Below are 57,671 nucleotides of genomic sequence, written 5' to 3' on the forward strand. Positions count from 1 at the left end.
AAAACAATCCAAAAGTCGCACCGATCAATAACTTTTTAGTATCGTTCATTTTCTCTCCCCTTACTCTAGCGTAAATATTTCCTCCACCTTCACTCCAAAATATTTGGCGATTTTTAAGGATAACTCTAGACTCGGGTTGTAATGATGGTTTTCAATCGCTACGATTGTCTGCCGCGTCACCTGCATCGCCTTTGCCATTTCAACTTGCGTTATATGATGTTGCTTTCTTAATTCTTTAATTTTATTTTTTACACCCATAGGCTCCACCTTCAAAAGTAAAGATATCTTTACTTAAATTATAAATATTTTCCAGTTATAAGTAAAGATATCTTTACATAAAAAGGTTGATTTTTCATTACATAGAAATATACATTTAAGCAACTTATATCGGAGGAAATCATTATGTTTAAAAGCGCTACTATACAACAGCTGCTACAAGTATTCCGTATACAAGAATCATTTCACTATGAAGTAATACGCTTTTCTAAAGATAAAGACATACTCATCTCATGTTCCACACCTAACCTCAAACTATTAATTCGATTTTACAAAGACCCTTTCACAACACTAGACGGTCTTCAAACACAAGGAGAGCTTTGCCAAGCTTTTATTGAAAATGACATTCCTGTACCCCGCCGGCTCCAAACGAATGATGGACGATACTACTTACCTGCCCACTCATTTGAAATTCCGTTTCCTATCACAATAGAAGAATGGATGCCGGGAAGAGAATTGAGAGACGAAGAAATAAATAAATCGTTACTGCATACCTTGGGACTTTTACTTGGGAAAACACACGTTATTTCTGAAAAACATCATATTCATTTTGAGCACGGCACTTACTGGGGAATGTTTGGAGGGAATACTTCCGATAAACCTGGTATATATGATGATATAGAATTAGAAGCCAATCTTTTAAAAGAGAGTTTAAAGACTACTGAAATTAACCAAGTATTGGTGGATAAAGTGTTTACACTTTTTTATAAGAAACGTGAGGAATTACGAAAGGTATGGAATGACCTACCTAAAGGGGCTGTACAAGGTGACCTCTCCCCAAATAATATTTTATTGAACGATAATAGTACATTTGAATCACTGATTGATTTCAACATTGCTGGAGATGAAGTTTTTATTAATCACCTCGTCGGAGAAGGGATTTTTTTAGCTTACGAACTTATGGGCGATGATAAGGAAGATTGTTTTCAAGAATTTTTATCTGCTTATATGAAAATACGCCCTCTCTCTACTCTAGAAAGAAAAACCTTGCCCCTCATCATCCAAATTGTACGTCCATTTCGCTTTAGACGAACTCAAAAAATAATCCAGCTTATAAATGAAGGACAATTTACTGATGTGGAAAAAGAATTATCTATTATGCTGGATTTACTACAATACAAAAAAGAAGGAGATATCTAAAAGGATACCTCCTTCTTTACTACTACATAAACCCTAACACATATACAAGAACATATCCAAGCACCGATAAGCAAACCGAGCCAATTAGCCCTGCCACGAATGCTTTGCTTCCTAACTTACGGAACGTTTTAAACTCTACATTTAAACCAAGCCCCGCCATCGCCATTGCGATAAGCATATAAGCAAGAACAACAATATATCCCGCAACAACTTCTGGAATAATCCCGAGCGAATGCACCGCACTCATCGCTAAAAATCCGAAAATGAACCACGGAATTGGAAGGTCGCGCCATGATCTTTTTTCCTTGCTTCCCTCACTCTTACCAAACCATAACCCAATTAAAATTGCTACTGGTACAAGCATTGCAACGCGCGTTAGTTTCACGATAACTGCGATGTCTACAGCCGTGCTTCCTCCTGGCGCCGCAGCTGCGATGACATGAGCGATTTCGTGAAGCGTCGCACCTGAGAATACACCGTAACCGTACGGAGATAAACCAAGCACTGGATATAATAACGTATAAATAAGCGTAAATATCGTACCTAAAATTGCGATAATAGCTGCTCCAACTGCTGTTTCGTCATCTTTCGCTTTCACTTGCGGCGCAATTGCCACGACCGCTGCCGCGCCGCAAATTGCTGTTCCACATGCTGTTAAAATCCCAAGTTTCTTTTCTACCTTAAATACTTTCGTTAGTCCATATACAACGAAAATCGTAAATGTAATAACAACCGCCGCGATGACCAATACTTTCGGTCCCGCCTTCGCAATATCAACAAGATTTAATCGCATTCCAAGTAAGATGATCCCGAAGCGAAGTAATTTCTTACTCGCGAAATTCGTCCCTGCAATCGCATCATGAGGAACTCCAATTGCCGCACGCCAAAACATCCCAATTAGAATAGCAATTACTAATTGTCCCATAATATTTAAAAATGGAAGCTCTGCTAAATATTTCGCGGCAATTGCGATTAATAATGTAATCCCAATTCCTTGCGAAAATCCAAAGCCCTTCTTCTTTTGTATAACAAGTGTTTGTTCCACCTTGTACCACCCCAATAATCGTATTGGAACATGCATGTTCTTTCTACTTACATTATAAGAGAGTTTCTATAATAAGTTTAATACCAATACCAAATCTCTATCATCAGAAATACTTATGATAAGATGATAGAAAAAGAAAGGAGCCCACTATATGAACGTAGACATTTTAAAAATTTTTGTTACTGTCGTTGAACAGAAACATTTCTCCCGTGCAGCAGAATTATTAAACCTTTCACAGCCTGGAGTAAGTATGCATATACGCAATTTAGAAAACGAATTTGGCACTACACTTATTCAACGCTCTCCGAAACATGTCCAAGTTACGGAAGCTGGAAATATTCTATACATACATGCAAAGCAAATGCTCTCTCTTTACGAAGATGCTAAGCAAGAAATTAACGAACTACATAACGTTGTAACAGGAACACTTCGCATCGGTGCTAGTTTTACAATTGGCGAATACTTACTTCCAAAAATACTGGCTAACTATGCGAATGAAAATCCACGCGTTGAAGTTCATACCTTTATCTCGAATACAGAAGACGTTTTGCAAAGCCTTCGCTCTAATCAAATTGATATCGGCTTAGTAGAAGGTCAAGTTATATACGCCGACGTTGACGTTGAAACGTTTATGCAAGATGAAATGAAGCTCGTCGTTCCGCCAAATCATCCACTGCTCCGCACAAATGAAATAAATGAAAGGACACTCCAAGACCAAGTATGGGTATTAAGAGAAAGTGGTTCTGGAACACGTGCTTATAGCGATCGCTTTATTCATCAACACCATTTAAAAATGAAACGATTCTTTACATTTAGTAGTATTCAAAGCGTGAAGGAAGCCGTCGCAGCCGGGCTTGGCATTGCTATGCTTTCTGATTGGACTGTACGGAAAGAGCTACTAGCAAAAGAACTATTCCACGTCGAAGTTCCAAATGAACAACTTATTCGTCCATTCTCCATTGTGCGTGGCAAATATTTCATCCCATCTAAAGCTATTCAAGTGTTTTTAAATCATGTAGATTCTTTTGCGAAAAAACAGAGTTGACCTTCACATTAGTGTGAAGGTTTACAATACATGTAAAAGGAGTGAAACGCATTGCGAATTGGAGAGTTATCAAAAGAAACTGGCGTTAGCGAAAGATCACTAAGACATTACGAAGAAAAGGGATTACTCCCTTCGAAACGCCTCGCAAATGGCTACCGTGATTTTGATGAAAGTGCCATCGAAAAAGTGGAGCTTATCCAAATGTACTTACAAATTGGATTAAATTTAGAAGAGACGGCAAGGATGCTGCGCTGCCTTGAAATTGAACCGCACTTGTACGACAATCCGTGCAGCAGCATCCTTACGCTTTATGAAGATAAACTTAATGAAGTAACAAAGCAAATCTCATTGCTATCCAATATTCAAACGAATTTGCAAAAACACGTTTCACTCCTAAAACAAACAAAAGAAAAGGAATGATGACATGTTTGTTATACACGGCAGTTCAAGACAAAATGGAAATACGGAATTTTTAACACATATGATGATTGATGGAATTGAAACAGAACAAATTTATTTACGTGATCACACAGTCTATCCTATTACAGATCAGCGTCATGATGCAGAAGGATTCCAATCTGTAGATGATGACTACGAGCAGTTAACGAAACGCATGTTAGAGCACGACACAATTATCTTTGCTACACCATTATATTGGTACGGGATGAGCGGTCATATGAAAAACTTCATCGATCGCTGGTCACAAAGTTTGCGTGATACATCCCTTCATTTCAAAGAAAAAATGAAAGGCAAAAAAATGTACGTTGTTATCGTTGGTGGAGATAATCCGAAACTAAAAGCATTACCGCTTATCTCCCAGTTCCAATACATCTTTGATTTTGTTGGGTCATCATTTGAAGGGTATGTTATTGGGGATGCGAATGGATTGGATGAAATTCAAAATGATGCTGAGGCGCTGGCGAAGGCTCAAATTTATAATAATGAATTCAAAAATCAAAAGCTGAAATAAGTTTGACAAACCCTTTTGTATGCGCATACAATAAAAATAATATTATGAAAGGAAGGTACTTTGACCAATGAAGTTCTAATTCTCTTATTTATTTCATCCATCACAAATAGTGAACAAAAATGATGAAAACTAGCAGAGGATTAGTCTGTCCATTTGTCGATACTTTCTTTCGAAACGATCATGTAAAAAATCGTTTATTTATGTACGATTTTTACATGCAAGGGCGACGTTTATCCTCTCTAGTGAAACTAGGGAGGTTTTTTTATGACTATTTTATTCGCACGTAATATTGAAAAAAGCTTTGGTGATCGCACCCTATTTACGTTACCATCACTGGAAATTCAATCACAGGATCGCATAGGAATTGTCGGAGTCAACGGTGCTGGTAAATCTACGTTATTACAAATATTAAGTAAAGAAATAGAAGCTGACGAAGGTACAGTAACTCATCATAGTTCTATCAGCATCATTCCTCAGCTTAGCGAAGAACTACCAGAAACCGCTTCTTCTCTCGCAAAAGGAAAATGGAGCATTTCAAACGTTACAGATTCAATGAGCGGCGGTGAACGAATGCGTCTAAAGATTGCCCACGCTCTTGAACAGAATGCAGGCATTTTATTCGCTGATGAACCAACAAGCCACTTAGATATGGCCGGTACAGAACAATTAGAAAAGGCACTCTCATCTTATAAAGGGGCACTTGTTTTAATATCACATGATCGTGACTTTTTAGATGCGATATGTACAAAAATCATTGAAATCGAAGACGGTACTATTCAAGAGTATAAAGGTAATTATTCAAACTATCGCAAGCAAAAAGAACGTGAGCGAATACAAAAACAAGCAGAATATGAGCAATATGTACAAGAAAAAAATCGTTTAGAGCAGTCCATTTTACAAAAAAAGCAACGTGCTTCTAGCATGACAAAAATCCCAACACGGTTTAGTTCATCTGAATCTAAACTGTATAAATTAAGTGGGGCTCATGGCCAAGAACAGGTTAGTAAAGCAGCGAAAGCATTAGAAACACGTCTCGAAAAACTAGAAAAGAAGGAAAAGCCAAAGGATCTTTCTCAAGCTCAGTTTGACGTGCAATACCATACACCCATTCATAGTAAAGTGGCAGTACAGTTCAATAAAGCCAAAAAGAAAATAGGTGATCGTACACTATTTAAAAATATGAATGGAACTATTGCTCCTGGTGCAAAGCTTGCTATTTTAGGGGCAAACGGAAGTGGCAAAACAACTTTGTTCAACATGCTTCTTGCAAATGAAAGTGGCATGCAGCTCTCGAAGAGTTGTAAAATTGGATACTTCGAACAAACACTATCTATTTTAAAAACAGATAAAACCATTTTAGAAAATGTTCTAGAAGAAACAAACTATACAGATTCGTTCGTTCGCACTATACTTGCAAGGCTTCTATTCCACCGTGAAGATGTTCATAAACCTGTGCACGTTCTAAGCGGGGGTGAGCGAATGAAGGTTGCACTCGCAAAAGTATTTTTAGGAAACTATAATATGCTTCTGCTCGATGAACCAACAAACTATTTAGACTTAGCAACACAAGAAGAATTAGAAAGCATGTTACAAGAATATCCTGGCACAATACTTTTCATTAGCCATGACCGCGCCTTTATTCGCTCTGTTGCAGACCATATTCTACAAGTAGATGAGAGTGAACCAAGAATCTTCCACGGTAATTACGAGCAATACACAAAAAGAACAGCCGAGGATTCTGTAAACGTTACTGAACAAGAATTGTTACGATTACAAACAAAATTAACAGAAATCATTGGCCGAATTTCCATACCAAATCATCATGATGACATTAAATCTCTCGAACAAGAATACGAAACATTATTAGCTCAAATCCAGAAATGTAAAGAAGCACTCTAATATCTTCCCTATATATCGACGGGACCTTCCGCATTTCCCAAGAAATATTGAAACTTCGACATAGAATATAAAAAGCCGTGCACCAGCACGGCTTTTTACTTTATCCCGAATTAACGGGCAGTAAGACTCCCACCTCAAAATTCGGTTAAGGCAAAGAAGGTAGATGGGAGACCAACTGCCCGTAAATGCCCGATTGGTTCAACTAATAATCAGCGGGGAACAAACACCCCACTGATTAAAGTTTCACTTTATATACGAACAGCAGTCCCGCTCACCGCAACCATTAACATCCCTTCGCGAACTACTTCGTAATCCACGTCGATACCAACAATTGCATTCGCATTTTTTTGCCTTGCGAAAGTTTTCATTTCTTCCATTGCGATGTCGCGCGCTTCTTTTAATTTACTTTCATAAGCGCCAGCACGACCGCCGACAACGTCACGAACAGAGGCAAAAAGATCACGAACGATATTCGCGCCCATAATCGCTTCCCCATTGACGATATCGATATACTCAATAATCTCTTTTCCTTGAATTGTAGACGTTGTTGTTACAATCATACTTTATAGCCTCCCATATGAGATTTCCATCTACTTATATGGTGTGCTAATTGGGCAAAAATTATATTTACGAACTAAATTGCGCTTCGTATAATCTGCTATATCCTCCGCCTTGTTCAATTAATTCATCATGTGAACCTTGTTCTGCAATCCCATCTTTATTTACAACGATGATTCGATCTGCATTTTTAATCGTTGCAAGCCTATGAGCGATAACTAATGTTGTACGGCCAACAGATAGTTCAGCAAGTGATTTTTGAATTGCAAGTTCTGTCTCTGTGTCTAGTGCAGAAGTCGCTTCATCAAGTATTAAAATTGGTGGGTTTTTCAAGAACATACGAGCAATCGCTAGACGTTGCTTCTGTCCGCCTGAAAGTTTCACGCCGCGCTCACCGATAACGGTATCTAAACCGTCTGGTTGTGAGTAAATTAAATCTTCTAATTGCGCACGTTTTACTGCCTGCCAAATTTCAGCCTCTGATGCCTTTAAATTTCCGTAAGCAATGTTTTCACGAATCGTTCCTGAGAATAAGAACACATCTTGCTGCACGATTCCAATTTGCTTACGAAGTGAAGATAACGTCATATCTTTCGTATCAATACCGTCAATTTGGATCGACCCAGACGATTGTTCATAAAAACGTGGGAGTAAACTACATAACGTCGTTTTTCCAGCTCCAGATGGCCCAACGAACGCAACTGTTTCACCTGCATGTATTTTCAAACTAATATCATTTAAAATCGGTTCTTTATTTTCATATCCGAATGTAATGTTGTTATATTGAATATCACCATGTACATGCTTCACTTCCATCGCATCTTTAGAGTCCACAATATCTGGCTCTGTTTCAAGAAGCTCTACATATCTTTTAAAACCAGCAATCCCTTTCGGATAGCTTTCGATTACCGCATTAATTTTTTCAATTGGGCGGAAGAAAATATTCGTTAATAGAACGAATCCGATAAATCCGCCGTACGTTAATTCACCTTGCAGAACAAACCATGTACCGCATATTAAGACGAAGAGCGTTACGAGACGCATGAGCATATAACTAATCGATGAATTTAACGCCATAATTTTATACGCCATTAATTTCGTTGTACGGAAACGAGCGTTGTTCACAGCAAATTGCTCTTTCTCAAACTTTTCATTTCCGAATGCTTGTACAACGCGGATACCACCAACGTTGTTCTCAATACATGCATTAAAATCAGCAACGTCTGAGAATAAACGTCTGAACGTACCTGTCATTTTTTTGTTGAAGTAAAGCGCCAACCATAATAGGAATGGAATAACGAAGAACGTTAATAGCGCTAACTTCCAGTTGATCATCATCATAAATGAAAATGCCCCGACTAAAGTCATAACAGCGATAAATAAATCTTCTGGCCCGTGGTGAGCAATTTCCCCAATTTCCATTAAATCGTTTGTAAGACGTGAAATTAAATGACCTGTTTTATTATTGTCAAAAAATCTGAATGATAGCTTTTGAATATGATCAAATAATTTCTGCCTCATATCTGTTTCAATGTTAACACCAAGCATATGTCCCCAGTATGTAACAACATATTGTAAGCCTGCATTTAACATATACACTGCAAGTAAACCGAAACAAGCCCATAAAATAAGTGTCCAGTTTTGCCCTGGCAATAACTTATCAATAAATTGATTTACGATAAGCGGGAAGCCAAGTTCTAGTAATCCTGCGACGACTGCACAAGAAAAGTCGAGTATAAATAAACCTTTATACGGTTTATAGTAAGAAAAAAATTTACGTAGCATATCTTCCCTCCATTTTCCAAAATTAAAAAGACCCCCTAAATGATAACCATTATCAAATAATTATTCAAGTGATTCGATTATGAAACTAAACTAAGGTTTGCGATAGTTATCGTTTTTTGCCGGAAAGTCGATATATTTGAATAATCGCTGATATATCTCAAGTTGCGCTGATATATTCCGATAATCGCCGATATAAATTTCGTGTACTATAACTACCGCCCAGCTTACAAAAAAAGGCATCACCACAAGGTGATACCTTTTCTTCTATTACATCGCTTCCGAATCCCATTCATGCTCCTGCTGAACAAACACAATACCTAATTCGTGATGTCCACCAGCGTATAATGCCGTTTGAGCAAGACGTAACTCTCCATTTGTATCTAATACTTCTAATTTACAAAATGCTCCTGTCGTCTTCGTTTGAAGCGCATCATAAAATTCCTCAGCACTTCTTGGAATGACTCCATTTACTTTCGTAATCATTTCTCCAGGTAGTAAATTTAGCTCTGCTCCAATTGTATTTGGAATTGTATCTAATACAACGAGTCCATCATTACGTGCAGCGAAGTACGCTGGTCTTGTTTCATCCGCAATTTTCTCTTGCATGGAAATTGTAAAACGTCCAAGCATTGCAACGCCCATTGCAATAATGGCAAGTACGTGCCACCAATAACTTGCGATTCCTAAAACAAGCACAAGTCCTGCTAATCCGTACACACGTCTTCCTGTAAATAATAAAGCTTCTGTCGGCTCATAACTTCTAATCCTTCTCATAAATCCAATTAAAAATGGAACGAGGAATAGAGAATATGTATGTGAACCGATTGAAACGACAGGCCACCATGAAATAAGCTGCGTTACTGCGTCACCTGGTACAAGAATAAAAATAGGAACGATCCATAAACGCTTTGATTCGTGTAAACCAATCTTTAGTCCGCGCTTACCCTTCCTAATCTTCGGCGTCGAATATCCTACTGCATTTTTAGAAATCAACAAGCCCTCTACAACGAGCATGATGCCTAGCAAAATAGCAAGGGATACAATTGTATTCTCTTCACCTTCTCTAAGCTGTAAGAAAGAAACTGGTAGCTTAGAAGATAATAGAACACATACAATCGCGATACTAAACGTATAAGCTGCTGATAAATATCGATACATAGCAGTTAATCCAAATAGTAACGTCCAAAGTAAAATGGCCCATAAGCTCGCCTTAGAAACGACAAGTCCGAGCCCAATCGTAATGATAGATACGATTAATCCGTATTTAACTCCCGCCAATAAAGATGTTCGCAGTTCGAACCAAATATCATAAACTTTAAAAGAAAAATCTTTTCGTTCTCGTAACATACGTAAGTATCCAACGAAGATACTACTTATTAAAAATACATAGACAGCAGGGTGTAAGAAAAAACGTCCAACTGCCCGCATTATTTCAAAAATCCATGCCTCCACGAACCCATTCACCACCATTTATATCATTCTTTCTTTTTATATTATCATAACTGGACAAACGTTTGTTTAACACAAAAAAATACAGGCAGCAAACTGCCTGTATTTCTTATTATCAGCGGGGGATGAAGCCCCCCACTGATTAAAGTTTCACTTTATTTCGCCATTAATTTTAATGCTGACTGTAATTGTAGATCATTTTCTCCAGAACGGATTTTTTCAATAATTTTCGTTTGAATCGCCTCAGCTGTCTTTTTATCGAGCTGTCCTGTCGCTTCCATCTTATTCGCATTTTGGAATGCTTTCAGTGCTGATTCTGTCTCTTTACTAAAGTATCCATCTTCACGTCCTGGTACATATCCTAAACTCTTAAGCATTTCTTGTGCGTTTTTTACTTGTACATCATTTGAATTGTATGAAAGTGTCTTCTCAATTTGAATTGGTGTCGCATGATAATAATCTGGTTGTTTCACTTCTACAGTTGGCTTGATTCCTTTTTTATGAATCCAGTTTCCATCCGGTGTTAACCATTTGAACATCGTTAATTTGATGTTGCTGCCATCTTTAAATGGAACAGCTTGCTGAACAGTCCCTTTACCAAACGTTTTTTCACCAATTAAATCGTATCCTTCTCCCTCTTTTAACGCACCCGCTAAAATCTCTGAAGCAGAAGCACTTCCGTTATCAATTAATACTGAAATTGGATATGGCTTTCTCTCTTTCAGTTCCGTAGAGAATTTCTTCTTCTCACCATTTCGTTGCTCTACTTGCAGCATCGGCTTTTTATCCGTCATAATTTCCCCTAGTATCTCTTCCACACTATTTAAGTAGCCACCAGGATTACCACGCACGTCAATAACTAGGCCTTTTATGTTTTTCTTCTCTAACTCTTTTAACTGATCCTTAAATTCTTTCGCTGTATTTTCAGCAAAAGAAGTGATTTGCATATAACCGATATCTTTTCCGCTCTCTTGTTTCACAGAGCTAAACACTGTGAAGATTGGAATTTTTTCACGCTTAATTTTAAATACAATCGGATCAGCCACTCCTGCACGCTTAATTTCAATCGCAACAGTCGTTCCTTTTTTACCACGAATCTTTAATACCGCTTCTTCACGTGATAAATCTTTCACACTATTTCCATCTACAGATAAAATTTGGTCATTCGGTTTAATTCCAATCTTTTCTGCTGGTGAGCCTTTAATTGGAGATACGATAATAAGCTTACCGTCCGTTTTGTTCACCTCAGCCCCAATCCCTTCTAACTCGGGATCAAGCGATTCACTAAACTGTTTAGCCGTTTCTTTATCCATATACGTGGAATAAGGGTCCTTCAGCGTAGACAACATGCCTTGTATTGCACCTTCGACTAATTTTTCATCTTTCACGTCTTCCACATAACGTGAATCAATTAGTGCATACGCCTCATTAATTTTTGCCAAATTCCCTTGCGCAGTGCTAGCGTTTCCACTCGAAATTGTTTGCGTTACTTCTGCTGGGTTAACCCCAAATAAAGACATACCCGCAAACATTCCGCCAGCACCAATTAAAAATGCAACAACCATTCCAATAATTGCAACTCTACGTTTCAATGCGGAATTCCCCTTTCCAAAACACACAGGTGGTGTAGCAAAAGGCATCACACAGTGTGTGATGCCTTTACCTATTTCTACTATATGATAAGCTTGTACGAATTATGTTTGCAACTTTTTATACTTTTAAGAAGCGACGAATTGACATTACACTTCCCCACATACCGATTAAAGCCCCGATTAACACTAGTAAACCAGCTAATTGGAATACGAATGGGCTGTATGGTAGAAGTTCGAAAATTGTTCCGCCAAGTTTTTCGTTAAACACACCTTGTAACGAATTATACGTAACTAGAATTAAGCCAATTGGAATAATTGATCCTAATACTCCTAGGAATAATCCCTCTAATAAGAACGGCCAACGAATAAACCAGTTTGTTGCACCTACAAGTTTCATAATTTCAATTTCTGTACTACGAGCATAAATTGTAATTTTAATTGTATTAGAGATTAAGAACATCGCTGTGAATAAAAGACCAGCAATTAACACAATACCGATATTACGACCAGTTTTTACAGTATCAAATAATCGTTCAACTTGCCCTTTTCCGTACTGAACATTACTTACAAACTGCATTTTTTCAATCTTTTTCGCAATTGTCGCTGTATCTGTTGGTTCTTTTGCTTTTACAACGAATACGTTTTTAAGTGGGTTATCTTGTTCAAATAACTCAAATGTCTTTCCGCTATCGCCTAAGCTTTTAATTAAACGTTTTAACTCTTCTTCTTTAGAAGAATATTTAATAGAGTCTACTTTTGCAATCTTACTCATATCATCTTCTAATTTCTTTTGATCAGCTTCTTTTGCTGCTGGATCAATGTGTACACGAATCTCTACATCTTGCTCTACTTTCGTCGCAAAATGGTTCATATTCATAATCGCTGTTAAAAAGACACCTACAAGTAATAATGTAACTGTTACTGCACTAACAGAAGCAAACGTCATCCATCCGTTACGTGATAGATTCTTTACACCTTCTCGCAAATGTCGACTAAGGGTCTTAGCCTTCATATCCGTATCCTCCCTCAATCTCATCTCGAACAATTTTTCCGCCTTCAATCGCGATTACACGATGACGGATTGTATTTACGATATCTGCGTTATGTGTCGCCATAACAATCGTTGTACCACGCTCATTAATGCGCGTGAAAATCTTCATAATATCAAGAGCTGTTTCAATATCTAAGTTACCTGTTGGCTCATCGGCAATTACAACCTTTGGTCTATTAACAATTGCTCTCGCAATCGCAACACGTTGCTGCTCCCCGCCTGAAAGTTCGCTTGGAAGTGCGTCTGCACGATCTTCAAGACCTACAAGACCTAACACTTCTGTTACACGCTCACGAATTGCATCTGGCTCTTCTTCAATTACTTCTAAGGCAAACGCAACATTCTCATATACCGTTAATTTAGGTAGTAATTTAAAGTCTTGGAAAATCACGCCTAATTGACGACGGAAATATGGAACGTCTCTTTCTGCTAAAGACTCGATAGTAAGTCCATTTACATTAATAGATCCTGTAGATGGTTTCTCTTCACGATACATCATTTTAATAAATGTAGATTTCCCGGCTCCACTCGGTCCAACTACGTATACAAACTCGCCTTGTTTAATGTTAACTGTGAGACCAGCAATGGCTTTCATACCATTCGGATACTCCTTATAAACATTGGTCATTTTTATCATTATTTATCACCCAATACTTAATGATTTTTTTTCGAAATACTTTTCTGTACATTTGGAAATAAAAGCTAAACCTTTATTCTCTTTTAAACCACTCTTGTTGAAGGTAGTCTACTTATACTCTTTTTCTAAGCAATACTACTCTATGTAATATATTTCAGCAAAATTCTACAAACCTCATTGTAACATCAAACGGTTTCCAATTCGGATACATTTTTGTTACAGTTATGTTACATTCCAAAAAAAAGGGAAACGAGTTGATTATATGAATCAACTCGTCCATTTTACCCCTTTTTATTTATGTTCAGCTAACCATTCAGCTACTTTTTTCGCATCTTCACCTTGAATAAGTCCTGGTGACATTGAACCGCGACCTTTTTTAATAATTTCTTCAATATCTGCAGCGTCGTACTTCCCACCTACTTTTCTTAAATCAGGTCCAGTTGCTCCTGATAAATCTGTTGCGTGACACCCGGCACAACTTCTTTGGAAAATTTGTTCTGCACTGTCTGTACTTGCAGACTGGTTCGAAGACTTACTCTCTTCTTTATTTCCACACGCTCCTAAAGCAAAAACGACTGATGTTCCTAGCGCAATAGCCAACAATTTCTTTTTCACTTCTATCGCTCCCCATTGTTGATATTCTTTTCATTCCTAACACACTCATTTTCATTATAAGCATTATCTTTATATAGAAAAACTAAGGTATACTTCATATTCTTCAAAAATACAGTGGGAACCCTAGTGATATAAAGCTTTTATAAGTTGTTTCAATTCTGTGAACAACTTATAAACTTCTATAAAGGATCCTTTTTGAACGGTAATTCAGAAAAATTCTGTAGAAAGCCTTACTCTATTGCCAATCTGTTTTACTATTTTCTACTTTTTACAAAACAATATACAACATTGTATGCTACATATAATCCCATCAAAAAGAGAAGTTGTCGTTTCCAACTTCTCTTCCTCTGTACTTCATCCATATAAATAAAATGGCACTCTTCATGTCCTCTATATCCTCAACGTGCGCCAACAATTTTGTTGGCTTTTTTTTCACTTAGCTTATTAGATGCGAGAACGTAAGTAAGCATCAATAAACGGATCAATTTCTCCATCCATAACTGCTTGCACGTTACCGACTTCTGTATTTGTACGGTGGTCTTTCACAAGAGAATATGGGTGGAATACGTAAGAACGGATTTGGCTACCCCATCCGATTTCTTTTTGTTCTCCGCGAATTTCATCTAACTCCGCTTGTTGCTCTTCTAATTTCTTTTGATATAATTTCGCTTTTAACATTTTCATCGCATGCTCACGGTTTTTAATTTGAGAACGCTCTGACTGACACGTTACAACCGTATTTGTCGGTGTATGCGTAATACGAACTGCTGAATCTGTCGTATTGACGTGCTGTCCACCCGCTCCACTTGCACGATACGTATCAATTTTCAAGTCTTCTGTACGTATTTCAATTTCAACTTCATCATTGAATTCAGGTACAACTTCACAAGATACGAACGATGTATGACGACGACCTGAAGAATCGAATGGTGAAATACGTACAAGACGATGTACACCTTTCTCAGCTTTTAAGTAACCGTAAGCGTTATGACCTTTAATTAATAAAGTAACGCTCTTAATACCAGCTTCATCGCCTGGTAAGTAGTCAACAGTTTCTACTTTAAATCCACGTTTTTCAGCCCAACGTGTGTACATACGTAATAACATAGAACCCCAGTCTTGTGACTCTGTTCCACCTGCACCTGGGTGTAATTCTAAAATGGCGTTATTTTTATCATAAGGATCACTTAATAGTAACTGAAGCTCATACTCATTCATTTCTTGAATTAAGCCTTTTACTTCTGATTCAAGCTCCTCATGTAAATCTTCATCATACTCTTCTTTTAAAAGTTCATGCGTTATTTCTAAATTTTCGAATGTCTCATCTAACTGACGGAAACTCCCAACCATATCTTTTAACGCATTTGCTTCGTTAATGACAGCTTGTGCGCCTTGTTGGTCATCCCAAAATCCTGCGCCCATCATTTTCTCTTCTAATTCTGCAATTTGTTTCTCCTTAGTAGGGAGGTCAAAGAGACCCCCTAAAAGCCGCTAATCTCTTAGCCATTTTCTCTAATTCCTGTCTAATTTCTACTAATTCCATTTCCTTCACCTCTATGTAATTGCTGTTACTTTCGTATGAAAACAAGGGAAACTCTCTCCACTTATGACGGAGAGAGTTTAATCCTTCTTAATTATACATTTTTGATGTAAAAGTTTGCAAAGCAACCTGGGCTACCGTCCTATATTACTTCCCAATACCACAGCAGTTTTTATATTTTTTACCACTACCACATTTACATAAATCGTTGCGGCCCACTTGGTCACCTTTTACAACTGGTTTTTTCTTCGCCTCTTCGCCATCGCTAGATGGGTGAACAGCTTCACCTTGAACAACTTCTTGACGCTCTAAGTTTTGTTCAATCTCAGCTTTCATAATGTAACGAGAAATTTCCTCTTCAATAGAAGCAATCATTGATTCGAACATTGCGAATCCTTCCATTTGATATTCACGAAGTGGATCAATTTGACCGTAAGCACGTAAATGAATACCTTCACGAAGGTGATCCATCGCATCGATATGCTCTGTCCATTTCGTATCTACAACACGGAATACAACAACTTTTTCGAACTCACGCATTTGCTCTTCTGGCATAAGCTTTTCTTTGTCATTGTAACGCTCTATTAATTTCGCGATAATTGGCTCGCTCATTTCCTCTGGAGCAAGGCGACGTAATTCTTCTTCTTTCACATCTCCTTCTTGCAGAAGGTTTGTATTTAAGTAGTCAACAAGACCTTTAATGTTCCAATCTTCTTCAATTTCCTCTTGTGTATGAAGTGCAACCGCACGCTCTACTGTAGATTTCATCATACCTTCAATAATACCGCGTAAGTTCTCAGACTCCATTACCTCTTGACGCTGTTTGTAAATAACTTCACGTTGCTGACGAAGCACATCATCGTATTGTAGTAACTGCTTACGTGCATCATAGTTATTTCCTTCTACTCGTTTTTGCGCAGATTCTACTGCACGAGAAACCATTTTACTTTCGATTGGCTGAGAATCATCCATACCAAGGCGATCCATCATCGCTTTCATATTATCAGAACCGAAGCGGCGCATTAGTTCATCTTCCATTGATAAGTAGAACTGCGTAACACCTGGGTCCCCTTGACGACCAGCACGACCACGTAACTGATTATCAATACGACGACTTTCGTGACGCTCTGTACCGATAACTGCTAAACCAATGTTTTTAATATCGTCTCCAAGCTTAATATCCGTACCACGACCCGCCATGTTCGTCGCAATTGTTACAGCACCTTTCATACCAGCTTCTGCAATGATATCCGCTTCACGCGCATGGTTTTTCGCATTTAAGATGTTATGACGTACACCTTTACGCGTTAACATTTTTGAAATAAGCTCTGACGTTTCAATCGCAACTGTACCGACAAGAACAGGTTGCCCTTGTTTATGACGATTTACAATATCCTCAACAACAGCATTAAATTTACCTTCCATTGATTTGAAGATTAAATCTGCACGGTCATCACGAATAATCGGTTTGTTTGTTGGAATTACGATAACGTTCATATTGTAAATGTTACGGAATTCCTCTTCCTCTGTTTTCGCTGTACCAGTCATACCAGATAACTTTTCGTACATACGGAAGTAGTTCTGGAATGTAATTGTCGCAAGCGTCATACTTTCATTTTGAATTTCTACGCCTTCTTTTGCCTCGATAGCTTGGTGTAACCCTTCGCTATAACGACGACCTTTCATAAGACGACCAGTAAATTGGTCTACAATTACGATTTCGCCTTCTTGTACAACATAATCTGTATCACGATGCATAACAACGTGCGCACGAAGTGCCTGATTAATATGGTGAAGAAGCGCTACATGTTTTAAATCAAATAAGTTTTCAATATGGAAAGCTTTCTCCGCTTTCGTAATACCATCTTCTGTTAACATTACATTTTTCGTCTTCACATCAAATGAATAATCTTTTTCATTTTCTAACGTACGAACGAATGCATTTGCAAACATGTACAGCTCTGTTGATTTTTGAGCTTGTCCAGAAATAATAAGTGGCGTACGCGCTTCATCGACTAAAATAGAATCGACTTCATCGATAATAGCAAAGTGAAGTGGGCGTTGAACGCACTGCTCTTTATATAAAACCATGTTGTCACGTAAGTAATCGAATCCAAGTTCATTATTTGTGCTATACGTAATATCAGCAGCATAAGCCTCTTGTTTCTCTTCGCGTGACATACTGTTTAAATTAATTCCTACTGTTAATCCTAGGAACTCATGAAGTTGTCCCATTTCGCTCGCATCACGTTGTGCTAAGTATTCATTGACTGTAACAACGTGAACACCTTTTCCTGTTAAAGCATTTAAATATACAGGTAATGTAGATGTTAACGTTTTACCTTCACCCGTTTTCATCTCAGAGATATTCCCTTCATGTAAGGCAATACCACCCATTAACTGTACACCATACGGACGCATTCCAAGAACACGAGTCGCAGCTTCACGAACAACCGCAAAAGCTTCAGGTAGTAGATCATCTACTGTTTCACCTTTTGTTAGACGTTCTTTAAATTCAAGCGTCTTCCCTTTTAATTGTTCATCAGTTAATGGCTTAATAGATGGCTCTAGTGCATCAATTTGCTCAACTGTCTTCTGCATACGTTTAATTTGGCGTTGATTTACATCAAACACCTTTTTTAAAATACCGATCATAGGAAATACGCTCCTCTTTTTATTAAAATAAAACTTCCGATTGTTTTTTCTTTTTCTCTATTACAATCAGTCGTTATAAAAATCAAATGTATGTTATGCCAATTTTTCTCCTAATTAAAAAAACTAAAATGTATATACCTAATGATAATTGTAACACTTGTCTTATAACTATGACAACAATCGGCCGAATGTCTCGTTCTAAATTAAGAAAACTTTTTTTCAGGAATCTATTTTCAGCAAAAAAAGCGCAGCCATTTCGGCTGCGCTTTTGAATTATTATTTAGTTTCGATTAAACCATATTTCCCATCTTTACGGCCATATACAACATTAGTTTCATTTGTATCAGCATTTGTGAAGACGAAGAAATTATGTCCTAGCATATCCATTTGTAGGATCGCTTCTTCAACGTCCATCGGTTTTAAATCGAATCGTTTTGTACGTACAAGCTCTAGTTCATCCTCTTCTACCTCATCCAGGACAGCTACTGCTTGTGGAAGGATAAAGTTCGTTTTCATAGAACCTTTCTCACGTAACTTACGATTTACTTTTGTTTTATGTTTACGAATTTGTCGCTCAAGTTTATCAACTACTAAATCGATAGCAGCGTACATATCGCTATTAGTTTCTTCTGCACGAAGTAATAAATCAGTAAATGGAATTGTTACCTCGACACGTTGCTTGTCAGAGTATACTTTTAAATTAACTTTAATCTCTGGGAATGTATCAAAATAACGCTCTAACTTACTTAGTTTTTTCTCTACATATTCCTTTAATGCTGGAGTTACTTCAATATTTTCACCACGAATGTTGAATTTCATAGATGAATTCCTCCTTTCAAGCCTATGTACTATAATTTCGACACCGGCTTAAAAACTCCTTCTAACTTTTTTAAAAAAATTAGTGGAATTGCGATTTTTTTATCGTTTTTTGTTGAAATGAAAAGATGCATCGTTTCTATCTTTATTTTATCCTATTAACATCGTGAATAACGAATGTAACTGTGGACAATTCGTTACAGAAAAGAAACAACTTTTTGACAACTCCATTCATAACAAAAACCCCTTGCAAAAAACAAGAGGTTCTACCATATATATAACGTTGCCACAAACGCAGCTTTCTCTTCCCAAAAACAATATACCTACAGTTTTACAACATTAGCTGCTTGTGGTCCACGTGCTCCCTCTACAATATCAAACTCAACTTGTTGCCCTTCTTCTAATGACTTATATCCATCTTGTTGAATAGCAGAAAAATGAACAAACACATCATCACCGTCTTCACGCTCAATAAACCCAAATCCCTTTTCTGCATTGAACCATTTTACTCTTCCTTGCATGTTCATTCCATTCCCTTCACTCTAAAAATCAGGGCATTTGCCCCATAATTTCACTATAACGAATGACAACTTACGAAGTCAAAGAAGACTTATCGTCTTTTTATTATCTCTTTCGACAGCTACAGATCAACTTCTACAGAGCGTCAAACTAGAAACTTCGCTTGCTCCTCTATCGTATAAAAGACTTCCAATTTGTCTCACTGTAATTCCTGTCGTGTATACATCATCCACGAGTAAAATGTGTTGACCATGAAACATCTCTTCTCCTTGAAAATAAAAAGGATTCCTTCCTGAAAGCCTTTCTTTACGCGACTTCTTACTTTGCTTTTCTGTTTCCTTCCTTCTTAATGATGAATAAAAATTTTTGACAGGCAAACAAGCTGCTAATAACTCTGCTTGATTAAAACTTCGTTCATATTCCCGTTCCCTACTAAGCGGAACAGCAATAACAGTTGAAACGTCCGTAAAATACTTTTGAAATAACTCCCGAAAAGATTGATAAAAAATACGAACTAACTCCGCATCACCTCGAAACTTCAACTGCGCTAGTATACCTTTCATGTCATCATTGTACACGTACAACGAACGATTTTTAAAAGGACGATATCCTTCCTCATTCCTCCATCTTATACAGTCCATGCAAATGTCATTTTCTTTATATCGAGTAGGTAAGTCATCTAAAGGACGACCACAATCCATGCAAATTCCTCCTATAATATAGGAAAGTTTTTGCTCACATCTATCACATACATATTTTTTATGGGACTTTACAAAGAAGGCGTACCAACTAACTGTTTCCACCATATACTCATCACAAAGTAAACAATGCATTAATCGATCAATCCTTGTTCTTTCGCATTTTTGTTCATACTTTGAATGTGTTTTTTCGCACGTACCATTGACTCTGTCTTACCGTAATGAAAATACACAACCTCGCCATATGGCTCTTCAAAACTACGACCCGCTCGGCCTGCAATTTGTACGAGCGCGCTCTCTGAAAAAATTTCTTCTTCTGCCCCTAGCACCGCCACTTGTAAGTTCTTCACAGTTACTCCTCTTTCTAAAATTGTCGTTGTAACTAATAACGGAATTTCTCCCTTTCTGAACGCTGCTACTTTTTCTTTTCTCATCGAATCTTCTGCATGTACACCATCGATTCTATTATCCAACCCTTTCAATAACAGGCTCATTTCTTCTACATATCGCACATGAGGAACAAATAAAAAAATAGGATACTTTTTATTTAAGTTCATTTTTAACCATTGTAGTAACACGCGAGGAATTTTTTTATGATGAAGGCTTTTCTTCCAATTTCCGCACCAGCTAAATAGAGGAACTGGTAACGGGTGACAATGGTATCGTCCTGACACAATAACACCTTTTTGTTTCCCCTTTCTGAAATTACGCTTCCACTTTTCATCAGGAGTTGCTGTTAAATAAATACGCGCCGCTTTCTCTTTCATCGCTTGCCTCACCGCATACTGTAACATTTGATCCGCATGATACGGGAAGGCATCAATCTCATCTACAATCATCACATGAAACGCTCTATAGTAACGTAACAGTTGGTGAGTCGTTGCAACGACTAACGCTGCATCTTTTTTATGATCTACACTCCCTCCGTATAAAGCAGCTACAGTTATACTTGGAAACACTTCTTGTAATCTCGGCGCTAATTCCAGTACAACGTCCGTCCTTGGCGTTGCGATACAAACTCTTTCTCCTTTTTGAAGCGCCTCTTCTATACCGTAAAATAACATTTCTGTTTTTCCAGCCCCGCACACAGCCCAAATAAAAAAAGATTTTTTCTGCTTAATCGCTTCTATAACCCCTTGCGCCGCCAACTCCTGACCAATCGATAAAGTTCCATTCCACTGTAATGGATTTAGCTCCCTGTCTCCGTTTCTTTCATGGATCCCGCGAACAAGTACAGTACATTCACTAACTCTCCCCATCGCGATGCACTTCCGGCAATACGCGCATGCTTTACCGCACCTTTTACATAAAAATGATGCAAATAGTCGCTGCTCTATATTTCCACAGCGCTGACATATATATTTAGAAGCCTTCTTTATTACACCTTGCACACATACGATCTCTCCCTTCTCTTTTAAATTACTTATTTCTCTCCGTAAATCTGAAGAGAGTTCTTCTAATAGCAACTGTTTCCCAGCAAGCATTAACGTCACCTCCAGCACTACTATAAACCTTTCTCATAATCTCGTAAAAACTCAAAAAAGCCGATAACCTACTTATAAAATAGTAAGCTATCGACTTTATACACATGTTTTATTTGATTATAAATCCTAGAATCTACCGTATCCTAAGAAATGTTTTTGGTTGTAGCTACTGCTTAAGCTAGAATAAGCAATCCCTTTGTCACCAGCATGAATCATTTGGCCATTACCAACGTAAATACCGATGTGAGATGGACCTGGTTTATAAGTACCTTGGAAGAATACTAAATCTCCAGGTTGTGGGCTACTTACTTTAGAAACTGAATTCCAGTAACCTGCAACGTCTTGACGACCTACACCGAATACGTAAGAAATGAATCCACTACAGTCAAAACCACCGTTTGATGGAGATGCACTTCCCCAAACATATGGTAAACCTAAGTATTGTTGTGCTTTACCAATTACGCCAGGAGCTGGAGCTGGGCCTGGTGTCGGTTCTGGTTTTTTATCTTCTTTTTTAGGTGCTTCTTTTTTAGGCTCTTCCTTTTTAGGTTCTTCTTTTTGAGCTTGTCCACCGTTGTTTGCTGGCGCTGCTGGCTGAGCAGGTGCCGCTTGTGCTGGTTGAGCTTGCGCATCTTTAGCAGCTTGCTCTGCTTGTTTTTGAGCAGCAGCTTCTTGTGCAGCTTTTTCTTGCGCTTCTTGTTCAGCAATACGTTGTAATTGTAATGCTTGTTTTTCAAGATCTTTCAATTGACTTTCCGTACTTGTCATTGAAGTTACAACTGTATCCATTTTACCGCTTAAATCGTTTACTGCCACTGCTTTTTTCTCTTTTTCAGCGTCAAGTTCTTTCTTAGCAGTTTCAATTTGAGCTTGTGCTTCTTTTAATTCTTTTTGCTTTGTTTTTACCGTTTCAACATCTTTTTTCACGTTCGCTTGATCTTCTTGTTGTGTTTTCATGATATCTTCGTCAGACTCAAGAATTTTAGAAACAGAAGTTAAACGATCAACTAAATCTGCAACGTTTTTAGAGTTTACAAGAACTTCTGTTACAACGTTCGTATTTGGTTGCTCTTGAAGTGCAACTAAACGTTTTCTTAATAACTCTTCACGTTTTGCAATTTTCGTTTGTAATTCTGCAATATCTTTATTTTTCTTTTCGATTAATTGCTCAGTGTCCGCAACTTTTTTTGTTGTTTCATCAAGCTTTGCAGCATTCTCTTGAACAGACTTATCTAAACCTTGAATTGTTTTGTTTAAGTCATTCATTTGTTTTTGTAATGCATCACGTTCTTGTTGTTGTTTATGTAAAGTGTCATTTTGTGTATTAATTTGTGATTTCACGTCAGAAATTTTATCTTCTGCAAATACATTTGGTGTTAGTCCTGAAAACATTAATCCTGCAACTAATGCGCAAGATGCCATTTTTAGCTTTTTCATTTTATTTTTTACACCGCTTTCTTTTTTCTTTTTCCGTATATAACCTATAAAATTTATACCATAATTCGGGATTTTTTTTGCTAATGTTACGCTTTTGTAAAACAAATGTAATATTATATGTAACTCTATCGCAAAATATGCATATTTTTGTATATATGTGTAGAGTTTTAAAATTTTTTTTAAGCAAAGAAAAAAACGCAAGGTTCCCCTTACGTTTTATTAAATATACTAATACGGATGAAATCAAAACGTTATTTCATCCATTTCTCAGCCCAATTTTGGACTTCATCCATAACACTTTCTAACGCTTTTCCCTTGTCCGTTAAGCCGTACTCGATTCGAACTGGTACTTCTGGATAAACATTACGAACTACAATGCCTTCGCTTTCCAATTCCTTTAAACGCTCTGATAACATACGATCGCTCATATTCGGTATAATATCTGCGATTTCTCTAAAACGTTTTGACTCTTCCAGCAAAGATTTAATAATTAAGCCAGTCCATTTCTTACTAAGCAAAGTAAAAGCTGACTCAAACTTTGGACATAAACAAGAATTATGCTCCATATGTTTCACCTCTCTTCTATTATAATATAGTTTCTTGTAAAAAGTAAGTTATAAAACTTTCCTCATTATTTTATTTTACGTACATTTTACCATTTCCAAATATTAACTTGTCAACTTCACGTAAAATATCCGTAAAAAAACCCTCTTCCGAAAGAGAGCTTTTTATATCCTTATTACTTCGTATACCATCCAAGACCTAGTGCACCTTCACCTAAATGCGTTCCAATTACAGCACCGAAATAACCTGTGCGGATTGTAACATGAGGATATTTTGCTTCTAATTCTGCCTTCCATTCATTCGCTTCCTCTTCACGTTGTGCATGAATGATAACTGCTTCCATAGGTACGCCTTTACTTGCTTGCTCATCAAAAATTTCAATGATACGTTTTAACGCTTTTTTACGCGTACGAATCTTTTCAAACGGGATAATGATTTTGTCTCTAAAATATAAAACCGGCTTTACTTGTAACAGACTACCGATGAAAGCTTGCGCACTATTTAATCGGCCTCCACGTTGTAAATGGTGTAAATCATCTACTACAAAATAAGCGTCCATCGTTTTCTTCATTTCATCAAAACGGGCGATAATCTCTTTTGGATCCTTCCCTTCGCTTGCTAGCTTTGCACCTTCACGCACGTAGAATCCTTGTACTTCACAACTAATTTCAGAGTCGTACGTATATACATCAATACCCTCTACCATTTGACCAGCTGTCGTTGACGTTTGATATGTACCACTAATCCCACTTGAAAGATGAATGCTAATAACTGCATCATAATCCTTAGATAATTCTTCATATAGCTCAACAAACTTTCCGATTGCTGGTTGAGAAGTTTTCGGAAGCTCTTCTTGCTCACGTACCTTTACATAAAAATCATCTGCTGAAATTTCAGCTTCTTCTTGATAAGATTCCGTTCCAAACACAACGTTTAATGGAATCATATATATATTGAGTTCATCACGAATATGCTTCGGTATATATGCTGTACTATCAGTAACAATAGCTGTTTTCATTTTCGTACCTGCCTTATAAAAAAGTTTTTATTTCCTAATTTTACACGAAAACTAAAAATGGTGCATCCATACATGAAAATGCGGGTTTGAAATTATACTTATCATCTCGACAAATTACAACAAAAAGGTAAAATACTCATCAAAAATTTCAGCTTATTTATAAAAAATGTTTGAATATAAAAACGCCCGCTTTTAAAATGTAAAGTACTAGTCATTTTGATGGATAGGGGCGTATACAAGTGTTATTACAATATTTAACAATAAAAGACTACGGTGAACACGAAATTGTTATTCAAAAATCAAGATTCATCTGTTATGTTAGTCGTGCTACAACCGAAGAAGAAGCTCAAGAATTCATACAAAAAATCAAAAAACAAAACTGGAATGCAACACATAATTGTTCTGCATATTTAATTGGCGAACAAGATCAAATCCAAAAAGCAAATGATGATGGTGAACCTAGTGGTACAGCTGGCGTACCTATGTTAGAGGTACTAAAAAAACGCGGTTTAAAAGATACCGTCGTTGTCGTTACCCGCTATTTTGGTGGCATCAAACTGGGCGCTGGTGGATTAATTCGCGCATATGGAAAATGTACAAGCGAAGGCATTAATCATGTCGGTGTTGTCGAGCGAAAGCTAATGCGCGTTATGCAGACCGAAATTGATTACACATTACTTGGCAAAATTGAAAATGAATTACGTAATTCAAAATATGCCATTAAAGATATACATTACCTCGAAAATGTCACATTTGATACGTATGTAGAAGAAGATGGAAAACAAGCATTCACGGATTGGATGATTGAATTAACAAATGGGAAATGTACAATTACAGAAGGAGATATGTTGTACTTAGAGCAAGATGTTATCTAAGAATAACTACTGTATCGCCTTTAAAGATTAATGTAGTGAATTACTTACCTACAAATGAACTAAGGAGATTATATATGGAAGAACGTTATTATCATCTCCAAAATAGCAGAATAAAAAAGAAACGAAGAAGAAAGTTTTTCTACTTCCTTATTTTCTTATTTTTATTTGGTAGTGTAGGACTTTATATATTAAATTCCTACTCTTCTCTCATGGGGATGTATAGTGGTTTTACTCGTGAAAAATCGGATTTGAGAACCGAAGATGTAGAAATTACAAAGGAGCCTTTTACACTCCTTATTATGGGTATAGAAGATTATGCAACAGACGGCCAAAACGGTCGTACAGATTCATTAATGTTTGCGACAGTCAATCCGAAAACGCAAAAGATTTCGCTTATGAGTATTCCTCGTGATAGTCGCGTTCCAATTGTCGGAAAGAATAAAGAGGACAAAATTAACGCTGCGCATGCTTACGGCGGAGAAGAAATGGCAATCAAAACTGTCGAAGGTTTCCTAAAAGTACCTGTAGACCATTATGTTAAAATTGATTTCCAAGGCTTTAAAGGTATTGTTGATGCTGTTGGCGGTGTTACTGTTGATGTTCCCTTCGATTTTTGGGAGCGTTCAGACGTAGATTACTACAAAAAAATCCAATTTAAGCAAGGACAACAAGAATTAAATGGTGAAGAGGCACTCGCTTACGTTCGTATGCGAAAGCAAGATCCAAATGGTGACTATGGTCGTGCCGCTAGACAAAGACAATTACTAGCTGCTGTTGCTCAAAAACTAAATTCCACCTCTACCGTATTTAAAATTAAAGATTTAACAGCAGTCGTTGGAAAATATATAAAAACTGACATTCCTATTTCTGATGGCCTTGCTCTTTACAAGAAACTTTCTGGGTTTGATCCTTCTACAATACAAACACTCAAACTTGAAGGAGAAGACAAAAAAATAAGTGGTATTTATTACTTCCTTCCGGATCCAAACGGTGTTGAGGCAGTACGTAACGAAATTAAAAAAGAACTAGGAGAAAAGGTAACCACGCAAGAAAATTCAACAACAAAAACCGAATCCACTCCTTCTTCAAATTCTAACTCTAACGAGAAAGCGAAGAAAGAAACGAATCATAATCAGAACAAAACACCAACTGATCCCCCTCCTTCTACGAATGCTCATGCAGAGTGGATTATGAGAAATCAGCAATAAAACAGCCAAATCGCATGCGATTTGGCTGTTTTTTATTTATTAAAATGTTTTAAGATTGCTTCTACAATACGCTCTGATGCACGGCCATCACCGTACGGATTAGATGCTTTTGACATCTTATCATGAGCTTCTTTGTCTGATAACAACTCATCAGCAAGACTAAAGATTGTCTCTTCGTCTGTTCCCGCTAATTTCAACGTACCTGCTTCAATACCTTCTGGACGCTCTGTTGTATCACGAAGAACAAGAACCGGTACACCTAATGACGGAGCTTCCTCTTGTACACCACCAGAATCAGTTAGCATTAGATAGGAACGAGCTGCAACATTGTGGAAATCAATTACATCTAACGGCTCAATTAAATGAATGCGGCCATGATCGCCTAAAATATCATTTGCAGTTTCACGAACAACAGGGTTCATATGAACAGGATACACAACTTGTACGTCTTCATGCTTATCAACAAGACGCTTTATTGCACGGAACATATTACGCATTGGCTCTCCTAGGTTTTCACGACGGTGAGCTGTCATAAGTACAAGACGATCACTTCCAAGTTTCTCTAGTACAGGATGACTATATGTTTCTTTTACAGTCGTTTTTAGTGCGTCAATCGCTGTATTTCCTGTTATGAAAATGCGTGATTCATCTTTATTTTCTTTCTGTAAGTTCGTTGCTGATTTTGCTGTAGGTGAGAAATGAAGATCTGCCATTACGCCTGTTAATTGACGATTCATCTCTTCTGGGTATGGAGAATATTTATCCCATGTACGAAGTCCTGCCTCGACATGACCTACTGGAATTTGATTATAGAAAGCAGCTAAGCTTGCAATAAACGTTGTCGTCGTATCACCATGTACAAGTACGATATCCGGCTTTGCTTCTTTCATTACTTTATCCAAACCTTCTAAACCACGCGTTGTAATATCGATTAAAGTTTGGCGATCCTTCATAATATTCAAATCGAAATCTGGTGTAATTCCAAAGATACTTAATACTTGGTCTAACATTTGACGATGTTGTGCTGTTACAGTCACAATCGATTCAATTTTCTCTGGATGCTTTTGCAACTCTAATACAAGAGGTGCCATTTTAATTGCTTCTGGACGTGTCCCGAAAATTGTCATTACTTTTAAACGTTCAGTCATTTCATTGCCTCTTTTCTTTCACTAGTTACAAATCCTATTATGACATATAAGAATATACATGAATACATACCTTTTTAACGAATAACGGAAAAATCCCTCTTATAAATACTTTCTCTTCCAACAGAATAATAATCTATTCCTTGTTTCTTGACATCCTCATCAGTATAACAATTTCTTCCATCAAATAAAATAGGTTCTCTCATAAGTTGTACGTACTTTCCTAACGGATACGTTCGGATAGCCTCCCATTCTGTCACGATAAAAGCCGCACTCGCTCCTCTAATCGATTCATCTATACATTCGCTATATTGTATAGTCTCCCCAAAGATATTTTTCATATTTTGAATCGCCTTTGGGTCATATAGTACTATGTTTGCACCTATATTCATTAATTCTTGTATCATAATAAGGGACGGTGCTTCTCTTATATCATCTGTATTCGGTTTAAATGCTGCTCCCAGCACTGCAATCCGCTTCTTGTTCATATTTATTACTTTCTTTGCTTTCTCAATCAATAATAGCTGTTGTTTATTATTCACTTCAATGACGGCTTTTAACAAACGAAAATCATGCGCCACATTCCCTGCAATTTGCACAAGCGCTTTCGTATCTTTCGGAAAACACGATCCCCCGTAACCAATGCCCGCATTTAAAAAAGACGACCCAATTCTCTTATCCATTCCCATTCCTTTTGCAACATCTAATACATTAGCTCCTACCTTCTCACATATATTTGAAATTTCATTGATAAAACTAATTTTTGTCGCTAAAAAGGCATTCGATGCGTATTTAATCATCTCTGCACTTTTTATATCTGTAACATACGTTTGCAAATGTAATTTACTATATAAATTTTCAACTTTTCGCGCCGCTTCCTCGTTATCTGCTCCAATTACAATACGATCTCCCTGAAAAAAATCGTAAATCCCTGAACCCTCCCGTAAAAATTCGGGATTCGATACAATATGTAATTCATGCCTATTTTGTAATGTCTCCTCAATCCATCCCCTCATAGCACCATTCGTCCCTACAGGAACAGTACTTTTTGTAACAACAATAATGTCTTTAGTCGCATATGCTCCAATATCAAAACATGCATTTTGAATATATGTTAAATCTGCTGTACCATCTAATAACGATGGCGTTCCAACTGCAATAAATATAAATTCTGCATCATGAAATGCTTCTTCTTTACTCGTTGTAAAAGTTAAACGATTATTCTCACACGCATCATGTATTAATTCATATAAGCCAGCTTCATAAATAGGCAGATCCCCTTGTTTTATCCGTTCAATTTTCTCATCATTTATATCAAAACATGTAACCGAATGTCCCAATACTGCCAATCCTACTCCTGTAATCAATCCAACGTATCCGGTGCCTATTATCGTAATTTTCATTTCCTTTTCGCACAGGAATATACAATAGAAAATATACGAATACATAGAATTTCCCCTGTGCTTCCCCCTCTCATATCAAAAATGAGAAAACTCTTTTACTTCTTTATTATATGAATTACTTTTTTCATTCTTTTTTAAGTTTTTGTAAAATTAAATATTGTCCATAAAACCAATAGAAATTTTACCGAGATTAAAGCTGTACGTTCAAGCGGGACAAATTCCCACATTTTAACACGGAACTTACTCATTTCTACGTGTAACACTTATAATATTGAAATAAAAGTATTCGCTATTAAAGAAAAAGAGAAAATGTCATATTCCAAAGCCCAATACGATTAACCTTCTCAAATGATTCAACATTCTGTATACAATTGTCATATATTCTATCTGCTTCCATTTACCGTAAAACGAAAAAAAGATTGAATTCTAATCTTTTTGTGATACCATATGTTATGAGCCTGTAAATAAACATCATAATTTTCAGATAAATATATCAAAAAAAAATTACGTTATACTATAAAAGGGTGGGGTATTAATGGACTCACAAGTGATTTATGCCATTTTGGCATCTTTCATCACTGTACTCGTCGTTACTCCTTTAGTTATTAAGTTAGCTTTTAAAATAGGAGCAACAGATAAGCCAAACGCGCGTAAAGTGCACCAAAAGATTATGCCTCGTCTTGGCGGGTTAGCAATATTTATTGGTGTGGCTGTTGGATTTGTTGTCGGTGGCTTATACGAACAAAGAATGTTATCGATAACGCTAGGTGCGATTATCATTGTAATCATCGGTATTTTAGATGATATGTACGAGTTATCTGCGAAGGTAAAATTTGGTGGACAACTATTAGTTGCCATTATGATTGTAAAAAGTGGATTATTAGTGCAAGTATTATATATTCCAATCCTCGGGGATACTGAACTTGGATGGCTTGCTTACCCAATTACAGTATTTTGGATTGTAGGTATTACAAATGCCATCAACTTAATTGACGGCTTAGATGGATTATCCGCTGGTATTTCATCTATCGTACTGGCAACGCTAGCATATATGGCCTTCACTAGCCCATGGGGTACTGGAGCTGCTATTATCTTACCACTAGCATTAATTACATTAGCAAGTACAATTGGATTTTTATTCTACAACTTCCATCCAGCAAAAATTTTCATGGGAGATACAGGAGCACTATTTTTAGGATACTGTATTTCTGTTATATCGTTACTTGGATTATACAAAAGTGTAACGTTATTCAGCTTTATCGTTCCAGTTATCATTTTAGGCGTGCCTGTATTTGATACGACATTTGCAATTATCCGTCGTATCGTAAATAAAAAACCTATTTCAGCACCAGATAAGTCGCATTTACATCACCGTTTACTTGCAATGGGCTTCTCTCATCGTAAAACGGTACTAATTATATACGCATTCGGTATTTTCTTTAGTGTAAATGCAATCATTTTCTCTAGTGCGACATTATGGTTATCCATTATTCTTCTTTTCGTTTTAATCTTCTTTACAGAGATTATTGCTGAAGTAATTGGACTTGTACATGAACGTTACAAACCACTTATTTCCTTTTATAAAAAAGTGAAAAAACGCGAAGACTAATTGTAGTATAGCCTTTACTATTATGAAATATTCAAATAGCATCCTCTTTCTTATAAGAGGATGCTATTTTTTATTCGTTATTTTACATTTCCAAAATATAGCTTGTTTGAGAGTTCCACTATTGGAGAAAGATATACATAATAAGAAAAGGATTATATTTTCTTTTTTACATCTTGATGATTGTCAAACTGAGGGTGAATGTTATGATCAAGCGAGTATTTCAATACATTATTTTATTTTTAACGATTACTATGTACGCGTCATCTCATGCAGGAGCAACTACAATTCCCCCTGCTGAACATCATCCAAATACCGAAACTTCCTCTTCTACAAAAAAAATCGCGTACTTAACATTTGATGACGGACCAAACAAATATACTACGCAAATTTTAAACATCTTAAAAGAAAAGAACGGAAAAGCAACTTTCTTTGTTATTGGTGGAAAAGTACCACATTATAAAAAGACAATGCAACGATTAATTAAAGATGGACATTATATCGGACTTCACAGTATGTCCCATGATGTAAAACGCCTTTACACTGGTGATCCATCCGCTTTAATTACAGAAATGGAACAAACACAAAACATTGTCCAACAAGTTACAACATTAAATACACATCTCGTTCGTGTCCCATATGGTAGCATGCCTTACTTAAAAAAGAATTACCGTGATGCACTTGTATCAGCCCAATATAAAATGTGGGATTGGACAATCGATACATACGACTGGAAAAGCTATGATAACCCTTCTGCCATACTAGAAAGGGTACGTAATCAGAGCGATGAACAAGTCGAAGTAATTTTAATGCATGATTCGAGTGTAACCGTACAAATACTGCCACAAGTAATTGATTACTTACAGTCACAAGGATACAAGCTTCTTCCCTATAATCCATCTTCTCATCTCGAAGTAAACTTTTGGAAAGACACAAGATTGTAACAGCTTTAGTGCCTATGTGCTAAAGCTGTTTTATTTTTCTCTTCCCACCCTTCCCATTTTTGTGTAAAATTTTAAATAGTGATGAAGTTTCGAGGTGAATAGAAATGAAACGAATAGATCTCATTTTTAACGCAATACAAAAAGGCAATTATACAGAAGGTGTAACTGCATCAGAACTCGCTACCCTGTTGCAACTAGATCGAGCCAATGTAAGTAGCGACTTAAACAAACTCGTAAAAGATAAACGTTTATTAAAAACAAATACGCGTCCTGTTCGTTTTTATATAGAAACGAACACTTCGTTGGAAACGCATTCAAAAGAAGTAACTTCATTAGATACATTTGCAGTTGAAAATACGAGCCTTAAAATCGCAATCGAAAAAGCGAAAGCTTCTATTCTCTATCCTCCAAACGGTATGCATACTTTACTGCTCGGAGAAACAGGCGTCGGAAAATCCATGTTTGCTTCTTTAATGCACGAATATGCAATTGAAGTTGAACAGCTTCCTAAAAATGCACCATTTATCGTCTTTAACTGTGCCGATTATGCAAATAACCCACAGCTACTACTAGGACAATTATTTGGGATTAAAAAAGGAGCATATACAGGGGCAAGTGATCAAAAAGGGTTAATTGAAAAAGCACATGAAGGGATCCTTTTCTTAGATGAAGTACATCGCCTTCCTCCAGAGGGACAAGAAATGCTTTTCACCTTTATTGACCGCGGGGTATATCGCCGCCTTGGAGAAACAGAAAACGAACGTAAAGCACAAGTATTGATCATTACTGCAACAACAGAAGAACCAAATTCATTTTTATTAAAAACATTTACAAGACGTATACCAATGACTGTCACGCTGCCACCACTTCGTGAGCGTACACATAAAGAACGTTTTGCTTTACTGCAACTATTTTTCACAAATGAAGCAATTCGCTTGCGAAAAGAAATTCACGTTAGTCCGAATGCAATGCGTGCTTTCGTCTTTTACAATTGTCCCAATAACATCGGTCAATTAAAAACGGATGTACAAATTGCCTGTGCGAAAGCCTATTCTGACTTCGTGACAAAGAAACGTGATTCTGTCTATGTTTCAAGTACAGATTTACCTTGGTACATGAAAGAAGGGCTCTTCATTGAAAGAAAAAGCCGTCATCTATACCAAATACCGAATGAAACATTTATATTTACAGGTGATGAAGGTTGGAGTAATCATAAGGCAGAAAATGAAAAACAGTCTTCTATTTACGATTATATTGACTATAAATATGAAGAACTTCAAGCTCGTGGTATTGAAGAGGAAGAATTAGAATTACTAATAGAAAATGATATTCAAAGCTTTTTCGTACAATATTTTAACCAAATGTCAAAAAAGACAAGTCATGAAAATGTTTTTAAAATTGTAGATCGTAATATCGTTTCCGTTTGTGAAAAGATTGCTGAACTTGCTGAAAAACATTTATCCAAGACATTCGACGAAAAAGTATTTCTCGCTTTAAGTTTACATGTACAGACAACTCTACAACGTTTACAAGCTGGAAAACAAATTCATCACCCACAATTAAATCAAATTCGTACGAAATATAAAGAAGCTTTTTCCGTAGCTATGCAATGCATTCAGCTACTGGAAGACGAATTACAAATAACAATGCCTATCGACGAAGCAGGCTTTTTAACAATGTTCTTCGTCGTTGATCCAATTCCTGCCTCACAAACAGAAGTAAAAGTATTAATATTAGCGCACGGCAACGGCATAGCAACAGAAATGGCAAACGTCGCAAACGAACTGCTCGGCATTGACGAAGTAACCGGTATCGATATGCCGTTACATGAATCGCCGAAAGATTTCTTAGAACGTGTGAAAGTGTATATGAAAACACTCCAGAATGTAAATGGGCTTCTCTTACTCGTTGATATGGGATCTCTCGCTTATATTGGGGATATATTAGAAACTGAGTTCAAAATTCCAGTGCGTGTTCTTTCCATGACGAGCACTCCACATGCACTAGAAGCGGCTCGAAAAGCTCAGCTTGGCTACTCGTTAGATGCATTATATGAAACAGTGAAGAACTTAACACCGTTTTACTTAAACGTACAAGAAGAAAAGAAAAAGCCACTATCACCAATGAAATCTGTTATTTTGACAGCTTGTTTAACTGGGGAAGGCAGTGCTTTAGCTATTCAAAAAATGTTGGAGAACTATTTGCGATTTGACAAAGACTTAATTGAAATCATTCCGATTAGTATCGTCCATGAAAAAGATTTAACAAAAATGATTGAGAACATAAAAAAAGAGCGGAATATCATTTGTATCGTTACGAATTTCGATGTGCAGGTGCCATGCTTAACTTATCATTTCCAAGATATTGTAAACTACACAGCGATTCAGCCAATTCAAGAATTAATTACGTATGAAGAAACATATGCAAAAATGGCTGATATTCTTGAACAACAAATGCAGCGTAACGACGGAGCATTACTTATTAAAACAATTCGTTACGCATTGAATACAATTCAAGAATTAATTTCCTTACAGCTAACTCCTGACAGTTTAATGGGTGTTATTCTGCATATGAGCTGTATGGTTGATCGTCTTCAAAAAGGAGAAAGCCTTCTCCCTCATCCAGATAAAGAGAAACGAAGACAAGATGAATACTGGATGTATATGAAAGTAAAAAAAGCATTGCAGCCAATTGAAAATACATTTGAAATACAAATACCTGATGACGAAGTGTTTTATGTTATGGACTTCTTCATTAAAAATCAGCCTGTAAAAAATTAATTGAGGTCGTTTTTTAGTATATCGAACGTAACTCGGATTTTATCAGCGATTTTTCAAACATATCGATTTACCGGCAATAATCGCTAAAATTTGCACCTTATAGCAAAAAAGGCTGTTCCAAAATATGGACAGCCTTTTTTCTACTTCTTTACTTTCCTGATTCTCCCCCTTATTTCACCCTTCTTATGGGACTTCGTATAAACATTTACATATACATTCGCCTGAATGATTTCTTGAAGTAAGCTATCAAACGCTCGCCCTTGTAAAGGCCCTTCAAAATCCTCCACATTAACTACACTGGTCACGACTCCTTCACTTACACTAATACCTTGCTTTAGCGGACCAAACAAATTTAGAACAACTGGACCAATTTGATCCGATTTCCCTAAATGAATTTGGCATGATGTAACTTTTTCGATGTTTTTCAATATGACCCTATATTGTAATTTCTTTAAATCATCACTAAATATAAACTCTGCTACGCCAAAAGCTTCTGTATTTACAGGAGGTATTTCCCTCTTGCCTGTTAACCTCGCAAAGAAATGTGTTGTCATACGGGCATTCTCCTTATATAAATTTCCCAGCACTACTTCTACTACTTTATGGTTTATACATAATCATTTATGACTTTTTCAAGTGTTAATTACGAAGAAAAGATTCACATAATCTTTACATTAGAATCGTTCCTTTTTCTTTACTACCTCTTGTATAATGCACATAGAAAAACATTCTAGGAGGTCGTTTTGGAAAATAACAAATACACTATTCACAAATTATTAGAGATTTTTCTCGTTTCATTTAAATTAGGACTTACTTCATTTGGTGGTCCTGTCGCCCATCTTGGGTATTTCCACCATGAATATGTGCAAAAAAGAAAATGGATAGATGAACGGAGCTACGGAGATTTAGTAGCACTAAGTCAATTCCTTCCTGGTCCTGCTAGCAGTCAAGTTGGTATGGGGGTTGGATTAGTAAGGGGCGGCCTATTAGGAGCTATTATTTCATGGATTGGATTCACACTACCATCTGTACTTGTTTTAGTTTTCTTCGCCTCATTCCTTAATCAATTTGACCTTGGAAGTGCTGGCTGGATTCATGGACTAAAACTTGTAGCAGTCGCTATTGTCGCCCATGCCATATGGGGAATGGCGCAAAAGTTAACACCAGACCGAAATCGTGCGACCATTGCTATTGTAACTGCCGCAATCGCCTTATTATGGCCAAGTAGCTGGACACAAATCATTCTCATTATAATATCTGGCTTTATCGGCTGGTTTTTATATCGCAACCAACCAATTAGCCAATCTCAAAATATAAAAGTACCTATTTCAAAAAAGATAGCAGTTTCTTGCCTCATCTTATTCTTCGGACTATTACTGCTGCTACCAATATTAAGACCGTTCTCTTATTACATCGCTTTATTTGATAGTTTCTATCACTCTGGTGCACTTGTATTTGGAGGCGGACACGTCGTCCTTCCCCTTCTTGAAGGTGAGTTCGTACAAAACGGAATGATGACGAAAGAACAATTTCTAGCTGGATACGGATTAACACAAGCAATGCCAGGACCACTATTTACATTCGCTTCTTATATAGGAGCAGTGTTAAACGGGACGCTTGGGGCAATACTCGCAACAATTGCGATCTTTCTTCCTGCTTTCTTACTCGTTATTGGTGTATTACCATTTTGGAACAGTGTGAGAAAAATATCTTTCATACAAGGCGCACTACTTGGAGTCAATGCCGCTGTTGTTGGTATTTTAATTGCCGCCTTTTATGATCCTATTTGGACAAGCACAATTATGAACGCTGTAGATTTTGTTTTTGCGTCTCTTCTATTTTGCTTGCTCGCTTTTTGGAAAACACCACCTTGGGTTATCGTTATACTTGGAGCCTTTGGCGGATATGTTCTATCCATTTTGTAAATAAAAAACGACGGCATTATATAGCCGTCGTTTTTTTATTAGAACTTCACAAGTTCTATTCCTTCTGGTAACTCACTCTCTGTTAAAATACGCAATTCTTTCACGCGATCCATTACGTAAGAAGAACGTTTCACAAGCTCTGGGTCAATATAAGCTGGATGAACCATAACTTCTACCGTTTGCTCACCTTGTACTCTTTCTTTTAACTTCACAAAATAATCTTCCGTCACACCATCCGCATAAAAATCACTATAAAACACGTCAGAAAATGGACGCACCGCTCGCTCGTCTTCACAACGACGAATTGGAACATTATATGTAGCAGCTAACCTTTCAAGAACATCGTGCAAGATCGGTAAGCTATGCACGTGATGATGACTATCTAAATGCGTTGGTTGTAATCCGTAAGATAAGAATTTCTCAATTTGAGCAATCCACTCTCTCTCAACTTCCTCTGGATTTACGTTCCCTTCCCATACGACGCTTTGTTTATGAAACAATCCATCGCTACTTACAAGTGATGGTACGTCTCCAAGAAGCGGCTTACCTGCCGTTAATACGAGATGTACGCCTACCCCTAACGTTTTATACTCTTTCGCTAAGCGTACCGCATGCTCTGTTCCTGGCATATTCATCATCATCGTCGTTGAATTTACAAGTCCATTTATATGTCCATCAATAATGCCGTAATTTGTACCTTCTGTAAGACCGAAATCATCTGCATTTACAATTAACTTAATCATCATAATACCTCCTAATAGAATAAAAAAAGCGGGCTAAATAGCGCCGCTTTATTTCTCTACCTTTTTGAAGAACTGTGGAAGATATTCTTTATGTGCTTCCAACATTTCATCTAAAATTTGTTTTGCAACTTTATCTGATGGTACAAGTGGATTAATTGTCATAGCAAGCAGCGCCTTATGATAATCCCCTGTAACAGCAGCTTCAATTGTTGTGCGCTCAAATGATTTAATTTGCTGTACTAAACCGCGAACTGGTACTGGAAGATCTCCAACCGCAATTGGTTTTGGGCCTTCTTTCGTAATAATACAGTTCACTTCAACAGCAGAATCATGTGGTAAGCTTGCAATTGTTCCGTTGTTTCGTGTATTAACAGGCTGGATATCACCTTTATTATTATAAATAGACGTAATTAAACTACATGCTGCGTCACTATAATAAGCGCCGCCACGTTTTTCTAATTGTGGTGGTTTAATATCTAAATTCGGGTCTTTATATAACTCGAATAAATCATCTTCTAATTGTTTTACTACTTCTGCACGTGTACCTTTTTCAACCGAAGCTTCTTTCTCTTCTTCTAGCATTTCACGTGTTTTGTAGTAGTAACGATGGTATGGACATGGAATTGCACGAAGGCCGCGAATAAAGTCAGGCTCCCAGTTAAGCGCAGCGATATTTTCCATCGTAATTTGCTTTTCCGGATCTGTTACAAGCTCTAATACACGATCCATTACACTTACGCCATCTAAATATACATCTAGTCCGTATACCATATGGTTTAAACCTGCGAAGTCAACGTGGACACGACTTGCATCTACTTCAAGTAATCTCGCAAGACCCATGCGAATTCCGATTGGAACGTTACATAGACCAACTACTCTTTGAATATTTGTATAACGAAGAACAGCTTCTGTTACCATACCAGCTGGGTTTGCAAAGTTAATTAACCATGCATTCGGACAAAGCTCCTCCATATCCTTACAAATATCTAAAATAACAGGAATCGTTCTCAATGCTTTGAATAAACCACCAGGACCATTCGTTTCCTGACCGATTACATCATATTTTAACGGGATTGCTTCATCTTTTGCACGAGCTTCTAATAAACCTACGCGAAGCTGCGTCGTTACGAAGTCAGCATCTTTTAATGCTTCGCGACGATCAAGCGTTAAATGTACCTCAATTGGCAAACCAGATTTTTTCACCATACGTTTCGCTAAGTTACCAACGATTTCTAACTTTTCTTTTCCTGCCTCAATATCTACTAACCAAATTTCACGAACAGGAAGCTCATCATAACGCTTAATAAATCCTTCAATTAACTCTGGTGTATAACTAGATCCACCGCCGATTGTAGCAATTTTAATTCCAGTCATGCTTTATTCCCCTTTCGCTTCAAGCTTTTTATAAAGATCGATAAACTCTGCTGCTAATTCTTTTACTGTAATCGCATTCATTAAATGATCTTGTGCGTGAATTAAAAGAACACTAATCTCTGTTTTTTCTCCTCTTGCTTCTGATTGTATGAGCTCTGTCTGGAAATGATGCGCCTCATTAATCGCTTCTTTCGCCTTTACCATCGCTTCATCAGCTTCTGCCATTTTCCCCTGTTTGGCAAATTGAAGTGCCTCCATCGCAAAGCTTCGTGCATTACCACTATTTAAAATTAATTGGAATGGAATTTGTTCTGCTGTAGTCATCATAATTACCGCCCTCTCTATTATCGTTCAACCGATTTACATACCCCTTCAGTTTGAACATGTCTATTAAAGTATTAATTTATGAATGATAGTTTGGTGTTCTTGGAGATGGTTCTCATCTTTTTGAACATGATATAAAGGTAGTTGTTCTCACAGACAATGCTGTCTGTGAGAACAATCTTTATGTTACATAGGTACAGAGTTGTTATTTCCTTGTGCTACTGCTTTTTCCGTACGAACAACTGAACGATCGCATAATACAACGAATGGATAATAGATTACCATTGCAATTACAAAGTTGAATAACTGTAGGAGTGCACCTGAAAGATGTCCACCTGTTACAAGATAACCACTAATAATTGGTGGTGTTGCCCATGGGATCATCACAACTGTTTTTGGTACCCAGCCAATAGATATAGCTGTATAAGAAGTAATTACTAATACAATTGGTGTTATGATAAACGGTAAGAATAAAATTGGATTTAAAATAATTGGTGTACCAAAGATTACTGGTTCGTTAATGTTGAATGCACCAGGACCAATTGATAAACGAGATACACCGCGTAATTGCGCACTTTTCGCTACAATTAATACAACGACTAAGAACGCTAATGTTGCACCAGAACCACCAAGATATACGAAAGTATCAAAGAATGGTTTTGTAACAATGTTTGGAACATCAAATGCAGATGTACCACCTTTGAATAACTGCATGTTTTTCTCTAATGCCGGTAAGTATAATGGCTCAATAATACCACCAACGATATTTGGACCATGTAAACCGAAGAACCAAAGAAGATGAACAAGGAGTACAATGACAATTGCACTTGGTAATGTCCCTGCTAAACTTTGCAGTGGTGATTGAATTGTATTAAAGATAAATTCATGAACACTTGTACCAGCTAATTTCACTGCTAATTGAATACCTGCAACTAATGTTAAGATAACAAATGCTGGAACTATAGCTGCGAAAGATCTTAAAACTGCTGGTGGTACTCCATCGGGCATTTTAAAAGTAATGTTTCTTTGTACAAAGAAGCGGAATACTTCAGTAACAAGGAGTGCCACAATAATTGCTACGAATAACCCTTGTGCACCTGTCCAAGCTAAGTTCAATCCGCCTTCTTTCGGTGTTGTTGGCGTAAGAATAATTAACGCACCAAATGAAATAATACCTGCTGACAAACCATCAACGCCGTAAGATTTTGCTAAGTTATAACTTGTTGTAAATGCTATGATTAGTGCTAGAATCGCGAAAGAACCAGTCCACATTCCACCGCCAACTTGTTTCCACGTTTCACCAAACAAACCTTTCATGAAATCTTGGAAAGCTTCAGATGGAAAACCATTAATTAGTGATGCCAGTGCACCAACTAAAATAAGTGGCATAACTGCAATAAATCCGTCACGGATCGCAGCTAAGTGACGTTGCGATCCGATTTTACCAGCGACAGGAACAATATATTTCTCCATAAATGCAATAAACTTTTGCATTTTGCTTCCCCCCTAATTATTTTTTAAGTGTTAATGCGTGATCTAAAACTGCCTCTCCATTCATCATGCCGTAGTGCATTGGATTGATAACGTCGATTCCAACGTTTTTCTCATCAGCAAGCGTTTTCATTGAAGAAAGCATGTAACGAACTTGTGGTCCTAGTAATAATACATCTGCTTGATCGATATTCGTTTTTACTGCATCCCCAGATACAGCCCAAATCTTTCCTTCTAGACCGCGAGCTTTTGCAGCCGCTTCCATTTTTGTAACTAGTAAACTTGTAGACATCCCTGCTGAGCAACATAATAAAATATTCATTTGAAAATCCCCCTTGTGTAGTATAAAAAATTAATATTTTATTTATTTTTCTTTACGCTATTTATCAATGCAATTAGCGTGCCAACTTTTTAAAACCACTAAAATCAGCACTTTTTCGACCATTTTCTTTGTGTGTTAACGCTTTCAATTAGTGTGTCGACCCAAAAACACACAGTGTGTTATAAAACAACACGCTTTTAACACATAACTGTATGAAAATAGATTAGTGTTTAGTTGTCTAGTTGTATTTAAAATAAAAAAACACTAAAAAAATTTTTTAGTGTTTTTATCCTCTATTTAATGAAATAAAAAACCTTGCATACGCAAGGTTCATTCAGATATTGACATCTTCCTATATAATTCTACAAACTCACTCGCTAATTCCTTCACTGTAATTGCATTCATTAAATGATCTTGCGCATGTACCATTAGAAGGGTAACCTCAGTCTTTTCACCACCGGCTTCTTTCTGTATGAGATCCGTTTGTACACGGTGCGCCTCTTTTAATTCCTCTAACGCTTCTTGTAATTTCGCTTCTGCTTCTGTAAACTCTCCACGCTTCGCGCAATCAATTGCTTCCATTGAACAACTTCTCGCATTTCCCCCATGCAAGATTAAGTGAAAGGCCTTCATTTCTACCGTATCCATTTTAGTTCTTTACGCCCCCTTTTCTTCCGCTAATTTTTGTTTATCCCATATTTTTAAGAATGGTAAATATATGACGAACGCTAGTGCAAAATTAACGAGTTGCAAAATCACACCTGAAATTTTGCCACCCGATCCTAAATATCCACTAAATAGAATTGGTGTCGTCCATGTTACAGCAGCACCACTTGGACGAGCCACCAATCCCCACTCCATTGCGAAATAAGAAACAATTGTTAACACAACTGGAACTACTATAAATGGAATAAGTAACAGTGGATTCATGACAATTGGCATACCGAAAGTTACCATTTCATTAATATTAAAAATACCAGGTGCAATTGACAATCGTCCTAAACTTTTTAATTGCTGACTTCGCGCAAACAATAACATTCCGACAACTAAGGCTAGTGTTGCACCAGAACCGCCCATATAAATCCATAAATCAAAAAACTGTGCAGTAATCGTGTTCGGTACATCTTGGCCCGCTTGAAAAGCAATCCGGTTCTGATCCATTAACGATAACCAAATCGGGCTCATTACACCGCCCACAATTGTAGCTCCATGAATTCCACACGCCCAAAGGACATGAACGAGAATAACCGCTATAACTGCTCCCCAAAGACTAGCACCAAGTATACTCAGCGGTTCTTGCAGTAGCTTCCCTACAACATTATGAATGCTTCCGAAAGTTGTGTGTTCAAAAATCAATCTAATGATCCAAACAACTGTCACAACAATAAACCCAGGAATAAGCGCTGCAAATGAACGCGTTACTGCCGGTGGAACTGTCTCAGGCATTTTTATAATCATCTTTTTTTGTACAAGAAATCGGTATATTTCAGTAGATATAATTGCAATAATCATCGCTACAAATAAACCTTGGCTTCCCATTAATGCCGCTGGAATTACTCCATCTACCAGTATACTTTCTTTCGTACCCGGCATGATATATGCAACTTGAAATGGAGTTGCAAGTAAAAATGTCACAAGCGACAATGCCCCGGATGCTAGAGCGTCCACTTTATAATATTCCCCAAGCCTGTAAGCGATTCCAAAAACGGCTATTAAAGCCATTATATTAAAAGTTGCACTAACTGGATACCCTAATGCTACGTTCCAGTTTTTCCCGAACAAACTTGCCATAAATTCACTATACCCGGGGATTGGTAATGTACTAATAATAAGAAAAATTGATCCTATAATTAAGAACGGCATCGTCAATACAAGTCCATCACGAATTGCTAGCAAATGCCTCTGCTCTGCAACCTTTCCTGCTACCGGCATTACATATTTCTCTAAAAACCGTATCATCTATCCCACTCTCCTCATGGTTTCATTGACAAAGCTGCTTGCAAGATAGCTTCTCCATTACAAAGTCCGTAATGGACGGATTGAATGACATCAACAGGTACTCCTTTCCCCTTACATAATTCTTTCATTTTCGGTAATAAATAACGTACTTGCGGTCCAAGTAAAAGTACATCAGCTTCATCTATGTGACTATTTACTTCAGAACCTGATACAGCCCAGATCTTTACCTCTATCCCTTTTGCCTCTGCTGCTTTCTCCATTTTTGTAACAATCAAGCTAGAAGACATTCCCGCTGCACAGCAAAGTAAAATATTCATCCTTTTTCCCTCCCCCTTTTTCCAAACCTAAGTTACGGCGCATCCCTTACCACAACTAGGTTACAAATATATATGTCTAGATTTCCTGCTGTATGCCGAGCTTAAAAACAAAAATTTCTCGGTTTTCACGCTATTCCATCTATCCGTATTCTCCTAGTAAAGAGGGCTCTAACTCGCTATAATAATTCAGTATGATTTTTTATAATTGATAGGAGGATATATTTATGAAGGCGTATCGCTTTCCACTTATTTTATTATCTTCTATCCTAATTGGTGGTTTCATTGGTTATTTCATGGGTGCCGATGCAGTTGCTTTAAAGCCGCTTGGTGACATTTTCTTAAACTTAATGTTTACGATTGTTGTACCGTTAGTGTTCTTTAGCATCGCGTCATCTATTGCTAATATGGATGGATTAAAACGTTTCGGTAAAATTATGTCTAGTATGGCTGGGACTTTCTTATTTACAAGTATTTTAGCTGCTATTTTTATGATTATTGTCGTGAAAGTATTCCCGCCAGCACAAGGTGTTGTATTAGAACTAACCCAACCTGACAAAGCTGAAAAAGCAGTTAGTGTTGCAGATCAAATCGTCGGTATTCTAACAGTATCTGACTTCTCGAAGTTACTATCTCGTGAAAATATGTTAGCTCTTATTTTCTTCTCTATTTTAATGGGGGTTGCAACTTCAGCAGTTGGTGAAAAAGGCAAACCATTCGCTACATTCTTACAAGCTGGTGCAGAAATTTCAATGAAAGTTGTATCTTTCATTATGTACTACGCTCCAATCGGACTTGCTGCTTACTTCGCAGCATTAGTTGGTGAATTCGGACCACAGCTTCTTGGAACTTATTTCCGAGCAGCAATGGTATACTATCCAGCATCTCTTATTTACTTCTTTGTATTCTTTACGTTCTATGCATACCTTGCAGGTCGCAAGCAAGGTGTACAAGTATTTTGGAAGAACATGGTCTCTCCTACAGTTACATCTCTTGCAACTTGTAGTAGTGCCGCAAGTATTCCAGCAAACTTAGAAGCAACGAAGAAAATGGGTATCTCTTCTGACGTTCGTGAAACAGTTGTCCTTCTTGGATCTACACTCCATAAAGACGGCTCTGTTTTAGGCGGCGTATTAAAAATTGCTTTCTTATTCGGTATTTTCAACATGGAATTCGAAGGACCAAAAACATTAGCAATCGCACTTGTTGTTTCTTTATTAGTAGGAACAGTAATGGGCGCTATTCCAGGCGGAGGTATGATTGGTGAAATGTTAATCGTTTCTCTATACGGCTTCCCGCCAGAAGCATTGCCAATTATTGCAGCGATTAGTACTATCATTGATCCTCCTGCAACGATGTTAAACGTAACAGCAGATAACGCTTGTGCCGTAATGACAGCTCGCCTTGTAGAAGGTAAGAACTGGATCAAAAACAAATTTGCTTAATAGATAGAAAGAGGATGCTCCAAACGAGCATCCTCTTTTTTTGTTGTTAATCCATTCCGCCACAAATTTGTTAAAATCTTCACAAATATTCCACATCCATTATCCATTCTCCGTACTATAATCATGTATGGAAAAGGAGTTGGACATGATGACACAAAGCGCACCAGAATTTAAAGTTTTGCAAAGCATTGCATTCCTTGCTGTCGTTTTGCAAAGTTCGTTATTATATACAATGAATCAAGGAAATGTCTTACTTGAGCAATCCCTCATTATGGGCATGCTATTTAACCTTGCAAAATTTTCAGCACCTGCATTCATATTTATCGTCGGCTTCCACTTAATTCGTCACTATACAAAGCAATTAGTATACAAAGAATATATTTCTGAAAAAGCCGCACATTTACTCATTCCTTATCTCTTCTGGTCTATTCTTTACTTATTAACAACAAACGATATGATCACATTACAAGGCGGAATAAAAAGTTTATTACTCGGAACAGCCGCACCCCATCTTTGGTATGTAATTATGATGTTTCAAATTCACCTACTGTTCCCTTTACTGTGCACACTATTTTATTGGTTTCAAAAACGAACAGAAAATAAAAAAGACATATATAAATATATGACCGTCTTTGCTTCTCTATATTTCCTCTTAATGTGGTATTCTTCGCACTACATTTTTAATGGAGAGAAATTGACTAGCTCAACCATTTTACATTATACAGATCGTTCCTTCTTCTTCTATTCGTTCTATTTTGTCATGGGAGGAATCGCGGCTGTAGCACTAAAAACTTGGCGACTATTTGTCATGAAACATATCCCACTAATCACAATATTATTTTTCGTCTTATTTTTATTCATCAATTATGAGTTATTTAGTTTTTACGGAGCAAACTCTATTCATTTAACCGTTTCGACTTATTTAAAACCGTCTATGTTTTTATATATCGTATGCGAAATTATCATACTTTACGTGCTGTCTATTACAATCGTACAGCGACGCGGTTTCTTATATAAAGCTTTACGATTTATCGGGAATTACACGTATGGTGCTTATTTAGCTCACTTTCTCTTCTTGCAACTATGTACAAAGTTTCTTTCTTTATTCACACTGCAAGAAAACACAATATTATATAGCTTATTATTATTTACAATAACAGCCACAATCTCGATTTCAGCAATGGTCCTATGCAGTACACTACCATTTCATACATGGATTACAGGACCTTCTCCTACGATGAAATGGGCTAAGATTGTACTTCCGAAAAATCACGAAAAGGTATTCAAACCATATCTTTGATATAATAGAATTCCATAAAAGAAAAGAAAGTAGGACACACCTATGATTAATCAAATTGGGCAAATTATGCTATATGTAAATAATCAAGATGAAGCAGTACAATTTTGGACTGAGACAGTAGGATTCCAAATGATTGCGGAAGAAAATAACGGACAAGGTTTTCGCTGGATTGAAATTGCACCGTCAAAAGAAGCAAGCACAAGCATCGTCCTTCACGATAAAGCGTTAATTGCAAAAATGCAACCTGAATTAAACTTACATACACCTTCACTTATGTTCTTCTCTAACAACTTAGATCAACTGTATAAAGATCTTTCTGAGAAAAACGTTACTGTTGGACAAGTTGTAGATTTACCTACTGGCAGAGCTTTTAACTTCGCTGATAACGAAAACAATTACTTTGCGGTAATGGAACGCAAATAAAAAAGAAGCTATCCGAAAAAACCGGATAGCTTCTTTCATTTTAAGAAACTTGTTCTGCATTCGTTTCCCTATGTTGTATATGGCTCGTAATCCAAGCAATTCCACCAGCAACAACGAGATAGCATAACAATATTAAAATTTGCATTTGTAATTGCGACCAATCTCCTAAAGAAATCACATCTTGCAATCCTCTAAGAGAATGGGACATTGGGAGAAATTGTCCAATCTTGCTAAGAACAGCTATATTTAATTCTCCTGGGAAAGTCCCACCGCTCGTCGCTAATTGCAAGACGAGAAGCGTTACCGCTAAGAACTTTCCAACAAGACCAAACACCGTTACTAACATAAGAATAAACGTCATGAACGTAAAGGAAATAACGATACTTGATAAAACAAAGAGTGGCACACTTGCAACTTCTAATTTCATAAATCCTAGCACAACCACATCCACTAGTAATGCTTGAATAAGTCCAATTACATATACTAATCCTAATTTATTAATAAAATGTACCGTTCCGCTTACTTTCATATTTTGTCTACGGCCAAGCGGTAAAATATTTGATGCCATAATTCCGCCAACATAAAATGCAAGCGATAAGAAATATGGTGCAATACCCGAACCGTAATTAGGCACGTCAGAAACTGTTGACTTCACTAATTGAACCGGCTCTGAGAACATCGTATTGCGTGCATCATCATTGCGAACATCCGCTATCTTCTCTGCGCCCTCTCCCAATTTCGTAGAAAGTTCTTTCGCACCATCGTCAAGTTTAACAAGTCCGTTCGTTAACTGATCAGCACCATGATTCAGCTCTGTTCCGCCATTCGCAAGTTGATTTACACCTTCTTGTAATGATGTAAATCCAGTTCCCCATTTCGTAAATCCACCAGCTAAATTTGTAGCACCATCTGCTATCTTTTTCGTTCCAGCAGTAGCTTCATTTAACTTAACTCCGAATGTATTCATACCTTCTTCAACCTTATGCTGACCATCTGCAAGCTTCTGTGCACCTCGTGTCAATTGTTTCTGACTATGATTTAAAGTGTTTGTTGCTTGAGCTAATCCATTAGAAGTAGCGATAATCTTTTGAAAAGCAGGATCTTGCTGCACTTCTGGATGATTTTTCACGTACTCTTCTAATTGTTGTTTTACACTATTTGCTGCATTGTCCGCTTTCACTTGCCCCTCAGCAAATTTCTCACTTCCGTTCACCCATTCATTTGTACCAGCACTTAATTCACTAACCCCTGATTGTAACGTTTTTTCACCTTGCGTCAATAACTCCATACCGCTATGAAGTGAGGTTGCTCCTTGACTTAGCTCATTCGCTCCTTCAGTTAAGGCTGATTTACTAGAAGCAAGTTTTTCACTTCCTTCTTTCACTTTTGATGTCCCTTCACTTAAACGATGAATACCATCTGCAAGTTGATTTGCCCCATTTCTTGCATCTGTCGTTCCTTCATGTAACTTCCCAGCACCATTACTTGCATCACTCAACCCTTGTGCTAAGTCCTGAAACTTTGAAAAGACACCTTCTGTATAAGATTTCGTAATGCTATTTGAAATTTTTGTTTTCATATTTTCAACAGCTGTCGTTCCAATTTGCGCTGCTACAAAGTTTTTACCCGGATTTACTTTGTACTGCAATTGTGCTGGTTCTGGTTTCTCATCCATAAGTGTACTTACCTTTTTAGAGAAATCGGCTGGAATCGTAACAACCATATAGTACTTATCTTCTTTTAACCCTTCCTCAGCATTTTTTTCTGATACGAAATGAAAAGCCAGTTCCTTATTCTCTTTTAAATTTTTTACAAAATCGTCTCCTGCATGAATTGTTTTCTCATCCATCGCAGCGCCTTTATCTAAATTCACAATCGCAACAGGTAATTTATCTAATCGTCCGTATGGATCCCAATATCCAGCTAAAAAGAATCCTGAATAAATTAAAGGAACGATTAATAAAAAAATTAAAGCGATACGCCCATGTTTATGGTGCCACATCGCTTTCCAATCTTTAAATATAAGTTGAATTCCATTCATGAAACATACTCCTTCTCCTAATTTCACACCATTACAATGGTTTAACAGATTTACTATACACGTCACTTTTCATACTGTATAATACATCTTTAATTATCAATTCATTCCTTTCGATCTATAGATAGGAGAGTCAAAATGGAACTTCTTCAACTAAAATACTTTCAAACAGTCGCACGATTAGAACATATGACAAAAGCGGCTGAGGAATTGCATATCGCACAACCTTCGCTCAGCAAAACAATTGCTAGATTAGAAAAGGACTTAGGCGTTCCGCTATTTGACCGCCAAGGGCGACAAATTACATTAAACTCTTTCGGGAAAGTATTCTTAAAACGAGTAGAGCGCATTTTTCATGAATTAAGTGAAGGCGAACGAGAAATTAAAGATTTAGCTGACTTACAACAAAGCTCTATTACGTTGGCTGTTTCTATTCCAAGAATATTACCCGAACTAATTGGTTCTTTTTTACTAGAACATCCTAACGTTCGATTCCAACAATTTCTCGCATCTACTCCTTCTATGAAACGACAACTAGATAATATAGAAATTGACTTTTGCATTTCTTCTGTGCCAATTGAAGGCGAAGAGATTATTTGGGAACCACTTATTACCGAAGAAATTTTCTTAGTCGTCCCTTCAGGTCATCGTTTATCAGAACGTAAAAGTATCTATCTACATGAAGTAAAAGACGAACCGTTCATTAGTATGAACACTGGCTATGGATTTCGGCACTTAACAGATGAATTTTGTAAAGAAGCTGGCTTCACTCCACATATCGCTTTTGAAGTAGATGAACCAACCGTGATTAGCGACCTTATTAAGCAAGGCCTCGGCATCGCCTTTGTCCCAAGTTTAACTTTATTAAAAAACTCTACTTTAGCATTAAATAAGTTACGTATTATTGAACCAAATTGTGAGCGAACGATTGGGTTAAGCTGGTCAAAAAAACGTTACTTATCAAAAACTGCCCAGCAATTCCGTGAATTCGTGATTGATTACTTCTCCAATATTAGGACGTAAAATAATATCAAAAAATGAAAGGTGCCATCCCCAAGGGTGGCACCTTTTATTTTTCACTCTTCTCTAATTCTATTTCAGCTAAAAGCGGCAAAACATTATCAAAAATATGCGTATTGTTATTTTCACCTGTTACATATCCACCGTAATATCTACTAAATACGTTGTCATTTCGGAATGTGGCCATATGATCATATAATTCCTTTGCAAACTTTGTATTACCTGTTTGTAGTACGTACAAAATCGTTAATCCGTAAGCCGCTGGCGATTCATAATTGACAGTTTGTTTTCCCGTTTCTAAATTGTAACGACCGTATAACTTTCCATCCTCCTGAAATTTCTTCTTTATAAATTCCAAATAAGCATCGGATGAAAGGCCACCTAAACTACGATGATATGCAACGTATGATTGGTCAATAAGATTCACTTCTTTGTCATACGTAAATGTACCATCTGCTTTATACTCTTTCGGGAATGCCCATCCATGCCTTGGATAATCCGCTAAAAATTGAACGACTTCCTGATATTGCTGAGCAGAAACTTTGCCATACTTTTTCATATAGGAGAACGCGCGCGGATTTATATATGACGTTGTTGCAAAATCATTTTGTTTCCTTGCATCTGCATCATAATAATCAACATAATAATTATCTTTCTTATTATAACGAATTACAGCATCACTCAATTGATCTGCCAAGTTTTTATAGCGCTCTTCCTTGTACATTTCATAAGCGCGATATAACTGTTCTATAATACGAAGGTCATCAATAAGTGCATTTGTAGCTGACTGCATTTCTCCCTTTTCAGAGATTTTCCATAAAACAATTTGGTTCTTATGTACAAAGTTATTTTGAATAACCTTAACTTGTTCATCGAATAACGCTTGATCGTCTTTATCGAGTGTATATTGCAACCATAGTCCTGCTGATTCCGATAAAGCTTCACGGCCTTTCGCTTCACCGGTACCTGCTTTTGTATCCTCTAAACGATATGTAGCAAGCGTCCCATTTTCATTCACCATATGTCTTAAAATAAAATGTTCCGTACGGTTTCCTTGCAAAGCTGACCAAAATACAATTCCACCTAAAGCGATTAAAAGGATAACTCCAATCACTATATATATACGTTTCCGCAAACTTTTCACCTCCCTAGTAAGGCTATCCTTAATTTTACCAGAACATACGTAAATGTAAAAAAGACAATCTGTTAGATTGTCTCCCGTTCCTCTATCCCTCACAAGCCTCTTTAGAAGGTCTATATAGCGATTCCACGAGTCGATCATACTCACTACGCGTAATCTCTTTATTATACAGCTTCAATAATAAATCTCTATGCTCTTTTGAAAATGCCATCTTTTTAATGACTTCAGGATACATCAAACATCCTCTCCATTTCACATAAACTTCTTCATTTCAAAAACAGAACTTATGTTCGCATAAAAGATTATAAAATATTCCTCACTAAAAAACAAACAAAATATTATTAAACATGAACTTCTTTCTATTTAGAATATTCAAACATAATATTATCATATTCACTTTTTAAATACATATATATTTTTGGAAGTTTTTTTGAATAAATCTTCCAATTCAATCAGAAAATAATGGCAAAAAAGAAGAGGAGTTTACATATGGATACGGTAACATTAGCAAGAGCATTTTTCGGTTCTTCACTAGCATTCCACATTATCTTCGCAACACTTGGTGTCGGACTTTCATTAATGATTTTTATAAGTGAAATACTCTATCACTGGAAGAAAGATTCCGACTACGCCATTATGGCGAAAAGATGGACAAAGGCCTTTGCCATCCTTCTTGGTGTAGCAATTCCAACTGGAACAATCGTTGGTGTGCAAATCTCACTGCTTTGGCCTGGTTTTGCCAAAATTGTTGGGCAAGTTATTTCTGTGCCCTTTCAAATTGAGATTTTCGCCTTCTTTTTAGAGGCTTTGTTCATGTCCATTTATGTATATGCAGCTGACAAACTACCTCCATTCATGAGATTAATCTCGCTATTCTTCGTTATGATTGGTGCCACGGCATCCGCCGTGCTTATTACATCGGCAAATACATGGATGAATACACCCGCGGGCTTTTCAATGGGGCCAGATGGATCAGTTTTTAACGTTGATCCGTGGAAAGCTTTCTTTAATCCGAGTTTTGGCACGAGCGCATTCCACGTTGTGATTACAGCCTACGCAACTGGAGCTGCCGTCATTGCCTCTATCGCTGGATTTAAATTATTAAAGAAGAATGTAAGTGAACGTGAAGTGGCATATCATAAAAAAGGACTACTGTTAGGACTCGTCGTGACATTTATTACAGGCGCTACGATGTGGCTTTCGGGACACGAATCGGCAATTGCTTTACATAAGCATTCCCCTGAAAAACTGGCATCTGCTGAAGCTTTATTTGAAACGACATCACATGCACCGTTATCAATTGGCGGCGTTGTAGATCCTAACACACTTGAACTAAACTACGCACTAGAAATTCCGAACATGCTTAGCCTACTAGTAGGACTAGACCCTAGCACTGTCGTAAAAGGACTAAAGGAATTTCCACAAGAAACATGGCCACCATTTTACACGCATACACTGTTCAATTTAATGGTTGGCACTGCTGCCTTTACCTTTGCAGTTGCAGCAATTGCCCTCTTATATTGGTACTTTGTTTACCGAAAAAAAGGAACAGAGCTACCGAAGTGGCTTCTTTGGGGAGCTGCCGCATGTGGACCAGTTATGATGCTCGGCATTGAATTTGGGTGGATTTTCAGCTGTAGCGGTCGTCAGCCATGGACCATTTACGGTATGCAACGTACAGTCGACGCTTCTACACGCGCTGATTTTGTCGGTCCTTTATTTATTCTATTCATCATTTTATATATTGGACTCGGTATTTTAACAGTTTTTGTACTACGAACATTCTTTAAGAAACATCCGCTTACAAATGATTTACATCACGAAGGAGGCGATTCTCGTGCATGAGGAAAGTATTGCAATCATCATCTTATGGGCTCTTATTTTCGTATATAGTATATTAGGGTCCATCGATTTTGGAGCAGGTTTTTGGGGCATGGTATACGCAAAACATCCAACGCTCGCTGCCAAGCTTGCCAATCGATACTTATCACCAACCTGGGAAGTAACAAATACATTTCTCGTCTTTGTCGTTGTCGCTTTTCTCGGTTTCTTTCCGAAAGCTGCTTTCACCCTTGCGACAGTCATGTTCGTACCAGTTATGTTAATTTTAGTACTCGTGGCAATTCGCAGTACATTTATGGTATTTGCTTATTCTCTGCCTAAGTACCAACACCTTCTTCGTATTATTTCAGGTATTACAGGGCTCTTAATTCCTGCTCTATTAATTACCGTTTTACCTGTTACAGAGGGGGCTTATATTACAATGTCTGAAGGAAAAGAAGTACTCCTTTATGGAAAACTTCTTTCTAGCCCGGTGATCTACTGTTACATGCTCTTCGGACTAACTTCGGAACTATTTCTCTCCTCTCTCTTTCTTGCTGATTTTGCGAGAGAACAAGGTTCAGAAGATGCATATAAAATTTATAGAAGAAACGCGATCATCCTTGGCCCTGCAACGCTCGTCACGGCAATTATCGCCCTCGTTGTAATGGATCCGGAAACACACTGGCTGATGCAAGGATTAATCAAGCAATTCCCATGGTTTACAGTTTCTATCGTTTTATTCGTTATCGGGTACTCTTCTCTTTGGTGGACAAACAAAAAGTATGGCGCACTAGGATACCCTCGCATTGCCGTTTTAGCAGTCGTCGCTCAATATGCATTTGCAAGTTACGCTTACGGCGTTGCGCATTTACCATATATTATTTATCCTGATGTAACTGTATTTACGAGCTTTACAACGACAGAAACATTCTATGCATTACTTATTCTATATGCAATTGGGATCGCAATTTTATTACCAGGATTTATTTTCTTCTGGAATTTATTCTTGAAGGATCGAACTTTTTTGAAGGAAAAATAATATTGTGTGGGTCTGTTCCAAAAGATATTTTGGGATGGACCCTTTTGTCATTTTTTTCGGTAAATCGATATATTTTAAAAATCGCTCATATATTTTGATTTGCGATCGATATATTTCAATAATCGCTCATATAAATTTCATATACTACCTTACTGCCCCAGCAATTTATAGACTCCTCTCACAATAGTTATTTCACTAAGAGAGATACTTGTCCCATAACTTGAAAAACACATATTCACTATACTCCGTTATACGTCTAGTTCTTCTTATTTTTTGCTGAATATACTACCAATATAAACTTGAGACAAGCTACTTGTTCAAGGAAAAATAGAAAGGTAGGCAAAATATGAGCATTGAAATATGGATTACTATTATTGTATTCTTCCTAACGATGATTGTTATCTTTTGGCGACCTCGTGGTTTAAATGAGGCGTGGCCGGCAGCAATTGGTGCTGGCATTATCCTGATTACTGGACTTGTATCAAAACCAGACGTCATGGACATTATTAGTAAAATTGGCGGTGCCTCCATAACAATATTAGCGACCATCGTTATGGCGGTTATATTAGAAAGCTTCGGCTTCTTCCACTGGTCCGCAGCGAAACTTGCAAATTTAGCAAAAGGCTCTGGTCGTCGTTTATACTGGTATATTCAATTATTATGTTTTCTTATGACTCTCTTATTTAATAACGATGGTAGTATTTTAATTACAACTCCAATCCTAATTTTATTACTAAGAAACCTTAAATTAAAACCTCACCAACAAATCCCTTATTTATTAAGCGGTGCTTTAATCGCTACTGCATCTAGCGCACCAATTGGTGTAAGTAATATCGTAAATTTAATCGCATTAAACATCGTCCATATGACTCTTTATATGCATACTGCTATGATGTTTGTACCTGCAACATTAGGACTATTGTTTATGTCATGGCTCATGTATACGGTTTTGAAGAAAAAACTTCCGAAAAAATTACCTGTTTCTTCATATGATATCGAAGAAATATTCTTCACGAAAAACTTCCATCCGTTAAAGGGAAAAAATTCTGTTGATACGAAACAAAAACGTACAAAATTCATGCTAAAAGTATTAGGCTTCGTCTTCCTTATGCGCTGTCTTCTGTTCGTTGCATCCTTCTTATCTATTCCAATCGAAATCGTTGCCGTACTCGGTTCACTCGTTCTTCTTATCTGGAGATGGTACTACTTACGAACAAACCCTATCGATATTTTGAAAAAGACACCATGGCACATTTTAATTTTCGCTTTCTCTATGTACGTCATTATTTACGGACTTCACAATGCAGGTTTAACAGCTGCCCTTGTACAATGGCTTGAGCCAGTTGTAAATCAACATCTACTTTATGCTAGCTTTGCAATGGGCGGACTCGTTTCCCTCCTCTCTAACGTCTTCAATAATCACCCTGCACTTATGATTGGTACGATCACATTAACAGAAATGGGACTAGACCCAATCACTTTAAAAACTATCTATCTCGCAAACATTATTGGTAGTGACATCGGTTCACTATTACTACCAATTGGTACGCTAGCTTCCCTTATTTGGATGTATATCCTGAGACAAAACAAAATTAAAGTAAAATGGAAAGACTATTTAAGTGTATCCCTTATCGTTATTCCACTCACAACAGTCGTCACATTATTCCTCTTATTCTACTGGGTACACCTCTTCTTCGCTTTATAAACGACAGAAGCCCACTTTGCTACCGTCTTAGCAAAGCGGGCTTCTTCTATATTTAAGTTAGGTACTACAGTGTGATCAATCAAGTAAAGAGGTGTAACGTGTTATTGGTATAAATGACTACCAGTGTCTTTAAATTCTTTCGCTTTCTCTTTCATTCCTTTTTCAATTGCTTCTGTCGTTTCTAAATCATTTTCTTTTGCGTATTCACGAATATCATGTGAAATTCTCATACTACAAAACTTTGGTCCACACATGGAACAGAAATGAGCCGTTTTCGCACCTTCTGCTGGCAACGTTTCATCATGATACTCCATTGCACGTTCAGGATCTAAAGATAAATTAAATTGATCGCGCCAACGGAATTCAAAGCGAGCTTTTGAAAGTGCATCATCACGCTGATGAGCCGTTTTGTGCCCTTTCGCCAGATCAGCCGCATGCGCAGCGATTTTGTACGTAATAACACCTTCGCGTACATCATCTTTATTCGGTAAACCTAAATGTTCTTTCGGCGTTACATAACAAAGCATCGCTGTTCCAAACCAGCCAATCATCGCAGCTCCAATTGCCGATGTAATATGGTCATACCCTGGTGCGATATCTGTCGTTAACGGCCCAAGTGTATAGAACGGCGCGCCCTGACAAATATCAAGCTCTTTCTCCATGTTCTCTTTAATTAAATGCATCGGTACATGCCCAGGTCCTTCAATCATCACTTGCACATCATGTTTCCAAGCAATCTTCGTTAATTCACCAAGTGTTTCAAGCTCTGAGAATTGCGCTTCGTCATTTGCATCTGCAATCGAACCTGGACGCAATCCATCTCCAAGAGAGAACGAAACATCGTACTGCTTCATAATTTCACAAATCTCTTCAAAATGAGTGTATAGGAAGTTTTCTTTATGATGGAATAAACACCACTGCGCCATAATTGAACCACCACGCGAAACGATACCTGTCGTACGCTTTGCAGTAATTGGAATGTAACGAAGTAATACGCCAGCGTGAATCGTGAAGTAATCAACGCCTTGCTCCGCCTGCTCAATTAACGTATCACGATACACTTCCCACGTTAAATCTTCTGCAATTCCATTTACTTTTTCAAGCGCTTGATAGATTGGTACAGTTCCAACTGGTACAGGCGCGTTACGAATAATCCACTCACGCGTCGTATGAATGTTTTTACCTGTAGATAAATCCATAATCGTATCTGCACCCCAGCGAGTAGCCCACGTCATCTTCTCTACTTCTTCTGCAATAGAAGACGATACAGCAGAGTTACCGATATTTGCATTAACCTTCACGTGGAAATTACGTCCGATAATCATCGGCTCTGCTTCAGGATGGTTAATATTCGCTGGTAAAATAGCACGACCTTCCTCGATTTCCTTGCGAACAAACTCCGGCTCTACTCCTTCACGAATCGCAACGTATTCCATCTCAGACGTAATGATGCCATTACGCGCATAATGCATTTGCGTAACATTTGCACCTCGCTTCGCTCTAAGCGGTTTGCGATCCATCTGCGGGAAAACAGGTGTATGTTTTGAAGCCACCTTCACACCGTCATCCTCTGGTTTCACTTCGCGCCCTTCGTATGCTTCTACATCCCCACGCTCTAGAATCCAAGAGTGGCGCGGCGCCTGCAACCCCTTTTCCAGCTCCACTTTATACTCTGGATCCGTATAAGGACCGCTCGTATCATACACACGAATTGGCGGATTCGGAACGCCGTTTGTATCGCTTTGTTCAATCTCACGCATCGGCACCTTCATACCTTCTCGTGGTCCATCCACATACACTTTCTTACTTCCTGGTAAACTCGATTTCAATTCAATTTGCTCAGCTGAAACAGACTGTTTCATAACCTTTATTGCCCCCCTGTACGTGACAAGGACGAGATATGGCCAGCGTATGCCAAAATAAAAAGAGCCAGGTCCATAAAAAAATAAGGACCTGGCTCATAAAAGACATCTTTATGTAAAGCCGTTAACTTCCCTACGCTGGTACGAGCCAGATCAGGTCCAAAGGGTTAAGAAGTTCACGCGCTTCTCTCTCAGCCTACGCATACGTTAGGCACCCCTAGTTTATCACTGATTTAATTTTCAATACTTTCTCATCATACACGATAATCTGAAAAATGCAAAGTTTATTTCTTTTGCTCTTTATGGAATCATCCAAGTTAAATAATAAGCCTGAACATAAGTCATAATCCCCACAATTATTACGAAGAACAAACTATGCTTTACTGTAAACCGGAATAAATCTGATTCTTTCCCAGCAAGTCCTACTGCTGCACAAGCAATGGCAATCGATTGCGGAGAAATCATTTTTCCTGTTACACCGCCCGTTGTATTTGCTGCAACGAGAAGTACTTCAGATACACCGACTTGCTGCGCTGTAATTGCTTGTAAATTTGAGAATAATGCATTCGCTGACGTATCAGACCCTGTTAAGAATACGCCAATCCACCCTAAGAATGGTGAGAAGAACGGGAATAGTCCGCCAGTTCCTGCTAGTGCCAATGCTAGTG

Annotated in this window: 53 protein-coding genes and 1 riboswitch (2 of these 54 running past the window's edge); of the genes, 18 read left to right on the top strand and 35 right to left on the bottom strand. The window is 37.4% G+C overall.

Translation table 11 applies throughout. The features are described from left to right. Nucleotides 1–49, bottom strand: partial view of a hypothetical protein gene (locus AC0NJG_RS10740; RefSeq protein ID WP_143881667.1) — the 5' end (the start) only. The gene continues 341 nt to the left of window position 1, outside the view; only the first 49 of its 390 coding nucleotides appear in the window; it begins with the start codon at nucleotides 47–49; its stop codon lies off the left edge, out of view. Between the two features lie 11 nt (nucleotides 50–60). Further along, nucleotides 61–258: a helix-turn-helix transcriptional regulator gene (locus AC0NJG_RS10745; RefSeq protein ID WP_000538359.1), complete on the bottom strand. Its 198-nt coding sequence runs from the start codon at nucleotides 256–258 to the stop codon at nucleotides 61–63. A gap of 144 nt (nucleotides 259–402) precedes the next feature. Here AC0NJG_RS10745 and AC0NJG_RS10750 point away from each other — a divergent pair, with 144 nt between their 5' ends. Further along, a complete protein-coding gene (locus AC0NJG_RS10750) occupies nucleotides 403–1,416 on the top strand; it encodes a phosphotransferase (RefSeq protein WP_143881668.1) in 1,014 nt (337 codons plus the stop codon). A gap of 22 nt (nucleotides 1,417–1,438) precedes the next feature. Here AC0NJG_RS10750 and AC0NJG_RS10755 read toward each other — a convergent pair whose 3' ends face one another. After that, entirely contained in the window at nucleotides 1,439–2,461 is a 1,023-nt protein-coding gene (locus AC0NJG_RS10755) for a YeiH family protein (RefSeq protein ID WP_474063031.1), read from the bottom strand. Nucleotides 2,462–2,612: 151 nt separating this feature from the next. Here AC0NJG_RS10755 and AC0NJG_RS10760 point away from each other — a divergent pair, with 151 nt between their 5' ends. The 4 genes from AC0NJG_RS10760 (at nucleotide 2,613) to abc-f (ending at nucleotide 6,375) form a co-directional block, all read left to right on the top strand. After that, entirely contained in the window at nucleotides 2,613–3,506 is an 894-nt protein-coding gene (locus AC0NJG_RS10760) for a LysR family transcriptional regulator (RefSeq protein ID WP_087955098.1), read from the top strand. Nucleotides 3,507–3,557: 51 nt separating this feature from the next. Continuing rightward, nucleotides 3,558–3,926, top strand: coding sequence for a MerR family transcriptional regulator (locus AC0NJG_RS10765; protein ID WP_049112550.1), 369 nt, complete (start codon nucleotides 3,558–3,560; stop codon nucleotides 3,924–3,926). A gap of 4 nt (nucleotides 3,927–3,930) precedes the next feature. Beyond that, on the top strand, nucleotides 3,931–4,476 hold the full coding sequence (locus AC0NJG_RS10770; protein ID WP_049112553.1) for a flavodoxin family protein: 546 nt from the start codon (nucleotides 3,931–3,933) through the stop codon (nucleotides 4,474–4,476). Nucleotides 4,477–4,740: 264 nt separating this feature from the next. Further along, the gene (gene abc-f / locus AC0NJG_RS10775) at nucleotides 4,741–6,375 is read left to right on the top strand and encodes a ribosomal protection-like ABC-F family protein (RefSeq protein WP_474063032.1); all 1,635 of its coding nucleotides are present in this window, start codon (nucleotides 4,741–4,743) and stop codon (nucleotides 6,373–6,375) included. Between the two features lie 248 nt (nucleotides 6,376–6,623). On the opposite strand, the gene AC0NJG_RS10780 is transcribed toward abc-f, so the two are convergent. The 16 genes from AC0NJG_RS10780 to AC0NJG_RS10855 all read right to left on the bottom strand — a co-directional run bounded on the left by AC0NJG_RS10780 (nucleotide 6,624) and on the right by AC0NJG_RS10855 (nucleotide 24,793). Continuing rightward, nucleotides 6,624–6,935 carry a heavy metal-binding domain-containing protein gene (locus AC0NJG_RS10780; RefSeq protein WP_000637523.1) on the bottom strand — a complete coding sequence of 104 codons (312 nt, stop codon included), beginning with the start codon at nucleotides 6,933–6,935 and terminating at the stop codon, nucleotides 6,624–6,626. Between the two features lie 67 nt (nucleotides 6,936–7,002). After that, complete coding sequence (locus AC0NJG_RS10785; RefSeq protein ID WP_474063033.1) at nucleotides 7,003–8,718, bottom strand: ABC transporter ATP-binding protein; 1,716 nt, start codon at nucleotides 8,716–8,718, stop codon at nucleotides 7,003–7,005. A gap of 267 nt (nucleotides 8,719–8,985) precedes the next feature. Next, entirely contained in the window at nucleotides 8,986–10,188 is a 1,203-nt protein-coding gene (locus AC0NJG_RS10790) for a PDZ domain-containing protein (protein WP_474063034.1), read from the bottom strand. Nucleotides 10,189–10,322: 134 nt separating this feature from the next. Further along, nucleotides 10,323–11,759: a S41 family peptidase gene (locus AC0NJG_RS10795; protein ID WP_474063035.1), complete on the bottom strand. Its 1,437-nt coding sequence runs from the start codon at nucleotides 11,757–11,759 to the stop codon at nucleotides 10,323–10,325. Nucleotides 11,760–11,877: 118 nt separating this feature from the next. Then, nucleotides 11,878–12,771, bottom strand: coding sequence for a permease-like cell division protein FtsX (ftsX, locus tag AC0NJG_RS10800; RefSeq protein ID WP_000645019.1), 894 nt, complete (start codon nucleotides 12,769–12,771; stop codon nucleotides 11,878–11,880). Continuing rightward, nucleotides 12,761–13,447 (bottom strand): cell division ATP-binding protein FtsE, encoded by a 687-nt coding sequence (ftsE, locus tag AC0NJG_RS10805; protein ID WP_087955103.1) that lies wholly within the window; start codon nucleotides 13,445–13,447, stop codon nucleotides 12,761–12,763. The genes ftsX and ftsE overlap by 11 nt, the downstream gene beginning before the upstream one ends. Before the next feature lie 291 nt (nucleotides 13,448–13,738). After that, nucleotides 13,739–14,062, bottom strand: coding sequence for a cytochrome c551 (gene cccB, locus AC0NJG_RS10810; RefSeq protein ID WP_000727972.1), 324 nt, complete (start codon nucleotides 14,060–14,062; stop codon nucleotides 13,739–13,741). 444 nt (nucleotides 14,063–14,506) lie between these two features. Further along, nucleotides 14,507–15,605 (bottom strand): peptide chain release factor 2 gene (gene prfB, locus AC0NJG_RS10815; protein WP_096334510.1). Its coding sequence is split into 2 segments (ribosomal slippage): nucleotides 14,507–15,532 and nucleotides 15,534–15,605, totalling 1,098 coding nucleotides; the frame shifts between segments, so codons are not numbered across the junction. A 144-nt stretch (nucleotides 15,606–15,749) separates the two neighbouring features. Next, a complete protein-coding gene (secA, locus tag AC0NJG_RS10820) occupies nucleotides 15,750–18,257 on the bottom strand; it encodes a preprotein translocase subunit SecA (protein WP_087955104.1) in 2,508 nt (835 codons plus the stop codon). A gap of 276 nt (nucleotides 18,258–18,533) precedes the next feature. Further along, the gene (gene hpf / locus AC0NJG_RS10825; protein WP_087955105.1) at nucleotides 18,534–19,076 is read right to left on the bottom strand and encodes a ribosome hibernation-promoting factor, HPF/YfiA family; all 543 of its coding nucleotides are present in this window, start codon (nucleotides 19,074–19,076) and stop codon (nucleotides 18,534–18,536) included. A 320-nt stretch (nucleotides 19,077–19,396) separates the two neighbouring features. Next, nucleotides 19,397–19,594 (bottom strand): cold shock protein CspC, encoded by a 198-nt coding sequence (cspC, locus tag AC0NJG_RS10830; RefSeq protein WP_001162041.1) that lies wholly within the window; start codon nucleotides 19,592–19,594, stop codon nucleotides 19,397–19,399. Between the two features lie 126 nt (nucleotides 19,595–19,720). Continuing rightward, a complete protein-coding gene (locus AC0NJG_RS10835) occupies nucleotides 19,721–20,425 on the bottom strand; it encodes a ComF family protein (protein WP_429680901.1) in 705 nt (234 codons plus the stop codon). Beyond that, nucleotides 20,425–21,774, bottom strand: coding sequence for an ATP-dependent helicase ComFA (comFA, locus tag AC0NJG_RS10840; protein ID WP_474063036.1), 1,350 nt, complete (start codon nucleotides 21,772–21,774; stop codon nucleotides 20,425–20,427). Before comFA ends, AC0NJG_RS10835 begins: the two co-directional genes overlap by 1 nt. Nucleotides 21,775–21,900: 126 nt before the next feature. Then, the gene (locus AC0NJG_RS10845; RefSeq protein ID WP_140421129.1) at nucleotides 21,901–23,316 is read right to left on the bottom strand and encodes a C40 family peptidase; all 1,416 of its coding nucleotides are present in this window, start codon (nucleotides 23,314–23,316) and stop codon (nucleotides 21,901–21,903) included. A 146-nt stretch (nucleotides 23,317–23,462) separates the two neighbouring features. Continuing rightward, a complete protein-coding gene (locus AC0NJG_RS10850) occupies nucleotides 23,463–23,777 on the bottom strand; it encodes a winged helix-turn-helix transcriptional regulator (RefSeq protein ID WP_000400857.1) in 315 nt (104 codons plus the stop codon). A gap of 173 nt (nucleotides 23,778–23,950) precedes the next feature. Beyond that, nucleotides 23,951–24,793, bottom strand: coding sequence for a DegV family protein (locus AC0NJG_RS10855; protein WP_000844764.1), 843 nt, complete (start codon nucleotides 24,791–24,793; stop codon nucleotides 23,951–23,953). Nucleotides 24,794–25,032: 239 nt separating this feature from the next. On the opposite strand from AC0NJG_RS10855, the gene AC0NJG_RS10860 reads away from it, so the two are divergent. Both AC0NJG_RS10860 and AC0NJG_RS10865 read left to right on the top strand, forming a co-directional pair. Further along, nucleotides 25,033–25,668, top strand: coding sequence for a YigZ family protein (locus AC0NJG_RS10860; protein WP_000926682.1), 636 nt, complete (start codon nucleotides 25,033–25,035; stop codon nucleotides 25,666–25,668). 74 nt (nucleotides 25,669–25,742) lie between these two features. Next, entirely contained in the window at nucleotides 25,743–26,876 is a 1,134-nt protein-coding gene (locus AC0NJG_RS10865; protein ID WP_087955108.1) for an LCP family protein, read from the top strand. A 32-nt stretch (nucleotides 26,877–26,908) separates the two neighbouring features. Here AC0NJG_RS10865 and wecB read toward each other — a convergent pair whose 3' ends face one another. Continuing rightward, nucleotides 26,909–28,024: a non-hydrolyzing UDP-N-acetylglucosamine 2-epimerase gene (wecB, locus tag AC0NJG_RS10870; RefSeq protein WP_000140134.1), complete on the bottom strand. Its 1,116-nt coding sequence runs from the start codon at nucleotides 28,022–28,024 to the stop codon at nucleotides 26,909–26,911. Nucleotides 28,025–28,098: 74 nt separating this feature from the next. After that, nucleotides 28,099–29,469: a UDP-glucose dehydrogenase family protein gene (locus AC0NJG_RS10875; RefSeq protein WP_143881671.1), complete on the bottom strand. Its 1,371-nt coding sequence runs from the start codon at nucleotides 29,467–29,469 to the stop codon at nucleotides 28,099–28,101. A gap of 490 nt (nucleotides 29,470–29,959) precedes the next feature. Between AC0NJG_RS10875 and AC0NJG_RS10880 the strand changes: the two genes are divergently transcribed. The 3 genes from AC0NJG_RS10880 to AC0NJG_RS10890 all read left to right on the top strand — a co-directional run bounded on the left by AC0NJG_RS10880 (nucleotide 29,960) and on the right by AC0NJG_RS10890 (nucleotide 34,754). After that, entirely contained in the window at nucleotides 29,960–31,033 is a 1,074-nt protein-coding gene (locus AC0NJG_RS10880) for a glycosyltransferase family 4 protein (RefSeq protein ID WP_016718934.1), read from the top strand. 203 nt (nucleotides 31,034–31,236) lie between these two features. Continuing rightward, on the top strand, nucleotides 31,237–31,974 hold the full coding sequence (locus tag AC0NJG_RS10885; protein ID WP_087955111.1) for a polysaccharide deacetylase family protein: 738 nt from the start codon (nucleotides 31,237–31,239) through the stop codon (nucleotides 31,972–31,974). Nucleotides 31,975–32,078: 104 nt separating this feature from the next. After that, the gene (locus tag AC0NJG_RS10890; protein ID WP_143881672.1) at nucleotides 32,079–34,754 is read left to right on the top strand and encodes a sigma-54-dependent transcriptional regulator; all 2,676 of its coding nucleotides are present in this window, start codon (nucleotides 32,079–32,081) and stop codon (nucleotides 34,752–34,754) included. Nucleotides 34,755–34,894: 140 nt separating this feature from the next. On the opposite strand, the gene exsM is transcribed toward AC0NJG_RS10890, so the two are convergent. Continuing rightward, nucleotides 34,895–35,308 (bottom strand): exosporium regulatory protein ExsM, encoded by a 414-nt coding sequence (exsM, locus tag AC0NJG_RS10895; RefSeq protein ID WP_048553037.1) that lies wholly within the window; start codon nucleotides 35,306–35,308, stop codon nucleotides 34,895–34,897. Between the two features lie 189 nt (nucleotides 35,309–35,497). Between exsM and AC0NJG_RS10900 the strand changes: the two genes are divergently transcribed. Beyond that, on the top strand, nucleotides 35,498–36,679 hold the full coding sequence (locus tag AC0NJG_RS10900; RefSeq protein ID WP_474063037.1) for a chromate transporter: 1,182 nt from the start codon (nucleotides 35,498–35,500) through the stop codon (nucleotides 36,677–36,679). A gap of 38 nt (nucleotides 36,680–36,717) precedes the next feature. Here the strand turns inward: AC0NJG_RS10900 and chbG are convergent, their stop codons facing one another. The 8 genes from chbG to AC0NJG_RS10940 all read right to left on the bottom strand — a co-directional run bounded on the left by chbG (nucleotide 36,718) and on the right by AC0NJG_RS10940 (nucleotide 43,209). Continuing rightward, on the bottom strand, nucleotides 36,718–37,422 hold the full coding sequence (gene chbG, locus AC0NJG_RS10905; RefSeq protein ID WP_087955114.1) for a chitin disaccharide deacetylase: 705 nt from the start codon (nucleotides 37,420–37,422) through the stop codon (nucleotides 36,718–36,720). A 48-nt stretch (nucleotides 37,423–37,470) separates the two neighbouring features. Continuing rightward, nucleotides 37,471–38,796, bottom strand: a complete 1,326-nt coding sequence (gene celF / locus AC0NJG_RS10910) for a 6-phospho-beta-glucosidase (protein ID WP_000145757.1) — start codon at nucleotides 38,794–38,796, stop codon at nucleotides 37,471–37,473. A gap of 3 nt (nucleotides 38,797–38,799) precedes the next feature. Next, nucleotides 38,800–39,123 (bottom strand): PTS lactose/cellobiose transporter subunit IIA, encoded by a 324-nt coding sequence (locus AC0NJG_RS10915; RefSeq protein ID WP_000989050.1) that lies wholly within the window; start codon nucleotides 39,121–39,123, stop codon nucleotides 38,800–38,802. A 183-nt stretch (nucleotides 39,124–39,306) separates the two neighbouring features. Next, nucleotides 39,307–40,614 (bottom strand): PTS cellobiose transporter subunit IIC, encoded by a 1,308-nt coding sequence (celB, locus tag AC0NJG_RS10920; protein ID WP_087955115.1) that lies wholly within the window; start codon nucleotides 40,612–40,614, stop codon nucleotides 39,307–39,309. A gap of 16 nt (nucleotides 40,615–40,630) precedes the next feature. After that, on the bottom strand, nucleotides 40,631–40,933 hold the full coding sequence (locus tag AC0NJG_RS10925; RefSeq protein ID WP_001023567.1) for a PTS sugar transporter subunit IIB: 303 nt from the start codon (nucleotides 40,931–40,933) through the stop codon (nucleotides 40,631–40,633). A gap of 330 nt (nucleotides 40,934–41,263) precedes the next feature. Then, nucleotides 41,264–41,581 (bottom strand): PTS lactose/cellobiose transporter subunit IIA, encoded by a 318-nt coding sequence (locus AC0NJG_RS10930; RefSeq protein WP_087994272.1) that lies wholly within the window; start codon nucleotides 41,579–41,581, stop codon nucleotides 41,264–41,266. A 9-nt stretch (nucleotides 41,582–41,590) separates the two neighbouring features. Continuing rightward, a complete protein-coding gene (celB, locus tag AC0NJG_RS10935; RefSeq protein ID WP_087955117.1) occupies nucleotides 41,591–42,892 on the bottom strand; it encodes a PTS cellobiose transporter subunit IIC in 1,302 nt (433 codons plus the stop codon). Between the two features lie 14 nt (nucleotides 42,893–42,906). Continuing rightward, complete coding sequence (locus AC0NJG_RS10940) at nucleotides 42,907–43,209, bottom strand: PTS sugar transporter subunit IIB (protein ID WP_087955118.1); 303 nt, start codon at nucleotides 43,207–43,209, stop codon at nucleotides 42,907–42,909. A gap of 224 nt (nucleotides 43,210–43,433) precedes the next feature. Between AC0NJG_RS10940 and AC0NJG_RS10945 the strand changes: the two genes are divergently transcribed. From AC0NJG_RS10945 to AC0NJG_RS10955, 3 genes are all read left to right on the top strand, one after another. Further along, on the top strand, nucleotides 43,434–44,651 hold the full coding sequence (locus tag AC0NJG_RS10945) for a dicarboxylate/amino acid:cation symporter (protein ID WP_000649373.1): 1,218 nt from the start codon (nucleotides 43,434–43,436) through the stop codon (nucleotides 44,649–44,651). A gap of 148 nt (nucleotides 44,652–44,799) precedes the next feature. Continuing rightward, complete coding sequence (locus tag AC0NJG_RS10950; protein WP_087955119.1) at nucleotides 44,800–45,951, top strand: acyltransferase; 1,152 nt, start codon at nucleotides 44,800–44,802, stop codon at nucleotides 45,949–45,951. A 42-nt stretch (nucleotides 45,952–45,993) separates the two neighbouring features. After that, the gene (locus AC0NJG_RS10955; RefSeq protein ID WP_087955120.1) at nucleotides 45,994–46,374 is read left to right on the top strand and encodes a VOC family protein; all 381 of its coding nucleotides are present in this window, start codon (nucleotides 45,994–45,996) and stop codon (nucleotides 46,372–46,374) included. A gap of 40 nt (nucleotides 46,375–46,414) precedes the next feature. Here AC0NJG_RS10955 and AC0NJG_RS10960 read toward each other — a convergent pair whose 3' ends face one another. Further along, nucleotides 46,415–48,415: a YhgE/Pip domain-containing protein gene (locus AC0NJG_RS10960; protein WP_087955121.1), complete on the bottom strand. Its 2,001-nt coding sequence runs from the start codon at nucleotides 48,413–48,415 to the stop codon at nucleotides 46,415–46,417. A gap of 135 nt (nucleotides 48,416–48,550) precedes the next feature. On the opposite strand from AC0NJG_RS10960, the gene AC0NJG_RS10965 reads away from it, so the two are divergent. Continuing rightward, nucleotides 48,551–49,435: a LysR family transcriptional regulator gene (locus tag AC0NJG_RS10965; protein ID WP_087955122.1), complete on the top strand. Its 885-nt coding sequence runs from the start codon at nucleotides 48,551–48,553 to the stop codon at nucleotides 49,433–49,435. 46 nt (nucleotides 49,436–49,481) lie between these two features. Here AC0NJG_RS10965 and AC0NJG_RS10970 read toward each other — a convergent pair whose 3' ends face one another. Both AC0NJG_RS10970 and AC0NJG_RS10975 read right to left on the bottom strand, forming a co-directional pair. Further along, nucleotides 49,482–50,567 carry a transcriptional regulator gene (locus AC0NJG_RS10970; RefSeq protein ID WP_140421131.1) on the bottom strand — a complete coding sequence of 362 codons (1,086 nt, stop codon included), beginning with the start codon at nucleotides 50,565–50,567 and terminating at the stop codon, nucleotides 49,482–49,484. A 91-nt stretch (nucleotides 50,568–50,658) separates the two neighbouring features. Continuing rightward, nucleotides 50,659–50,808: a hypothetical protein gene (locus AC0NJG_RS10975; RefSeq protein WP_000283184.1), complete on the bottom strand. Its 150-nt coding sequence runs from the start codon at nucleotides 50,806–50,808 to the stop codon at nucleotides 50,659–50,661. A 254-nt stretch (nucleotides 50,809–51,062) separates the two neighbouring features. On the opposite strand from AC0NJG_RS10975, the gene cydA reads away from it, so the two are divergent. From cydA to AC0NJG_RS10990, 3 genes are all read left to right on the top strand, one after another. After that, complete coding sequence (gene cydA / locus AC0NJG_RS10980; RefSeq protein WP_000381964.1) at nucleotides 51,063–52,418, top strand: cytochrome ubiquinol oxidase subunit I; 1,356 nt, start codon at nucleotides 51,063–51,065, stop codon at nucleotides 52,416–52,418. Further along, entirely contained in the window at nucleotides 52,411–53,436 is a 1,026-nt protein-coding gene (locus tag AC0NJG_RS10985; protein ID WP_087955124.1) for a cytochrome d ubiquinol oxidase subunit II, read from the top strand. The genes cydA and AC0NJG_RS10985 overlap by 8 nt, the downstream gene beginning before the upstream one ends. 346 nt (nucleotides 53,437–53,782) lie before the next feature. Further along, nucleotides 53,783–55,141 carry an arsenic transporter gene (locus tag AC0NJG_RS10990; RefSeq protein WP_087955125.1) on the top strand — a complete coding sequence of 453 codons (1,359 nt, stop codon included), beginning with the start codon at nucleotides 53,783–53,785 and terminating at the stop codon, nucleotides 55,139–55,141. A 101-nt stretch (nucleotides 55,142–55,242) separates the two neighbouring features. Here AC0NJG_RS10990 and thiC read toward each other — a convergent pair whose 3' ends face one another. Both thiC and lldP read right to left on the bottom strand, forming a co-directional pair. Then, nucleotides 55,243–57,003: a phosphomethylpyrimidine synthase ThiC gene (thiC, locus tag AC0NJG_RS10995; protein WP_474063038.1), complete on the bottom strand. Its 1,761-nt coding sequence runs from the start codon at nucleotides 57,001–57,003 to the stop codon at nucleotides 55,243–55,245. Between the two features lie 113 nt (nucleotides 57,004–57,116). Next, nucleotides 57,117–57,232: riboswitch (TPP riboswitch) on the bottom strand. A gap of 71 nt (nucleotides 57,233–57,303) precedes the next feature. Then, nucleotides 57,304–57,671, bottom strand: the 3' portion of a protein-coding gene (gene lldP / locus AC0NJG_RS11000; protein WP_143881679.1) for an L-lactate permease. The gene runs 1,294 nt beyond the window's last position; 368 of the gene's 1,662 nt are visible here — the last part of the coding sequence; the start codon falls outside the window, past its right edge; its stop codon occupies nucleotides 57,304–57,306.

This window comes from Bacillus sp. SSR7, from assembly GCF_055902415.1.

Bases quoted from the DNA above. Each gene is read 5' to 3' on its own strand.
- exsM (WP_048553037.1), bottom strand. From the start codon at position 35,308: ATGACAACACATTTCTTTGCGAGGTTAACAGGCAAGAGGGAAATACCT.
- celB (WP_087955115.1), bottom strand. From the start codon at position 40,614: ATGCAAAAGTTTATTGCATTTATGGAGAAATATATTGTTCCTGTCGCT.
- AC0NJG_RS10940 (WP_087955118.1), bottom strand. From the start codon at position 43,209: ATGAATATTTTACTTTGCTGTGCAGCGGGAATGTCTTCTAGCTTGATT.
- ftsE (WP_087955103.1), bottom strand. From the start codon at position 13,447: ATGATAAAAATGACCAATGTTTATAAGGAGTATCCGAATGGTATGAAA.
- AC0NJG_RS10960 (WP_087955121.1), bottom strand. From the start codon at position 48,415: ATGAATGGAATTCAACTTATATTTAAAGATTGGAAAGCGATGTGGCAC.
- AC0NJG_RS10850 (WP_000400857.1), bottom strand. From the start codon at position 23,777: ATGGAGCATAATTCTTGTTTATGTCCAAAGTTTGAGTCAGCTTTTACT.
- celB (WP_087955117.1), bottom strand. From the start codon at position 42,892: ATGATACGGTTTTTAGAGAAATATGTAATGCCGGTAGCAGGAAAGGTT.
- AC0NJG_RS10780 (WP_000637523.1), bottom strand. From the start codon at position 6,935: ATGATTGTAACAACAACGTCTACAATTCAAGGAAAAGAGATTATTGAG.
- AC0NJG_RS10770 (WP_049112553.1), top strand. From the start codon at position 3,931: ATGTTTGTTATACACGGCAGTTCAAGACAAAATGGAAATACGGAATTT.
- AC0NJG_RS10875 (WP_143881671.1), bottom strand. From the start codon at position 29,469: ATGTATTCGTATATTTTCTATTGTATATTCCTGTGCGAAAAGGAAATG.
- AC0NJG_RS10890 (WP_143881672.1), top strand. From the start codon at position 32,079: ATGAAACGAATAGATCTCATTTTTAACGCAATACAAAAAGGCAATTAT.
- AC0NJG_RS10945 (WP_000649373.1), top strand. From the start codon at position 43,434: ATGAAGGCGTATCGCTTTCCACTTATTTTATTATCTTCTATCCTAATT.
- AC0NJG_RS10745 (WP_000538359.1), bottom strand. From the start codon at position 258: ATGGGTGTAAAAAATAAAATTAAAGAATTAAGAAAGCAACATCATATA.
- ftsX (WP_000645019.1), bottom strand. From the start codon at position 12,771: ATGAAGGCTAAGACCCTTAGTCGACATTTGCGAGAAGGTGTAAAGAAT.
- AC0NJG_RS10750 (WP_143881668.1), top strand. From the start codon at position 403: ATGTTTAAAAGCGCTACTATACAACAGCTGCTACAAGTATTCCGTATA.
- celF (WP_000145757.1), bottom strand. From the start codon at position 38,796: ATGACTGGAATTAAAATTGCTACAATCGGCGGTGGATCTAGTTATACA.
- comFA (WP_474063036.1), bottom strand. From the start codon at position 21,774: ATGCTTGCTGGGAAACAGTTGCTATTAGAAGAACTCTCTTCAGATTTA.
- AC0NJG_RS10790 (WP_474063034.1), bottom strand. From the start codon at position 10,188: ATGGTGGTGAATGGGTTCGTGGAGGCATGGATTTTTGAAATAATGCGG.
- chbG (WP_087955114.1), bottom strand. From the start codon at position 37,422: ATGATTAAGTTAATTGTAAATGCAGATGATTTCGGTCTTACAGAAGGT.
- AC0NJG_RS10955 (WP_087955120.1), top strand. From the start codon at position 45,994: ATGATTAATCAAATTGGGCAAATTATGCTATATGTAAATAATCAAGAT.
- abc-f (WP_474063032.1), top strand. From the start codon at position 4,741: ATGACTATTTTATTCGCACGTAATATTGAAAAAAGCTTTGGTGATCGC.
- AC0NJG_RS10865 (WP_087955108.1), top strand. From the start codon at position 25,743: ATGGAAGAACGTTATTATCATCTCCAAAATAGCAGAATAAAAAAGAAA.
- AC0NJG_RS10855 (WP_000844764.1), bottom strand. From the start codon at position 24,793: ATGAAAACAGCTATTGTTACTGATAGTACAGCATATATACCGAAGCAT.
- AC0NJG_RS10885 (WP_087955111.1), top strand. From the start codon at position 31,237: ATGATCAAGCGAGTATTTCAATACATTATTTTATTTTTAACGATTACT.
- AC0NJG_RS10925 (WP_001023567.1), bottom strand. From the start codon at position 40,933: ATGAATATTTTATTATGTTGCTCAGCAGGGATGTCTACAAGTTTACTA.
- cspC (WP_001162041.1), bottom strand. From the start codon at position 19,594: ATGCAAGGAAGAGTAAAATGGTTCAATGCAGAAAAGGGATTTGGGTTT.
- secA (WP_087955104.1), bottom strand. From the start codon at position 18,257: ATGATCGGTATTTTAAAAAAGGTGTTTGATGTAAATCAACGCCAAATT.
- hpf (WP_087955105.1), bottom strand. From the start codon at position 19,076: ATGAAATTCAACATTCGTGGTGAAAATATTGAAGTAACTCCAGCATTA.
- AC0NJG_RS10990 (WP_087955125.1), top strand. From the start codon at position 53,783: ATGAGCATTGAAATATGGATTACTATTATTGTATTCTTCCTAACGATG.
- cydA (WP_000381964.1), top strand. From the start codon at position 51,063: ATGGATACGGTAACATTAGCAAGAGCATTTTTCGGTTCTTCACTAGCA.
- AC0NJG_RS10785 (WP_474063033.1), bottom strand. From the start codon at position 8,718: ATGCTACGTAAATTTTTTTCTTACTATAAACCGTATAAAGGTTTATTT.
- AC0NJG_RS10965 (WP_087955122.1), top strand. From the start codon at position 48,551: ATGGAACTTCTTCAACTAAAATACTTTCAAACAGTCGCACGATTAGAA.
- wecB (WP_000140134.1), bottom strand. From the start codon at position 28,024: ATGACTGAACGTTTAAAAGTAATGACAATTTTCGGGACACGTCCAGAA.
- AC0NJG_RS10760 (WP_087955098.1), top strand. From the start codon at position 2,613: ATGAACGTAGACATTTTAAAAATTTTTGTTACTGTCGTTGAACAGAAA.
- thiC (WP_474063038.1), bottom strand. From the start codon at position 57,003: ATGAAACAGTCTGTTTCAGCTGAGCAAATTGAATTGAAATCGAGTTTA.
- AC0NJG_RS10950 (WP_087955119.1), top strand. From the start codon at position 44,800: ATGACACAAAGCGCACCAGAATTTAAAGTTTTGCAAAGCATTGCATTC.
- AC0NJG_RS10835 (WP_429680901.1), bottom strand. From the start codon at position 20,425: ATGCATTGTTTACTTTGTGATGAGTATATGGTGGAAACAGTTAGTTGG.
- AC0NJG_RS10930 (WP_087994272.1), bottom strand. From the start codon at position 41,581: ATGGATACGGTAGAAATGAAGGCCTTTCACTTAATCTTGCATGGGGGA.
- AC0NJG_RS10915 (WP_000989050.1), bottom strand. From the start codon at position 39,123: ATGATGACTACAGCAGAACAAATTCCATTCCAATTAATTTTAAATAGT.
- AC0NJG_RS10975 (WP_000283184.1), bottom strand. From the start codon at position 50,808: ATGTATCCTGAAGTCATTAAAAAGATGGCATTTTCAAAAGAGCATAGA.
- AC0NJG_RS10880 (WP_016718934.1), top strand. From the start codon at position 29,960: ATGGACTCACAAGTGATTTATGCCATTTTGGCATCTTTCATCACTGTA.